Here is a 57,671-nt window from a genome sequence, read left to right as displayed (position 1 = left end):
CAATGGACAGTCTTCTATTGGGCATGGGTGATTTCATGGTCGCCATTTATCGGGGGATTCGTTGCGCGCGTTTCACGGGGACGTACGATAAGAGAATTTATTGTTGGCGTACTCATTATTCCACCACTAATTTCATTTACTTGGATTGCTGGTTTTGGGGGCACCGCAGTTAAAATTGCACTCAACGAGAATGATAATATTGCTAACGTTGTAGATCAAGACTATACCGTAGCCTTGTTTGAATTATTGTCTAAATTCCCTCTTGCTGACATTACGAGTGCTTTAGCAATCGCACTGATATTTATATTTATTGTCACAAGTGCTGATTCAACAACACATATTGTCTCGGGCATGGCAACAGGTGGCATAGCAAATCCTAAGACGAAACACAAAATAATTTGGGGCGTTTTAATCGGGACAATTTCAGTATCTATGACAATTGCTGGTGGATTAACAAGTTTACAAACCGCCTCTGTCGTCACTGGGCTCCCGTTCTCTATTATCTTACTCTTAATGATTGTGTCACTGATGCGTGCGTTACGTAGAGAACCAACGAAACATTTTAAAATGACACATATAGATGATGACAAAGATTATTCAATTCCACTTGAACAGCGTGAAGATGAGAATACTAGCGATTCAAAAGATGATTCAGCAAATGATAAACAAAGCACTATTAGTAATGATAAAGAAACTGAATCAAACAAAGAACATAGAAAAGATAAAAAACACGAAAATAATAACGACAAATAAAATGATCCCCCTCCATTCTCTAACTAATGGAGGGGGATTTTTATAAACTTGGAATATACATATATTTAACTGTTATGACTTATTTTTGCTAAACTAACGATAAGTCTTAAATTAAGGGGATGGTTTTATGAATTTAGATAATATACAACCACATAAATTAAGAGAAATGATTAGTAATGGCGAGCTTACTGATCCTACAAGTGGTATGTCTAAAGGTTACGTACAAGCTAATGTCGTTATTCTACCTTCAAGCTATGCATATGATTTTTTAAGGTTTTGTTTTAGAAATCCGAAAACATGTCCACTTTTAGATGTATCAGAAAAAGGTTCTACCACATTTCCTTTCTACGGAAAATATGCAGATATTAGCACAGAAGTGGCAGAATATCGCGTCTATCGTTATGGAGAGCTTGTTGAATCACCAACAAATGTCACACATCTATTTAATGATGATATGGTTAGCTTTTTAATCGGTTGTAGTTTCACCTTTGAACATGCGCTATTAGAAGCCGGCATTCCGATTCGACATATTGAAGAAGAGCACAACGTACCTATGTTCATCACTGATATACCTGCAGAACCAAGTGGCGAATTCACAGGTAATATCACCGTAAGCATGCGCCCTATGACAATGCAGCAAGCCATTAAAGCAACTGAAATTACTTCGCGTTTTAAAAATATGCATGGGACTCCACTACATATTGGCGACCCGTCTAAAATAGGTATTGATAATATTACAAAACCTGATTTTGGAGAACCTGCCACAATAAAAGAAAATGAAGTTCCTGTCTTTTGGGGATGTGGTGTGACACCACAATCTATCGCTCTAGATGCGAAGCCAGAATTGATGATAACCCACGCACCAGGACATATGTTTATTACAGATATACTTAATAGTCAAATCAGTGATTAATAACTAGTTAGCTATTACTGTTTCAACTATCTCAAAAATAAAAGGACGTTTAGATTTCATTTGAAAAATCTAAACGTCCTTTATTCATCAATATTTTATAGTTCAACGCATTACAGCGTATGTTTTAACGGGATTCTATATCCTCTTGCGTTACAATTGGATAATTTTTGAAAATTTTAGAACATACATAGCCTACAATTAGACCAATAACAGCGATAATTGCGCCATAAATGAAAATTTTCAATGGATCATTAAACCCAAACATGACTAAGAAACCAGCTAGTGGTGTTGCCGTACCAGTTGCATCATTTACCATTCCAGAAGAAGCGATAACCGCACCTGCCAATGCACCACCTATAAAATTCGCAGTATATATTGGAACGGGATTCGCCGATACAATATCTGCTTGAGATAGCGGTTCAATACAAACAGCAATTCTTGATTTACGATCACCTAATTTCAATTTATTAAACATTGTGCCGTTAATAAATGATGATGAGAAAGAAACCATAGCAGCAATTGCCATTGGCATACCAGTCAGACCAAGTAATGCCGTTAAAGCCATAGAACTTAACGGTGCTGTTCCTACTACTGTAATAACACCACCAAGAATAATACCCATAATAATTGGGTTGATTTCTGTAGAACTTTGAATGATGTCACCTATTTTTAACAATGAATTATTTACTAATGGGGTAATACCCGTCGCAACTAATCTTGCTAATGGTGCAATAATTAAAATACCTACGATCAAATCTATACCATCTGGTACTTTTCTTTCCGCATATTTCATTAGATAACCAACAACATACCCAGCTACGAAACCAGGTATTAAATCTAGCCCTCCACATGACGCAGCTATAACTAAAGCATATACAGGTGAAACACCGATAGCTAATGCTACAAGTCCAGCTGCAGCTACACCGCCAAGACCTCCAGCAGCATCACCAAGTTCACCTAAAAATTTAATACCTAATAGGTCGCCACCTACGTATTTATGAAATGCCTCAACTAAGAATGTTGCTATTGCAGCATTTGCTAAAGCACCCATTGCACGCATACCCATAGGTGCTCGATATGTAAACAGTGTAAATAACGCTAATACTACAACTAAAAACAAAGTTCCAATTAATATATCCATCTTTGAAATGCCTCTTTCCTTTTCTTGAAGTAGTTATGTTTTCTGTGGAAATAATTGTTTCAATTCTAACTATAAGCGGATTTATCGATTCCTTTCTAAAAATCAGATTCATCTATCTTATATATTAATCTACAATTATACTACTTACCTTTTCACTCACATTTTATATCTTAACACATTTCACTATTATATTCCGAACAATTTTATTATTTTAAATTTAAGCTCCGCGGAATATTTTTCTACATTGTTTTAATTTGTTTTTTAATATTACACGATTTAATGATAATGACTATTGTAGATTATTTTTATATTTCATGATTATTTACACTATGTACAAGAAAAAAGCGGTGGTAACATCCATTACGTAATGAATGCTATCATCGCTTTTTATCTATTAATTATCTATTTTACTGATAGGTTTAGCTGGCATCCCGACTGCTACTACATTTGCTGGAATATCTTTCGCCACAAGGCTACCTGCCCCAATGACTGCTCCATCACCAATCGTAACACCGGGTAAAACTACAACATTGCCCCCTAGCCACACATGATTTCCAATGAAAATCTTTCCGCCATCCATAAAATAACAATCATGATTTACAAATACGTTATTTCCTAAAAAAACATTATAGCCATAATCTACTTGGAATGGGCTTAATATTTCTAAATTATCTGGCTTGTCATTGAGTAAGTCAGTTAAAATTGCATTGCGTTTTTCTGAATTGCTCGGCTTTGTGTGGTTTAATTCAAAGCAAAGATCTTTCGCTTTATTTCTTTCAACATCCAAAGCTTCATCAAAGTTAGCGTCATACCATTCACCTGCTAACATCTTTTCTTTTTCACTCATACATTTACCCCTCCCTCACTAAATTTCGTCAAATACACCTACGTATTCTAGCACCTTTTACAATTTATCCTAGTTGGATAAGTAATTGATACATTATTGTTCCGGCATAATTACCTATTACATAACCCAATGTGCCAATAATAAGTATCGGTCCCACTAAACCAGACCAGCCTTTTCCAATAGCTAATGCTGCTGCAGTAGTAGGTCCTCCCGCAGTTGCATTACTTGCTAACAATATTTCTTCAATTTTAAATTTAAAGAGCTTACCTAAAATAAGACTTAAACCTAAATTGAAAATCAAAATAATAATGACAAAAACAAACAACAATGGTGCAGTTGTAATAATTGTAGCAAATGAAGCCGGTGTACCAATGACTACAAAGAATATATAAATAAGGAAAGTACCGATTTCTGATGCACCTGCTAACTTCTCAAAGAAATCTCCCCAGACAGCAACAACGATTAATGTCAATGTTGTTAATAATAAATATGAATCACCAAAAAAAGATACAATAATTGTTAATATGAGATTACTTTTAGGTACCCATAGTTGTATCAATTCTGCTATTTTGAAACTAACTGCCACAAGCGCAATCGCACTTGCCATTGAAAATGCAATATCTAATAATTGAATTTTTTTCGGTTGCCAAAATGACTGATGTGTCTCAGGTGTCGTTTCAGTTTTATAATTAGTAGTAAAATGTTTTTTTATCCAAGGCATTGATGGAAGGGCTATAAGTAATATGAAATACAGTGCCATAACACTGTTATCAGCAACTACTGTCGAAGAAACCATGTCTCCAGGTGTTTGAAATTTAGAACTCAAAGCTGCAAAATTCACGCCACCGCCAATGTAACTTCCAGTCATCATGGCACCTATTTTAGAAAGATAAGGTATCCATTGATTTAAAGTAAGAAATGCGACCACTGTACCTATCATTGTCCCTACTGAAGCAATCATGAAAATGAATAATAATCGTCTACTTTCTTTCCATATCTTTAAAATATTTGAACTGAATAATAATAATGGAATAGAAAGTGGCACGATAAAATCCCATACCGTGTCATACACTGGTGAACTCGTTGGTATCACTTTAAAGTTTGATAAGAGCATTGCCCCCACCAGTGCTATAATTGCTCCTGAAATTGTACTTGCCCACTTGTATCGCTGTTCTAGGAATAAACTAACTGTTGCCCAAACTATAATAATAGCCCATAACGTCCACGTGTCATCTTTAGCTATAAGTGCACCTAATACCATGAACTTCCCCCCTTGAAATAAATTTTTATTTTAAGATATTAAATACATTTTAACAGCATTTTTCATTAATTTTTATAATTTTCTGAAAAAATACATTGTTTTGCTCTTTTTAAATTGATATTCTTGCAACTGTAGACAATAACAAGGGGGGATTTTTGCATATGAAAGAAAAAATTGGTTTAATCTTAGGACCATCACTTTTCATCATTTTTTATTTTATACCTAGTATTACAGGTTTAGCGGATGAACCACGTGCTGTTCTTGCAGTCACACTTTTTGTGGCTACATGGTGGATTACAGAAGCAATTCCCATACCTGCTACATCACTCATTCCACTGATATTACTACCTTTAAGTGGTGGTACAAATGAACAAGTAGCTGCGAGTGCTTATGCTGATCCAATCGTATTTATGTATATGGGTGGCTTTATTATCGCACTGGCAATTGAAAAATGGAATTTACATAAACGAATTGCTATGACCATCATTTCTTTGATGGGTTCAAATAGTAATCGTATTATTTTAGGTACAATGATTGCAACTGCATTTATTTCAATGTGGATTTCCAATGCAGCAACTGCACTCATGATGTTGCCAATTGCTTTAGCATTAATAAAAGAAATTAAAGATGCACAATTCCTCAAACCAGAATCAGCGCACAAATTCGGGAAAGCATTATTATTAACTGTCGCTTATTCTGCATCTATCGGCGGCTTAGCAACGCTTATTGGTTCAGTACCAAATGCAGTTTTCGCAGCCATCGCTTCCTCTACTTTAAATAGAGAAGTGTCCTTTGCGCAATGGATGTTATTCGCCTTACCATTAACAATTATATTGTTAATCATTTTATACTTATTAATGACAAAATGGTTATTTAAAATTGAAGACTCCGATAAAATATCATCAGATTTTGCAAAGAAATCTTTACATGATTTAGGTCCGATGAGTTTAGAGGAAAAATTAACAGGTATTGTTTTCCTTTTCGTTAGTATCTTGTGGATTGGTGGCGGTCTCTTGCCTGCTTCCTTAAACTTATCAGACACAGTTATAGCAATGTTAGGTGCTGTGTTACTCTTCCTTATTCCCGCTAAGTCATCTAATGGCGCGTTACTCGTATGGAATGACATGAGTAAACTACCATGGGGGATATTGTTATTGTTCGGTGGTGGCTTATCCTTAGCTGCTGCATTTGAAGATTCAGGACTGACAAAATGGTTTGGTGGTATGTTAGGTTTCGTCGAACCTTTACCATTAATTCTTGTTGTTATCGTATTGACGACAGCTATTTTATTCTTAACAGAAGTGATGTCTAATACAGCTGTTTCTAATATGTTAATGCCAATCAGTATTGGTTTAGCCGCAGCAATTAGCCAAGACCCATTTATTATTATGGGAATTGTCGCAGTATCCTCAACCTGCGCATTTATGTTGCCAATTTCAACACCACCAAATGCTGCTGTATTTAGTTCTGATGAATTAGAAATGCAAGACATGGTTAAAGCTGGATTTATTTTAAACATGTGTGCAATTGTTATCATCTCACTATTCGTATATTTCTGGTTACCTATTGTATTCGGTTTATAAATAGACGTTACTTAATAGTTTGTAACGTCGTGATACATCTAAGGTATGATATAATTTCGATACTAGGGACGCATGTCACAAAGTACAAAACGGTATAGAATAAGTATATAAACTTATAGAAGGAGTCATTTATTATGAAGACAATCATTAAAGGGGCCATCGCAGTATTACTGATATTAGGCGTAGTTAAAACATTCCAAGACCATGACGTACAAGCAGAAGTAGTTAATTATTATAACCAAGCTAAAAATGGTGAATTACTTCAAAGTATAGAAAGTGTGAATTTCGATTCATTAAAGCACTTACAATTAGATGATCTTATCCCTTCTGATTTCTTTTAAAGTTTATCAACTTTCTTCTAGATAATTACAGAACAAACGTTATCTGATATGCTGGGTGTCAATCTTGTCCCAATTTCGTATCGATAGTGTAATTGTTTTACCTTATTAACATAAATTTCAACAAATAGATTTTCCAAGACGACCTTCAAACGAATAAATTAAGCGCATCTCCTAATATTTAAAGGATATGCGCTTTTTTTGTGGGAAAATATAAATTTTTAAAGGGTAAGTGTAAAAAAAGCATAATGACATATTTCGATAAAAATTATATAGTAAAATAAAATAATACAAAAACAGGCTATGTAAATGAAAAAGACTATTATAAGTATTTTATTGTATTTAGCAATAGTATTAGGCTCTGGAACAATAGCAAATGCAGCAACTATCTATGCACAAGGTGGAATTTGGAATTATGGAGTAGGAAGCAAATATGTTTGGTCATATTACAGTAATAATTATAAAGCACATGGCTCTACAGCAGTGGGTAAATATAAATCCTATAGCGGAAAAACAAGAGCAGGTATCCAAGCTAGAGCATCTGCTCCAAAATCATTCTTCGTAAATAGAACATATTACAACGTTTACTAATAATAGCAAGGAAATGAATACAAATTGCATTCATTTCCTTAATTGATGAGGTACTGTATGAAAATAATAAAATTGACCTTAGATATTATAACGCTTTGTATCATTACTATATTAGTCCTGATATTCACATTAAGAGAAGAGGAAGAATTATTACCTGGTAGTCATACCATATTAAACATTTCTGCTTGGAATTATAGTCACAATAAGCAAGAAATTTATAAAACAATTGAATCCATTTCCCAAAAGGAAAATATAACAATCTATAAATCTATATCAAATACGAATCAAGACACATACAAATATATATACTCATTTAACGAAGAAAAACCAAAATTCCAAAATCATATTAAGTATAAATATATCAACTACGATACCCTTCTTAGTAAAGATGTCCGAGGGAATTATTTTGTAATAGGAGATTCATTTGATTCCGATAATATTAAACAGCTACTACAGGAAAAAGGCGTAGATTCAGAAATACTTAGTTTAAATAAATTCGTCTTATTTTTATCTGTCATAAATGATAAGGGGCTGCTATTCCCTATGGTTTCAATATTAATACTTTATATTTTTTATTTTTTACAAATAGCCAATATAAAATTCAAAGAATATGGTATTAAAAAATTACATGGTTATTCAATTTCAAAAATAATGTCTGAAGATATACGTAAGAAATGTTTATACTACATTTTCTTATTAAGTTTCTTTTTAATTTCTATAATAATTTTATCACTAGCATTGGACATTTCAGACAATACTTTTATTTTTATAGTACGTGTTTTCTTAGGCATAATCATTTTATTCAGCGTACTTTTTTTAATTTCACTTTGCTCTTATACACTATTTATAAAAACAGATATACCACTAATTATCAAAGGCAAAAAACCCTATACATTATTACGAATGATAACTGTATCGTTCAAGATAATTATTCTAATTGTATTAGCAATTTTGTTAGTACAAAATTTAAGTTCATATCATGAATTGAAAAAGATTAAAGAAACTGAAAAGTACTGGACAAAGTTAGATAATTATTACGTTATTGAAGTTGCACCACTTAAGTACACTCATTCAGAAGAAAGTGATATATCCAAAAAATTTCATAAATTAATCTCAAATACTGAAGCAAAACATGAATCATTACTTATTAGACACAATAATTTATATCATCCCCACCCTACGAATTACACTCCCGAAAATGGTAATGTTGTTTTTTTAAATAGCAATTTCGTAGATTTCTATAATAGTGCATTTAATAAACGATTGGAGCTTTCCAATTCTAAAAATACAATTGACTTATTATTACCAACTAAAGCGCATAACTTTAAAAAAGAAATTAAAAAAGATTTCAAAGATTGGATTAACTTCCAACAGGATAATAATCGAAATAAAGAAATTAACATGAAACAAACAAATGATAACTTTGAAATATACACTTTTGATACCAGATCTAGTTTAAAAAATAATTTTAGTAAAAACCCTCTAGTTGTATTAATAGATGCAACAGACCTAGGAGATAACTTTTATTATTCATCAGTCACACAAGGTAGTTACTTGTTTAAAGATTTTAAAAATACCAATAAACATTTGAAGGAATATGGATTAGAAGATGTTGTAAATGGCATTACAAATTACAAAGACATCGTATTAAAGGATTTTAAAGCACTTAACATAAAAATGCTTATTATATCTATTTCAATACTTTTATCTTTTATCACACTGGTATTAACAATAATTTTTGATATCCAACAATACTTTGAAAAAAACATGAAATTTTTAATGATAAGAAAAATACATGGTTTCAATTTGATTAAAAATCATAGTGAATACTTACTATTGAGTAATGGTTTAGTCATTTTAGTTGGTGTTATATCTATAGCAGTTATGAATAATAGCACAATCCTCCTTTTATTTATCTTTATTATAATTATTCAAATATTAATACAAAGTATATATATAAATAAGTTAGAAAAAAATAACCTAATCAATTTAAAGGAGTTAGAATAATGAGTAAAAAATTAACTATCGTTATTATTGTTATCATAATACTTGCTGTTACTACATTCCTAACAAATGATAACTTTGATAGATTTAACCCTTTTCTACAAGAAGAAAAATCGTATGCCATAGTTAAACAACACACACAGCAATATAACGATGTCACAGCGTATTCCAAGAATGGGGAAAAATTGAACTATAAATTAACATTCGGTGGTTATGATCCAAGTAAAAAGTTTGTAGAAATCATTCATAAAGGGACATACGTGAAAGAAATACACTATATTGAGAAACAAGCGCTCCCCAAAAATATTAGGTGATGATAATGATAAAAATACAAGGATTAACAATTACAAAAGAAGAAAATACTATATTTAAAGATTTAAATTACTCATTTAAAAATGGTAAGTCATATGCCTTAATGGGGTATAGCGGATCCGGTAAATCCACATTATTAAATAGTATTGCTGGATTTGAAAAAATAGATTCAGGTCATATATATCTTAATGGCAAAAAATTAATTGCTGATAACCATTTCTATAAAACGCAATTAGGTTATCTATTTCAAAACTATGGATTAATAGATAATTTATCAGTTGATGACAATTTAGATATTGGACTAGCCTTCCAAAAACATTCGAAAGCAGAAAAACGAAAACGTAAAAATATATTATTAAAGGAATTAAATGTAAATGTTGATTTAAAACGAAAAATATCAACATTAAGCGGTGGAGAACAACAACGCATCGCTTTAATTAGATTGTTGTTAAAAAAACCTAATATTATACTAGCCGATGAACCAACAGGATCATTAGACAGAATAAATGGAGAAAAAATTCTAGATAAGTTATTAGCATGTTTAAATGACAATAAAATTATCATAATAGCAACACATGACATTGATGTTGCTAAAAAGTGCAATGTTGTCGTAAACATGGAAGATTTAAATGATTCGTTATTCAACAATCTCGATACATTTTAAGGAAAACAAAAACAGCGAGACCCCTTTTCAATAGGAGTCTCGCTGTTTTACTCTCTTAATCCTCATCTATAAATTTATGACGTCATATAATCTCCACCATTGACGTGTATGACTTGCCCAGTAATATACGAACTATCTGCGTATGTTGCTAAAAATACATAAGATGGTGCCAGTTCAGCTGGTTGCCCTCTACGTCCCATTGGTGTGTCAGAACCTTGATCTTCAACTTTGTCTTCTGTGAATGTTGCTGGAATTAAAGGTGTATAAATCGGGCCAGGTGCCACTGCATTGACACGAATGCCTTTTTCAATCAACGTAGTTGCCAACGAGCGTGTGAATGCAACAATCGCGCCTTTTGTCGCTGAGTAATCTATAAGATGCCCCGAACCTCTATAAGCTGTCACACTTGTAGTATTAACAATCGCGTCACCATCACTTAAATGTGGCACTGCGGCTTGAGATAAAAACATCATTCCAAAAATATTTGTTTCAAATGTTTCTTTTACCTGTTCTGGTGTGATATCTTCAAAATTGTCTTTTGGAAATTGAACGCCACCATTATTAACTAATATATTCAATCCACCAAAGTCAGTTACGACTTTTTCAATTAAGTTTTGTGATGATGTTACATCTTTCAAATCATGTGCATAGGCTTTTGCTTTTACACCTAAAGCCTCCAAACGATGTACTACCGCTTCAGCATCTTCATGTTCATCATAATATCCAATCGCAACGTCTGCGCCCTCTTTAGCATATAGTGTTGCCACTGAACGTCCAATACCTGAATCTCCACCGGTAATCAAAGCAACTTTTCCTTTCAATTTACCACTACTCTTGTAATCTTTCATTTCTGAAAGTGGCTGTGGATTCATATCTTTTTCAATTCCTGGCTGTCTATCTTGCGTATAACCTTTAATTTGTTTATGAAATTCAGTTAAGTTCATTTGTAATACCTCCATTTTTTACGCCTATTACTTGCTAGATACCACTTCAGAACATATACAAACATTTTGAATTTTTAATTAGTTTTGAACAATATAAAACGAATGCACTAACAACACACTATAACTGCTCCGTTATAGTGTGTTGACTAAACTTTTAAATTATTAATTTTATTATTCGGATTTAGATAGAATGTTTAACGATTCTACTTGAATGGATAAATGACATAACTGCAAATATGCAATAAACGATTGAATATGCACCCATAACAATATAGACAGGTAACATATTTGTAGTACTGAGGATCAACATAAATGCTTTAGCTGCAAAATATGCATGTAATAATGACACAACAAGTGGGAGTCCAAAATTAAACATTACTTTAAGTCCTAACCCTTTGAGCATATCACTATGCGTATATCCAATTTTGCGTAATATACGAAAACTCGGTATCTCATCTTCTGTTTCATCCATCTGTTTAATATAGATGATACAACCTGATGCAACTAAAAATGCTAATCCTAAGAATGATGTGACAAATAATAAAATACCTGCAGAGTCATTCAATTCTTGACGTACTAATTTTTGAGGATAGATATCAGAATGAACGGAATGAGCGATTTTATTAGCTTCTTTCCAATTATTTTGATTCTTCAAATCATAACCATATTGCGCACGTGTTTCTTCGCCCTGTGGTTTTAATTGATTATATTGCTGTTCACTTATGAGTAATACTGGTGAAGCAAAGCTGACATCATTTTTAAAATCCACTTCTTTTTTAGCATCAATTACTTTAAATGTTTGCGCTGGTTTAGTGTCAAATTGAATTTTTGTATTTAAATTGAATTTCATTATACCTGCAGATGAAGCCATATTTATCATTTTAGCTTTATGATCCGTAATACCTTTATCATTAAAATATTTATTACTTGTTATAAACATTTTATCAGTTTCACCAAAATTACTACTGTAATCATAAAAATTCTCTTTAGTTACTTTTAATTGAGTAACTTCTTTATATACTTTGTTATAACCTATATCCTTTTGTTTTAATTCATCTTCAAATTGTTGTGCTTGTTTATTTTTTAGAAAATTGAAATCTTGTGGTGAGGATTGTTTCACTGTATCGTCAATCGTTGACTTACTGATTGCACCAAAACACAGCACGGTTACAGTAACAGCAGATATCGTCGCTATTATTGTGAGTGACAATGCATTTTTCTTCATTCTGTGCATAATTGAAGACGTAAATACAACATCTGTTATAGACACGTTACCATTTTTTGAACGTTTTACTGTTTTAAAAATCAACGACACTGAACTTCTAAAGAACAGATATGCACCTACAATAGTTAAAAACAGAATAGCGAATGGTGCGAACATTAATTGCTCCGCGAATTTGCCAAACAGTTCAGTAGACATGTAGTAACCCAAAACAATCATGGCTATGCCTAAGATACCCGAGATAACTTCAATAACTGTCATCTTAGATTGAGTTGCTTCAGATTTTGTACTATCATTCATCATTGATAATATACTGCGCTTACGTAAAAAGATGAAACTTTGTGCCATAATCAATAGGAAAGACACGATAATTAATAAAATGGTTTGTATAACAGCAGGTAATTGGAACGTTAATGATACACTCGTGTCTATAGTTAATACCTTGAGTACAATCATTAAGAGAATCTTCGAACCAAAGACACCAATAATGATGCCCATCAATCCTGTTATTAAAAACATTGCGGCCTGTTCAATTAATAATATGCGCATAATATTTCTTCGTGTTAAACCTATCAATTGATATAAAGCAAATTCGCGTGTCCGTCGTTTTATAAATAATTGATTTGCGTACATTAAAAATATAAGTATGATCGCAAATAAGAAATATGACCCTAATTCAGACCCTTTTCTAATAATAGACATTGAATTTACATTGTTTATACTCTCTGTATACTTTAATGTAACGAAACTAAAATATAATACGATACTGACAATCAACGAAAATATATACATCGCATAATGCCGTATATTTTGTCTGAAGTTCTTAATTACGATTTGATTAAAACTCATTCGCTACACCACCCAAGGCAGTTTGCATATGAATGATATTTTTGTAAAATGCTTGATTCGAGTCATCACCTTGGTATATTTCAGAATGAACACTACCATCTTTCAACATAATGACACGCTTAGAATAGCTTGCTGCCACTGGATCATGTGTGACCATTACAATCGTTGCATCTATGCTTTCATTCAAATCTTCAAGTCTATTAAGAAGATCTTGTGCGCTTTTTGAATCTAATGCGCCTGTAGGCTCATCAGCAAAAATAATAGCAGGTTTATGTACCGAGGCACGTGCTGCTGCAGTACGCTGTTGCTGTCCTCCAGAAATTTCATTCGGATATTTATGACCCAGTTCATGAATACCTAGCGCTTTTGTTACTTCATTATAATTATTTTCTTTTTCTGCTTTAGACATTTTTTGAATTGATAAAGGAAGCATGATATTTTCTTTTACTGTTAATGTGTGTAAGACACTATAGTTTTGGAAAATAAAACCTATCTCTTTTTTACGAAAATCTGCTAACGCTTTGTTGCTCATGTTATTTATTTTATTGCCATTAATTTCAACTGTGCCACTCGTTATATAATCAATAGAACTTAGGACGTTTAAAAGTGTTGTTTTACCAGAGCCTGAAGGCCCCATTATGGTAACAAATTCACCTTTTTCAATTGAAAAATCTATCCCTTTTAACACTTCTTGTTGCTGATGTCTGTTACCGTACTTTTTTGTTAGTCCTTCTACTTTTAATATCGACATGTTTATTCACTCCTTGTCATCTTTTTCTCTATATAACTATCATAGCTAATTATTTTTTTCTTTTCGTTTGTTATAACTAACAAAAAGCTATTTTAAAATGACAACTTTGTCACTTATATGAAATTGTTTTGATTCTAATTTTTTAAATCTACACTTCTGTCATATGATATAATAGTCTAATTGAATTTTAAATAAGGAGTACAAGAAGATGTTAAATAAACTTAAACGAGAATGGCTCACTGCTCCGGGCACCAATATCCTAGCTGGTATCCTTGTGGCGCTTGCGCTCATTCCTGAAGCCCTCTCATTCTCTATCATTGCCGGCGTAGATCCTATGGTCGGTCTATATTCTTCATTTATTATAGCAGTTGTTATTTCTTTTGTTGGCGGTAGACCAGCAATGATTTCAGCAGCTACAGGGTCTGTTGCCTTAGTCATTGTGCCATTAGTAAAGGACCATGGCGTTCAATATTTACTGGCAGCAACAATATTAATGGGTATTATACAAATTATTTTTGGTGTATTAAAAGTTGGTCGTTTAATGAAGTTCATCCCAAACTCTGTCATGATTGGCTTCGTTAATGCTTTAGCGATTCTTATTTTTATGACACAGATTAAACATATATTTGGTATATCGATACCTACATATTTATTTGTTATTGCTACACTACTCATTATTTACTTATTGCCACGAGTATTCAAAAAAATTCCCGCGCCACTTATCGCAATTGTTTTGCTTACTATTGTTTACTTAGCAACTGGCGCAAAAGTCGAAACTGTTGGTGATTTAGGACAAATCACACGTTCATTGCCACAATTTTTCATTCCTGATGTGCCATTTAACTTAGAAACATTACAAATTATTTTGCCTTATTCGTTATCTATGGCAATTGTTGGACTTGTGGAAAGTTTATTAACTGCACGTATCGTAGACCAAGCAACTGATACGTATAGTAGTAAAAATAGAGAATCACGTGGACAAGGTATTGCCAACTTCATTACAGGATTCTTTGGTGCAATGGGTGGCTGTGCTATGATTGGTCAATCCGTAATTAATGTTCGCTCTGGTGCAACAACGCGCCTTTCTACTTTTACAGCTGGTGTATTTTTGATTGTTTTAATTATCGTATTTGGTGATTGGGTCGTTCAAATTCCTATGCCTATATTAGCTGGTATCATGATTATGGTATCCGTAGGGACGTTTGATTGGCATTCATTCCAATTTATGAAAAAAGCACCACGCACTGATGCATTAGTCATGGTACTTACTGTAGCTATTGTGCTATTCACGAGTAACCTTGCCTTAGGTGTTATCGTTGGTGTCATTGTAAGTGCCCTTTGTTTTGCTACAAAAATTTCAAATGTTACTGTAGATTATGAAGAAGTCGATGAAACTATTCACTACAAAATCAAAGGACAGATTTTCTTTGTCTCTATAGATTCTATGATGAATCAACTTGATTTAGAATTACGTAATAAAATAATTTACTTAGATTTTAGTCAAGCTCACTTATGGGATGATTCCGCAGTGAATGCGATTGATACTTTAATAGAAAACTATCATAAGAAAAAAAATACAATTTATGTACAACACCTCAACAAAGACAGTCGTAAAATTGTTTCAGAATTAAGCAAAGTAAACAAACAACATCCTTTATAAAATATGAATCTATGAGATTGAAATATCGGTAAGTTTTTAAAACTAAGCCCTTATTTCAATCTCTTTTTTTAAACACAAAAATTGACATTTATACCTAGTGGGGGTATATTAAAAATATAGCAATTTAAAAAACGACTCTGTCACTAATATTTAATTATATATATGAAAGGAGGTTGTCTTCATGACCGAAAAGAAAAAAACGACTTTAGGTATCACCGGTATGACTTGTGCCGCATGTGCAAATCGTATAGAGAAAAACTTAAATAAAATAAATGATGTAGATGCCACTGTGAACGTTACAACTGAAAAAGCAACGGTTGCTTATAATCCTGAATCAACAACCATAGAAGATCTTACGCATTCCATTGAAAAAACAGGTTATGGTGTCTTAACCGAAAAAGCGGAACTCGATGTTATCGGCATGACTTGTGCCGCATGTTCGAATAGAATTGAAAAAGTATTAAACCGTGACACTGGCGTTGCACATGCTAATGTCAATTTAACTACTGAAAATGCAACGATTGCTTATAATCCAGAAATGACTTCTATTGATGATTTGATTAAAAAAATTCAAAAAATAGGTTATGATGCAAAACCGAAACAAGCTGCCAGTGAAAAAAGTTCGCAAAAAGAACAAGAGTTACAACACAAACGTACTAAACTTATTATTTCAGCAATTTTAGCAGCACCCTTATTGCTTACAATGTTCGTGCATCTTTTTGGTATGCAAATTCCGCATATTTTTATGAACCCATGGTTTCAATTTGCATTAGCTACACCCATCCAATTTATTATCGGTTGGCAATTTTACGTAGGTGCCTATAAAAATTTACGCAATGGCTCTGCCAACATGGATGTGCTTGTCGCCTTAGGTACAAGTGCCGCATACTTCTATAGTTTATATGAAATGATTAAATGGTTAAGCTTTGCGAATTATACACCGCATTTATATTTTGAAACGAGTGCAGTGCTAATTACATTGATTCTCTTCGGAAAATATTTAGAAACGCGCGCAAAAACACAAACTACAAACGCTTTAAGTGAATTGCTCAACCTTCAAGCAAAAGAAGCACGTGTGTTACGTAATCAAGAAGAACTAATGATTCCATTAAGTGAAGTTGTACAAGGTGATTACCTTGTCATTAAACCTGGTGAGAAAATACCTGTAGACGGTAAAGTCATTAAAGGAACCACTTCTATAGATGAATCTATGTTAACTGGTGAATCTATACCCATTGAGAAAGTTCAAAATGATAATGTCATCGGTTCCACAATGAATAAAAATGGTTCTATTACAGTAGAAGCAACTAAAGTTGGGAAAGATACAGCGCTCGCTTCAATTATTAAAGTTGTAGAAGAAGCACAAGGATCTAAAGCACCTATTCAACGCCTTGCTGACATTATTTCTGGCTATTTTGTGCCGATTGTAGTTGGCATTGCTTTACTCACATTTATTATATGGATTACACTCGTACAAACAGGACAATTCGAACCTGCATTAGTTGCTGCCATCGCAGTGCTCGTAATCGCCTGCCCTTGTGCACTTGGGTTAGCTACACCTACTTCTATTATGGTAGGTACTGGAAAAGCTGCGGAGAATGGTATTCTTTTTAAAGGTGGCGAGCATATTGAACGTACACACCAAGTCAATACTGTTGTATTAGATAAGACAGGTACAATTACAAATGGTAAACCCGTAGTCACTGATTTCGATGGTGATGATGACGTGTTACAACTACTCGCAAGTGCAGAAAAAGGTTCTGAACATCCTTTAGCGGAATCTATTGTGAATTACGCTAAAAAGAACCATATACCATTTTTAGAAGTAGCACATTTCGAAGCAATACCAGGTCACGGTATAAAAGCAACGATTGATGGTAAATCATTACGCGTTGGTAATCGCAAATTCATGATAGAACAAGATATTGCAATAAACGGTGCAGAAACACAATTATCACGTTTTGAACAAGATGGAAAAACAGCAATGATGATTGCCATAGATAGCGAATTAAAAGGAACAATCGCTGTTGCAGACACTGTTAAAGCTTCAACAAGTGAAGCAATTCAACAACTTCATGATTTAAATATTGAAGTCGTGATGCTCACTGGAGATAACGAACGTACTGCACAAGCCATTGCAAAACAGGTAGGCATCGATACAGTAATTGCCGACGTACTACCTGAAGAAAAAGCCTCAAAAATTGTAGCGCTACAAGATCAAGGCAAGACAGTAGCCATGGTTGGTGATGGTGTCAATGATGCACCAGCACTTGTACAAGCAGACATTGGTATTGCAATTGGTACAGGTACAGAAGTTGCCATAGAAGCTGCTGACGTTACAATTCTTGGTGGAGACTTATTATTAATTCCAAAAGCCATGAAAGCCAGTAAAGCAACGATACGCAATATTCGTCAAAACTTATTTTGGGCATTTGGTTACAATGTAGCTGGTATACCGATTGCAGCATTAGGGTTACTCGCACCATGGGTCGCCGGTGCTGCAATGGCGTTAAGCTCTGTGAGTGTCGTCACTAATGCATTGCGACTTAAACGTATGAAATTATAATTCAATTTTAAAATAATCATAATAAAGATATTCATTATTTTAAGGAGGTGATTTGTATGACTGCAGAAACAATTAAAGTAGAAGGCATGAGTTGTGATCACTGTAAACAAGCAGTAGAGTCAGCACTTACTAACCTTGATGGTGTTAACACAGCAGATGTTAGCCTTGAAGAAAATAATGTTAAAGTAGATTATGATGACAGCAAAGTCGAAATGTCTCATATGAAAGAAGCAATCGAAGACCAAGGTTATGATGTAAAATAAATGAATAGTACACAAATATAGTGGACGCCTCATCTTTGATGCGCCCACTTTTTTTATTACTTATATTACTTTTAATATTATGTTAAAACCACTTTATAAAGTATTGACACGCAGTCCTGTATCACCCGTGTTCAATACTTCTAGTGTTGCATCTAGTGCATCCACAATTAAATTTTCGACTGCTGCATCTGTATAAAATGCAATATGAGGAGACACTATAACATCTTGTCTTTCAATTAATTGAGTTAAAATATCATCTTTAAGTTCTGTGCCTCTTTGATCACTAGGGAACAATCCTTTCTCTCCCTCATAAGTATCAAGCGCTGCACCTTTTAACTTTCCATTATCCAAGGCTGCTATAAGTGCACTTGTCTTTACAATCGTGCCACGTGCACAGTTGACAAATACAGCCCCCTTCTTAAACGTATTAAATAAATCTTCATCAAATAAATAATCATTTTCTTTACTAGCTGGAATATGTACAGTGACAATGTCTGCATCTTTTACAGCTTCAGTCACACTATCTTTATAAGTTAAATATGTTTCGCATTGCTCATTCGGTTCAATATCATATGCCACAACTTCAGCGTCAAACCCTTGAGCAAAAATTTTACCTACAATAGAACCAATACGTCCTGTGCCGATTACGGCGACTTTTAAACCTCTGATAGAACGTGATAATATCGCAGGTTGCCATCTAAAATCATAGGATGCTGTTTTTTGTTGAATATCATTATAATTACGAATTAAGTTAAGTGCTTGAGACACTGTATATTCTGCAATTGAATGTGGTGAATATGAAGGTACATTTGAAATAATCAAATTATATTTTTGAGCTAAATCTAAATCATAGCTATCAAAACCTGCACTTCGTTGCGCAATTTGTTTAATACCAAAATCATGTAATTTTTTGTATACTGCTTCATCTAATGAAATTTGCTGTGATAAAGATAAACCATCAAATCCTTCTACACGATCTACTGTATCTAAAGTAAGTAAATCTTTATCTAAATCCACCTCTACTTTGTTTGTTGTTGCCCATGCTTCTATGTAAGGAATATCTTCTTCACGCACGCCAAAAAGTTTGATTCTTGTCATCTAAATTCACTCCTATTTTATTATTGATAAAGATATTTAAGCGATTGAATACGTTCTGCTGCTTCCATCAATGTTTGATCATCAACTGCCAATGAAATACGTACATAGTCACGCCCATGTTCACCAAAAGGTATGCCAGGTGCAACAAGTATAGATTGTTCTTGTAATAAATATTCAACAAACGCTTCGCCATCGTATTCAGATGGTGTTTTCAACCATAAGAAAATACCGCCCTTCATCGGTTCAAAAGGTATATCTACTGCTTTGAGTTTTGCTTCAAATTGGTTTCTACGTCTTTTAAATGTTTCGTTTTGTTCTTCTAAAAAATCATCATAATGATTCAGCGCGTAAGTAGCTGCATCTTGTAACGCACCGAACATACCAGCGTGTGTATGCGATTGATATTTCTTCAATGATTGAATCATGTCTTTATTCCCTACTGCAAAACCCACTCTGAATCCTGACATGTTGTAACCTTTAGATAGTGAAAAAATTTCTACGCCTAAATCTTTTGCACCTTCTGATTGAAGCAAACTTGGGTTCTTACCATCAAAACCAAATGCACTATATGCAAAATCATGAACAATTTTAGTTTTTGTATTTTTAAATTTTGCGACAGCTTCATCAAATACAGCCTTTGTAGCTACTGAACCCGTTGGATTATTAGGATATGTTAAATAAACTAGACGTGTATTAGCTAACACATCTTTATCTACTTTATCCCATTCAGGTAAATAATATGGCGCTTTAAGCACCAGTCGCTCAGGCTGCGCATCAGCCAACATCACACCTGCCAAATAATCCGTATAACCAGGATCTGGTAGTAATACATTTTCTCCCGGATTAACAATACATGTTGGGAGTGCTACTAAACCATTCTTCGTTCCATATAAAATACAAACCTCATCTTCTTTATCTAATTCTACTTGGTACTGTCTTTCATAAAAATCTACAATTGCTTGTTTCAAGCTATCTTTACCATGAAATGCTACATACTTCTGATTCTCAGGAAGACGTATCGCATCAGCGAAACAATCAATAATACCTTTTGGCGTTTCGCCATCAGGGATACCGACTGCCATATTGATTAATGGTAAAGGCCCATGTTCAACCTTTTGACCCATCGTTTTACCAAAGTAGCTATCGGGAATTTGTGCTAATCTATCTGAAATTGACATTAAAAAGTCCTCCTATATAAAAAAACTATATACCCAATGAAGTGGCATATAGTTTTCACATGTCACCTATCTATCAAGTCATGTCACTTGTTGGAAGTAGCACAGTACTTACGACATAAGTCTGCTGCTGAAGTCTCATAGGGCCAAATCCCTCAACTTCTCTGGATAAGTTTTCATTTATTTAATTAGCTTTAATTTTATCAGAATATTCACTCTTGTCAATAAACTTTAAAGTATATAAAAAAAGAGCGACTCTTGTGAGTCACTCTCTTGATTTATATCACTAAATTTTATGATTTAGCGATATAAATCCTACCACCAACCTTGTTGTTGACGTTTAGCTATTGCATTATCAACTGAACCGTAACGTTCTTTAGCGTAATTTAACATACCTTTAGTTTGAGTAGATACTGAACCAGTACCCCATGCTTCTTTAGTTTGACCTAAACCACTGTAACCAGCTGGGTTAACAGCATTTGGGTTACCGCTTGATTCAGGTAATACGATAGTATTCCACATAGCTTCTGTGCCACCAGCAGCTAAGAATTGAGCTTTAACTGATCCACCTGTTGCAGCAGCTGAAGTTTTTGCAGCTTCGTAAGTTGTAGTTGTTGTACTTGTTTGTGTAGTTTCAACTTTTGTAGTAGTTGAAGCTTTAGGAGCTGCAACTGATTTTACGTCAACATTACTTGATTGTTGTTGCGTACTTACTTCGCTTGCTGATTTTTCGTTCGTGTTAGTAGTTGCTTGTGTCCTAACGTCTTGAGTTGTATTTGTAGAAACGTTAGAAGATGCAGTTTGAGCACCTGCTACATCATAATCCCATGACCATGATTGACCGTCTGAAGTGAAAGTATATTCATAACCGTCTAATACGAAATCATAGTTGTACGCACCAGCGTGTAATGGTTTTTCGTTTAATTCTGCAGCACCACTTTGTGCTAATTCAGCTAAATGCGCTTTGTCGATGTTTTCTTCTGAAGCGTGAGCTTGATTGTTGTCTGCTGTTGCTGCGTATCCTGTTACACCTAATGCTACTGCTAATGATGATGCTAAAATTGTCTTCTTCATAATTAAAAAATCCTCCATTTAAATCTTTTTAAGTAAAATTATATTTTCGTTAATTAAATTATCCTATGTGCTTCAAGCAATTAATTTTTATGTATTATTTTTTCGCCACAAATAATATACCATAAATTTCGGTCAATTATATTACACTAAGATAACAAAACGTTACAGATAAAGCTTCTCTTTGTAACATTGAAATATAATCGTTTTGTTTTGTTACGCTCTAAACAAATAAAATATACTTTTCATATACCTATAAATGTTATTATATTGCGCTTTATATCAATTTTCTTACGAGTTTTTCATATAGTCTGAAATATTACAAATCCATCTACTGTTATCAAACTGTAAAATTAAAATTCGACATAAAAATTATAATTTGGGGAGAAACTTGCAATTAATTTTGTCGAAATATAAAAAAGACCACTGTTATGTGGCCTTTTAGATTATCTAAATACATTTTTAAAAATCAATTTGAATGTTAGTTTATTACAAATCATTACTCTCTTCATATTCAAAATATATAACATCTTATGCTAAGAATTTATAAATATTACTATCATATAGTTTTAATACTTTCATATAGAATAGATTAATTAAGTACCCCATAATAAATGGAACTACAAAGAATGTGATAAATACAAGTAATAAATTCATTAATATCGAGTCTTCCATAAATTTAAAGGCACTAATGGGTCCTACAAGTCCGATAATACCAAATCCGGCAGATTCTTTTGTACCTTCTATACCAATAAGTCCACCTACAAACCCTGTGATGAGTGCATTTGTAAAAATCGGTAATAAAATAATAGGATGTCTTACCATATTCGGTATCATCATTTTAACGCCACCTAGAAAAATTGTAATCGGCACGCCTGGTCTATTCATTTTCATTGTTCCTGCAACAAGTGCACCTTCACACGCTACGATACCAAGCGAAGCAGAACCAGCTGCTAAACCACTTATACCTATGGCTAGGGCTGTAGCCACGGTGGATATCGGTGAAATAATTATGAAACTGAATGCCAGTGCAATAAGCATAGACATTAATATAGGTTGTAATTCTGTAAATGAATTTACCAGATTACCTATACCTGTAGTAATCATTTGTACGTATGGCAGTATGAGTACGCCTATAAATGCAGCCAAGACTCCAACAATTGTTGGTAAAATAATTAGCGTTAAACTACCAAAACGTTCTCCTACTATTAATATAAAAAACACTGCAATTGCTGCAGTAATCATTGTATTGATTAAATCCCCAACGCCTACAAGGGTCCATACACCATCATTGAATTGTGCAACGCCACTACCAACAAATGCCGAACTTGCAACTACTGCTGTAGCTAACGGCGTTAGATTGAAGCGCATTGCAATCAATGCTCCTACAAGAAGTGGTACTGTAAATTGTATACTTTCTACTACTTGTAACATGGTTTCGAATATTGGATGCGTTGGTGAAAGAAATTTAAATAGTTCACCTAAAATTGCATTTGGAATCAGACCTGCAACAATCGCTATTGCTACACCTGATAATACATTATTTATAAATTGTTTCGGACTGATTTTCATCATAGCAGTTCCTCCTAAGTTGTAATAATTACTAATATATCATATTATCTTAATTTTCAGAATATTACTTTTGTATTTAATTTTTTAAAATAAGCTGGTAAAACAGCAAATAAAAAGCCAACAGATAACGATTAAGTAATCTGTTGACTATTCATTATATATTTAGTTGGCATCTTATGATTTTTAGTTTCTTCCATAATAGCTTTTATTTTTCCATTAATTCAGAAGTTATAACAAGACCTTGTGTTTCAGTTTCAAAAAATTCCAGCTTTTGCAATTTATTATTTTCTGGTAATAAACGATCAAATTGTTCCCAAATCCAAAAAGCGATATTTTCAGCAGTTGTATTCATATCCGGCAACGTTTGATTCACTAATTTTCCATCTAGATAAGGCGCAATTTCTTTTTTATATAACTTATCAACTTCATTAAAATCCATTGCTAGACCGTAATCATCAATTGCAGATAAAATTTCAATGTTAAATTTATATAAATGATGCTCTAAATCTTTGTGGAATTTTTCAGTGAAATAAATACGATTGTCACATGTGAATTCATAATAGTTTTTTATACATACATCGTTATCTCGATATTTGAATTGTTGAGGTGGTTGCACATTATCGAAATTTGTCATTAAACTCACTCCTATTCTACGCCTTGTATCTATATACCCTTTCTCATTCTTCTATAATTAAAATAACTATGTTTTTCTCTATTCATTATAGGTAATTAAGTATTATAAGAGGTTTTTATTTATAGAAAGGATGAGTGGTATGACTATTCACATTCAAAGAATTTATGATAATGAACAAAAAGATGGTGTACGTATACTTGTAGACCGAGTTTGGCCAAGAGGTGTATCTAAGGAAGATGCAAATTTAGATCATTGGTTAAAAGAACTTGCTCCTACATCTGATTTAAGAAAATGGTTCGATCATGATCCTAAATTGTACGCCGCTTTCAAAGAAAAATATGAAAAAGAATTACGTGAAAATGACGATCAGCAAGCAGCATTTAACGAACTTAAAGAAATCATAGCTAATACTAAAAAAGATATTATTTTATTATTTGCAGCTAAAGATGAAGCGCATAACCAAGCTGTCGTACTTCAAGACTTGTTAAAATAAGGTGGTGTTAGAAATGACCACATGGGATATTCATGTACAAGATGACTGTGTTCAACAATTAATAAAAAAAGATGAAACATTAGCACTACTTATTAAAAAAATTGGGAATATCCAAATCAATATTCGTCCTGATCCATTAAAATCTTTAATTCGCTCTATAATAGGACAACAAATTACAGTAAAAGTGGCCGCATCTATTTTTAAACAGCTAACGGATGCTCTCAATGATGAATGGACAGTTGATAAACTGTCTGAAATCGAAGATACGCAAATGAGATCTTTTGGTTTATCTAAATCTAAAATTAATTACATTCATAATTTAGTAACACATATACAACATGGAAAACTAGATTTAGAAAATTTACACAAGTTAAGCAACGATGAAGTTATTCGTACGTTAACTGAAGTGAAAGGTATTGGACAATGGACTGCCGAAGTTTTTTTATTATTTACATTACAGCGTCCAGATGTTGTCCCTGTACATGATGTTGGCCTACAAAGGTCAGCGCAATGGTTGTACGATACAACTAAAGCGCAACGAAAAGCACAGCTTTCTTTATGTTCGGAACGTTGGGAACATTGCGCTTCTATTGGTGCGTTCTATTTATGGGAAGCCATACATCAAGATTATTTAGCTTACGATTCCATACATGACATCAATGACTAATATGTATACAGAAAGCTTTGCCAACTGCAAAGCTTCATAATGTCGACAAAGTCTACGACTTTGTTGGCATTTTTTGTGCACGCTTTCCGCGGGCACAGCCTCAGCCTGTAGTCTTCGGCTAGTGCTTTTCCCGCAGGAGTCGGCCCAAATCACTGCCACTTTTTAAAATAATAATAACAATATAATCAATCATTGGTTGAAATTATGTAAAGACAAACGAAAATAAAATTGAATTTATAACTAAATTAGAGAAAAGATATTCCCTACATTTCCAATCATAATTAGCCATTGAAATTAATGAACAAAGATTGTCTCAAGGAAAAATATCTATAAAAAAACCAAATGCCTTTACAGCATTTGATTTGTCTACGTTCTGAGCTTTGGCAACATATTACCAAAGCTTTTTATTATTTTTTATATAAACTTTTTTCGCCATCAGGCAGTTTTTCTACAAATGATTTAGGATCTTCAGCATACGTATTACCAACGCCACCATTCATTCTTTGGAAATGAAGATGAGCGCCTGTAGTTTGTTCACCAGTATTTCCTGAAAGTGCAACGACATCGCCAGCTTGCACTTTGTCACCCACTTCAACCTTAAAATCATTTAAATGCATATACCACTGATGATACTGACCATTTGATTCCGAAATTTGTAAGACTTTCCCACCTAAGTCGTTATTAAATGTACGTGTTACCGTACCATCTGAGGCAGCTTTTATAGGCGTATCTTCTGGTAAATGATAATCTATACCGTAATGTTTGCCATCAAAATTACTTCTCTCGTATTCACCAAATGTTTCTGTTTCTCTACTTCCATCAAATAACATGCTAAATGAGTTGTCACTATCTTCATCAGCCTCGTTACTACTTTCTTCAGTAAAAGTTTTATTCATACTGTCTTGAATATCGTCTATGTTAATAATGAGTAGTGTTAACGGAACTATAATAATAATAAGTAAGACAATTGTTTTTATCGTATTTTTCACTATTCAAATCACCTTTAATATATTTAAGTTGTGATATATTAGTATACTTTTTATAGTTTTGATACGCTAATCATACAGCTTGGACACGGCTCATACTTTAGTTTGACGTAACTAAAAAAGTCATCGTATATCGTTTATACAATGACTTTTTTTCACTAATCTAATCTTATTTTAGATTACACTTCTTCAATTTTAAAATTATACATTGCATTAAGAACTATAACTTCCAAGCATATTTTCCATCAGTTTCCATACGCTTTCAACATCCACTGCAGTAGCAAAATAAGCATTTTTTTCTTTATGTGTAATATCATTTAAATCGACTGCCATCGTCCCATATGTAAGCGGACTTTGATGTTCAATATCTATGTGTGTATGTTGCATCGTAAACAAATCTGGTTGTAATAAATACAAGATAGTACAAGCATCATGTATTGGACCGCCATCCATATTAAAATGTGTTTTGTAAGTTGCTTTGAAAAACTCCAGAAGTTCAACGACAAATTTAGCAATTTGATTGTCGATTCGCTTAAATCGATTAATCACTTCATCCGTTGCCAATACTTGGTGTGTAACATCTAGTCCAAATACATTAATTGTCACTCCACTATCAAAGACACGTTTAGCCGCTTCAGCATCTACCCAAATATTGAATTCCGCGTTAGGCGTCCAATTACCAAACGTACCGCCTCCCATGATTATTATAGAATCGATATATTGCGTGATACTTGGATCTTTAATTAATGCAGTTGCTATGTTAGTTAATGGGCCTGTCGCAACAATGGTAACTGGTGTTTCACTTTGCTTTAATGTTTTAATAATGACATCAGCAGCATGATCAGGCGTAGGTTTAAGAGACGGTACTTCAGGTAATTTTGGACCATCCAAACCAGTGTTGCCATGAATTTGCGAGGCAAATGAAGCTGGCTTAATTAACGGACGTGTTGCACCAACTGAGACATTGATATCCCCTCTCCCCATAACTTCGAGCACATTCAATGCGTTCTTTGTGTTTTTTTCAACAGATTGATTACCTGCCACTGTAGTTACTGCTAAGACATCAAGTGAGCTGTTTTTTGCACCAGCTAAAATTAAAGCAATTGCGTCATCATGTCCTGGATCACAATCCATAATAATCTTTTTACTCATATGCTTCACTCCAATCAAAATATTTTAGACGTGCTGCTCATTTCAAATCTTAAAATTATAACTAATACTAAAATTTCATTTGAAAATTTGCTATAACAAAATATTCCTCTTAAACTTTGCGATATTTCCAATTCTTTATTTCGAAATCTTGCTACATTACTATCATACTACTTTTTAACATGGTATTAATAACAATAACTAACCCATATTCACACCAAAAACCATATTAATAATTAAAATATGAAATATTTAAAATAATAAAAAACAGGGAACAATTACAATAGTAATTAAAAATTTTTATTTAAATGATGCAAACGTAAACTTGATCTTTAGGCTACGTTTAAAAAGCTAACGAATTTGCTAACGTGTTACTAAAAACCTGTAATTAAATTTATAGAATATGTGCTAATTACAAAAATTAAAGGAAGTGTTATCAATGAAAAAAAATAGATTGGCATGCGCATTATATTTCACCTGGTTACAATGATTATTTAGATGAATGTTTTAAAGGTAAAGGCGACGGCATATCCACGCCCACTTTTTCAGTGGATGCATATCTGGAACTAATGCGTGCTTTAGATATTGAATTTGGCGTGTTATCTATTTCTAGCCCACATATTAGTGCTGCACTTGATGAAGATATCTTGTCACTCACAGAAGAAGTGAACCAATATGGCGCTCAAATTGTGGCAGAACATCCTGATAAGTTTGGATTTCTCGCAACATTACCGTTACCATTTGTGGAAGAAAGTATTGAAACCATTGACCATGCACTAGATAAACACAACGCTTTAGGTTTCACATTACCTACAAATTCGAGAGGCATTTATCTAGGTGAGCCAGTGATTGACGATGTACTAGCTAAATTAAATGCTAGACATGCGATTGTTGCAATTCATCCAAATGAACCAAAGCCAAGTGTAACGGTCATGAAAGATGTGATCTTGCCACCTTTAATGGAATTTATTTTTGATACGACCCGTACAATTATTTATATGAGTCAGCAAAACGTTTTTAGTAAGTATCCTCATATTCAATGGATTGTCCCTCATGGTGGGGCTGTATTACCAATCATAGCTCAACGTGTGAAGATAGGTAATGAAACGTTTAATCATAGCAACAACACTGATGATTTGGAGCAAGTAATGAAACACCTTCATTTCGATTTGGCTGGTATTGTGATTCCTTATCAGTTGGCTAACCTTTTACCTTGGGCCGATGAAAACAAAGTTATATATGGCTCTGATTCGCCATACACGCCACATAAAGCAGTTCATGTACTTTCAGAGCAACTAGAAGAAAATGACATTGTCTCAAGTTCAACTTTAGAAGCCATGTTATACCAAAATGGGAAAGAATTGCTCAATAAATATAAAAAATAATATATTTAGATATATACTTTATCTAGCCATAAATAAGCCAATGTATGAATGCATTGGCTTATTTTTAATGTTCAATTTTACTCATTACAAATCAAGCACATTGACATTCATGAACTAAAGCCAGATAATTTGTATAAATTATATTATTTGCAACTTATTTAAGGAGGTGCGAAGTCAATGACGACAACACATATTGATCCACGAATTACTAGAACCAAAAAATTATTGATGGATGCCTTTCGTGACATTGCTAAAGAAAAAAAGTTACAAACCATTACAGTGAAGGATATAACTGAACGTGCAACTGTTAACCGTGCTACGTTCTATGCTCACTTTTATGATAAATATGACATTATGGACTACACATTGTCAGAAACCATTCTTAAAAATTTAAACGATAACTTAACCTTATCTTCTGAACTTAATGATGAAACATTATGCAAAACGTTCATCACAATTACGAGTTATATTGAAGAAACACATAATGAATGTAAATTAAATAGTGCTGCATATGGTGAAGTAGTTGAAAAGAGAGTGAAAGAAGAGCTGGAAGATATTTTCTTAACGTTAATTGTACAAAAACATCCAACTGAAGACAGAGAAGCATTAGCTACGAGTGCTCGTTTTTTATCTTGGGGGCTATATGGCACAGCTAAACATTGGTTTCATACGAGTAATACTTCTGCACGTAACTATATCGAAAAAGCACTACCTTTGTTTATGAGCCAAGTATTAAAATGAATTATACAAAAAAGCCTCTAAAGCAATGTATATTTGCTCTAGAGGCTTAATATTTTTCAAAAAACTATTTTTTGTTTTCATTAATAAAGTCTAGTACATCACCAGTTAACGCGACGCCATTGTTACTTTCGCCTTCTACGCCACCGTAATGTAATCCTACTACTTCATTATTCGCATTAAAGATTGGAGAACCAGAGTTGCCGCCAAATGTACTCGCACCATATGTAAGTTGCGTGCCATTATTTGTCAGTACTTCCCCCTTACTTTCCCACATTGTAGCTAATGATTTATCACCCGGGTAGCCAGTTACTGTCACAGGATCACCTTTACTAACACTTGATGCATCTTGGATTGTTGCAGGTTGTACTACATCACCTACAGACTGCCCTTCATCATTGGTATTGAAATGTACAAGCACTAAATCTTCTTGACCAGGATAAGGTTGGATATCTTTTTCCGTAAATTCACCATACGGAAATGAACCTTCATTTTTAGCTGCAGGTGCAAATGTCATATCGCCGTTTGAAAGATTAGCAACATGCTTATTTGTTAATACAGTATTTTTATCGATGACTACACCTGTCGCTATATTTGATCCCATATTCATGTACCCTACTGATTGATAATGACCTGTAGTGGTATTTTCAATTTGTGTTCTATCTTCATCAGGTAATATGACCCTTGGCATAACTTCTGATGATTGATTATTAGTTGTATTATCATTTTGTTGCGTTTGTGTTGGCTGAGTTGTTGTATCGTTATTTTGCGTATCCGTAGCTGCAAAACTACTAAATGGTGCAATTGCGAATAACATTACTAAAGAAAAAGCTATACTACCTATCATTTTTCTTGTAAACATAAATAACCCTCCATCAAAATATATTATACTATTAAAATTTAAAGAAATTTTCAAAAATAATCAAATGTTAATATTAGCTTTTGAAAATATATCACCTTAATTTATAAGTTTTTTTAATAGTATATTCTTAGCTTATACCCTATCTTCGAAAATAGTATCACTTTCAAAACAACACATTTCTCCTTATGTCGTTTAAACAATAAATCGATAAACATTTTGTTTGCATTATATTTCATAACGTAATACAATACATTTAAGCAACAGGTGTTAGTTAGTTAATACTTGTCGGTTAACTAAAGTTAGGAGGGATAGACGTGACAACAATTCAAAAACACAATGGTTTCAAACGGACTTTTCAACAGGATCATTTGACATTAGGCTTAACGTTACCTTTTGATAATTCTGAACACCTCGCATTGTCGTTGGAACATCAAGTTGATTTAGCACAATACGCTGAAACACTTGGATTTACAAGCCTTTTTGTACGGGACAGTCCGCTTTATAGCCCACATTTAGGAAATGTAACGACAAACTACGATCCGTTTGTATTTTTAACTTATCTCAGCGCCAAGACATCGAAAATCGCTCTCGGAACATCTAGTATTGTTGCTACATTACGTCATCCAATTCATATAGCGAAAGCTGCTACTTCTCTTGACTTGATTTCAAATGAGCGATTATTGTTAGGTGTTGCTACAGGAGATCGATCATTCGAATTTCCAGCTTTTAAAGTAAATACAGACCATTTAACTGAGCAATTTCAAACAGCGATAACCTCTATAAATGATTTATGGAAAACACATTCGCCACAAATCTCAAATTCTATATTTGAATTATATGAGGATGCCGGTTTACAAATATTACCAAAACATAAGCATATTCCAATGTTTGCTACTGGGTATTCAAACCAAGATATATCTTGGTTAAAAGCGCACATGGATGGTTGGATGTTTTACCCACAAGATTTTCAACAGCAAAAGAAATCATTACAAGATTGGCATCAAAACGATGTATTCAAACCTTTTATGCATCCACTTGTTATCGATTTGTCGATGAATCCAAATGAGTTGGTTAAACCTATTAAAGGTGGTTATCGCTTAGGTAGAAATACTTTAATAAAAATATTAAAATCATATGAACGTATAGGTACGAATCATATCATGCTACATTTAGTTGAAAATGAAAGAACTTATAAAAATATATTAACAGAGGTAGGAAATTATATTATTCCACACTTTCCACCTCATGAATTACAGGAGGAAAAAAATTATGACACTATTAGATAGAATTAATATACTCGCAAATAAAGAAAAAGTTGAAACATTGAGCATTGAAGAAAAACAAGAACAACATGTATTAAGACAAGAATATTTACAAATGATTCGTGGACAAGTTGTTAACACATTCTCAACTTTGAAAGTCGTTGACCCTTTAGGTGAAGACATTACGCCAGATAAAGTCTATGAATTACGTGAAAATATGGGTACTTTAGATTTAAATTAAATTTATAACTATATAATAAATATTCACTAAAAACGGCTGTGCGCTTTCAAATCAAAGCGCACAGCCGTTTGCTATTTCTAAGTTTCACAATATGCAGTTACTTATATCAATCATTTAAAATTTGTTGCATTGAGCGATCAACACTATTCGCATACATATTTCCAAATTTTACTAAGTGCACCATTAATAAATAAAGTCGATAAAATTCTAAGCGTGCCTCTGCGCCATCGCTCAATGGATAATGCTTATTATATTCATCATAAAATGCTTGAGTAAAACCACCAAACACAGTAGTAATACCTAAATCAAATTCTCTATCACCATATAAGGGTGCCGGATCAAATAACGCAGGCGAACCATCTTCCAAGAACATGTAGTTGCCTCCCCATAAGTCTCCATGTAACAAGGATGGTTTGCTTGTATGTTGATTCAACGCCTCTATAATGACCTTACGTATATGTGCATATGTTTGAGCATCGTCATCTGTCCAGCGTTTTAATCGCAATAATTCATCTTTTAAATGATCCAGACGGCGTTCCACGAATAATGTTGTCCATGAATCCGTCCAGCTATTATCAAATGAAATATCTCCGCCTTCATAAGGTAAATCAAAGCCAAATTTTCCAGCTGATTGTTGTTGGCTATGCATTTTCGCAACAAGCTGTCCTAATTCTTTTTGACTACCGGTCGTACCTTCATCTAAAAAGGTTAATAATAAATAAGCGTCGCCATTAATTTCTCCACTCCCAATTACTTTAGGCGCAGTAATTTGAGCTTGCTCAAAAAGGTTTAAACCTGCAATCTCTGCTGCAAAGAACGCTTCATTACGATCACGTTGCACGAGTAAAAAATAAGTTTCATCGGGCGTTTTCACTTGAAATGCTTCATTCACATCTCCACCACCAACAGATGATATAGATTCTATATGATTTAATGGAAGTTGTGCTTGCCATTCTTGTTTCATTTGTACCCCTCCATAACTTTTTAACTATAATATCGTTACTTCATTATTATTACCGTTTTCAACATATATTAATCAATAATGCTTATTGTCATACATTTTATGTGACACTTCTTAAAATTATCTTGATTTACTCTAGGCATATATTCAGTAAAATGCTAGTCTATTAAAGACATCATTTTCAATATAGCCAACAATATAAATTAACTTTTGGCTTAAATACATATTTTCAATACTAATAAAATTCGATTAACGGAGTGATAATCTCATGTATAAACTAATCAAACCTATTTTATTTCAATATGACCCTGAAAAAGCACATGGTATGACGATCGACGCACTGAAATTCGTACAAAAACATTCTAAATTATTACCAGTCATCGAACAATTATTTCATTATGAGCATGCGGCCCTACATCAAGAGATTCATAGTATTCATTTTGACAATCCAATTGGTCTTGCAGCAGGCTTTGATAAATCTTGTGAAGTTCCTAAAGCTTTAGAAAAAGCAGGATTTGGTGCAATAGAACTCGGTGGTGTTACACCTAAACCACAGCCTGGTAATCCAAAACCACGTATGTACCGATTAGTTGAGGATGATGCTTTAATTAACCGTATGGGCTTCAACAATTTAGGTATGAATAAGGCACTTAGTAACTTACGTAAATATAGCTATCAAATACCTGTAGGTTTGAATGTGGGCGTGAATAAATTTACTGATTATGAATCACGTTATCAAGATTATACAAAAGTAATCGATACATTTAGAAATGATGTAACTTTCTTTACTGTGAATATTAGCTCACCTAACACTAAAAATTTACAAAGCTTCCATGACAAAGATGAATTCTCACAGCTTTGTTCTGCAATTCAATCATATAAAGACAGTCACGATATCAACGTTCCTATTTTTATCAAGCTGACTTCAGATCTTGATTTAGATAGTTTAGGTCGTATGTTGGACCCTATCGTTGAAACTTTTGATGGCATTATTTTAGCTAATACCACTCAAAAACGTGAACAGTTACATTCTGACAATCAACATGAAACTGGTGGTTTAAGTGGTAGACCACTATTTGAGCGTAATCTAGAACTCATTTCTTATGCTTACCAACAAACAAATGGTCAGTTTTTAATTATTGGTACTGGTGGTATATTTAATACAAATGACGTTATTACAATGATGCGCCATGGTGCTTCACTGGTACAACTCTATAGTGCATTAGTATTTGAAGGTCCAGGTCTTACTAAAAAATTAAATAAGAACTTGGCAAAATATCTTAAAACAGAAGGTTATGCGCATATAAGTGATATTATAGGATTAGACGTATAAAATTCAGCAATTATTTAATTTAAAATCATATTACATTATTTTTATTAGGGTATGTAAATAATAAAGGAGGCGCTATTATGTACAAGAAAATACTATTAGCTTATGACTTTGGCAACACATTCGATAACGTTCCGAAAGAACTACAAAACTTAACTGCTGGCGTAGATGACGCAGAAATTACAATTTTCAATGTTATTTCTGAAGGAGAATTGCAAACCTCAGTACGCTATGATGGTAAACATTTTGAAGAATTAGCAAACGAAAAGGGCAAAGAACTTGATCCATTTGTTCAAAAATTAGAAGATCTTGGTTTAAATGTTCGCGTGAGATTTAGTACAGGGTACATCAAGCAATCTATTCTACAAGAAGTAGAAGAAAATCATTATGACATTATCGTCATGAGTAATAAACGTGCAAAATCAGACATTAAAAATGTCCTAGGCAATGTCACTCATAAAATTGCTAACAGCGCGAATCTTCCTGTATTAATTATAAAATAATAGGTATATAAATAAGGAAGCCTCCATCTAAATCTTGGAAGCTTCCTTATTTTTTTAGCATTATCGTCGATTATTTTCGACTTCTATTTATTCTTTATCCTCTTGATTCAAGTATCTTTCAATCACTTGTAATACACCAGAGTCATCATTAGATGGTGCACGGTGTTGGGCTATTTTTTCAAGTTCTGGACTACATTTTGCCATAGCATAACTATGGGTCGTCAGTGCAAGCATTTCTAAGTCATTATTAGCATCTCCAAAAGCTAATAATTCGTCTTTATCTATTCCCCATTGGTTTAAAAGTGCTTGAATCGCCACACCTTTATTCACACCAGGTAAAATAAGATCCACACTCTCAGCACCACTTGTCACGGCACGTATTTCGTGTGCATATTCACTTTCCAAACCAGCTTTCACTTGCTTTACGATATCGTCATCTTTGATTCTCATCGCCACTTTAACAAACTGGTCATCTTTGATATCACTAAAGTTTTCAACTTTTTCAATATCATAGTAATAGTTGGTAATAAAATTCATAAACTCATCGCTACAATTACTTTTAACATATGCTGATTTAATCCCACTTACTATAACATCAGAGATATTATAATCCACCATAATTGTCTGCAAAATGTCAAAAGTAAGTTGTTGGTCAAAATGTGAAGAAGATATTAACGTATCATTAACATATGTAACAGCACCATTTTCTGCTACATACGTAATTTGTGATTCCTTGCCTGGGAAATATGATCGTAATTGGGCATATTGGTTTCCACTTGCTACAATAAATTTTATATTTCGCTTCGTTACTTCTTCAAATATTTTTTCAAAATATATTTCATCAAACGTATGATTGGATTTAAATAACGTTCCATCTTTGTCTACTGCAATTGCTTTTATCATCGGTATACATCCTTCCAAATTCGTTATCAACCCTAACAATATATGCTACTGCTTAATTTACATCACAATAATATTAAATAAATGGCCATCTATGTCACTAAACAAACCACCATAAAACCCTTCTAGCATCGTACCGCTCTGCAATACTTTACCGCCTGCTTCTTCAACTTTATTTAATAATACATCAACCTCTTGGGACTGGGATACGGAAATAGAAACTAATGCTTCATTTGAGCCTATATTAGAAAGGTGAGCTGCTTTTTTAAATTGGCTATGCTCAATAAGCATGATAATTTTATTATCAATCGTTTGAATTCCTCTCATTTTATCCAAAACAGCGTCATTTTGTTGAATTTTAAAGCCAATTGCGCTAAAAAATGCTTCGCTTGCTTTAAGGTCTTTCGCTGGTAAATTTAGCCACGCTGATTGTATATCCATTTTAACATGCCCCCTATTTTTACTCACCATACCATATCTCACTCTATATGGGACATTAATCATCTGCTTTAAACTACATAATCCTTATCCACTTACATTATGATTATACTTATAGTTCAAGTGATTATTTCCTAGGTTATACTATAAAAGCTAAAATCTAACGAATTAATCATCATTAATTTGAGTGAATTTACGAATTTGCGATAGGTCGATCTTTTCAATCAATTGTTCATATGTGTTCAACGCCTTTTTAGTCATTGTTAATCCTTCTTCAGTTAGATAGATATACATAGCGCGCTGATCTTCAACACATTCTTGTCTATAAACGAGCGGACAATCCATTCTTTCTATCCTAACGATTAAACGCGACATTGCACTTTGACTCAAATCTACAATTTTGATTAAATCATTCATTTTATATTTTTTTCCTGTTGCTTTATAAATTTCGTATAGTACATAAAATTCTTTTAAGCTTAAATGATATTGTTGTTTTAACGTTTTTTCTATTAATGATTCTGTATAGTGCACATATTTTGTCATTTCAATCCAATTATTTATTTTTTGCTGTTGTTCCATATAACATCCCCCAATACTTAACTAACATCTCTATTTATTCTTATTTGAATTTATCGATTTAAATTACGTCTAAGCTTGATTCAACTGTTAATCCCATAATTTACCATTAAAAAAGTGAGCGCATTCACTTAAGATTAACACATTCATTATTAAATAAAAAAGTACGTCTAAATACCACTAGCAACTTACTTTTTAATAAAAAAAACATACTGAAAGGCTTTATAAATAAAAGCCCTCTCAGCATGTCCAACTCACTATGAATTGCTATTTAGTAATTTCTCTTTAAGATCTTTACGTTCATATTCTAATGAATATGGATCATTCAACCAATAAATACCTTCATCTACTTTAAATGTATGGTTGTTTTGTACCGCTTCAGTATTTTTCCAAATTTCTTTATTTTCAAATGATAAGTCTGACCCTTTTGCTACAGGAGTCACAACATAATCGCCAGCCATTTCAGGAAGCTCTTCTTCTGAGATATCAGCTAAATCATTTTTCTTCGTTGCTTTTTCTACTTTCTCTGGCATTTTCAGACCAAATGAGTCATATAAAATCTCACTACCATGACCATATGTCTTACCTAGTGCATAGATTTTTTTATCAAAGTCTTTGATGATAGACACTGTTGTATCTGCGCCAATGGCATCTTTAATTGCTTTACCATCATCTTTTGTTTTTTGCTCCCAGTCTTCAACCCATTTTTTTGCTTTATCTTCTTTGCCAACAATTTTCCCAAGTTCTAAGTGTTGTTCTTTATAGTCATGTTTTGCATAATCAAAGGCAACAGTAGGCGCTATTTTTTTCATTTTTTTTAAGTTTTTATCTGTATTATAAGTAATGATTAAATCTGGTTTGAGTTTCGCGACGCTTTCTACATTTTCAGCATCTACCTTATCAACATCTTTAAATTTTTCTTTTAATACTTTACTGTCATCAACGATATTCGCAACACCTACAACATTTGCATCAAGTTGTTTTAAACCACCTGCATATGTTGCCCCTAAAACGACAATACGCTTAGGATCTTTAGGTATTTTCACTTTATCTCCTGAGTCTTGTTTGTAAGTTGTTTTTTCGCTATCTTTTTTAGACGACTTGTCTTCTGAGCCATTGCTACACGCTGCAAGTACAAGCACCAACACTAACAAAGGTAATAATAGTTTCTTCATTGTTTATGTCCCCTTTTTTTATAGTATTTTAAATTATACAGGAAGTTGTATTAAACACAATCATATATAAAGAATTACTATTTGAAATTCTAAATGATTGTAAATGTTATATAAACAAACAGTTACTTTCTTAATATATAGAAAGTAACTGTTTTGTATATTCATGACGTTGATCACTAAATAAATCTTCTATATTAAAACCGTCTACAATGTGACCATTTTTCATTACAATAACTCTTTCAACCAAATGATTTAAAAAGGCAATATCATGCGAAATCATCAACATGCCTTTTTGTGTTCTGTGATGATAATCTTTTAGTACTTCAATCATTTTTTGCTCTGCAATAACATCTAAGCTGGCTGTAATTTCGTCACATAAGAGCATATCTGGTTCCAACATCAGTGTACGTATTGTATTAAATCGCTGTAATTGGCCGCCACTTAATTCATCAGGTAACCTATCCAACAACTTAGCATCTAATTCCATAAATGTCATCAATGCTTCCATTCTTCGATTTACATCACTCGTAACTGTGCCTTTATAATACTGTATAGGTTCTGCTAAGGATTTTCCTATATTAAACTTCGGATTAAAACTATCATATGCATGCTGAAATATAGGTAATAATGTTAATCCATGTGTGTTGATTTGTCCTTCGGTCGGTTGAAGTAAACCTAGCATGAGATGCGCTAAAGTGGTCTTTCCTGAACCACTTTCACCTACGATACCAATAATTTCATCCGCATTTATAGTCAGGTCGATATGAGTTAAAATAGGCGCTTGATCATATTTAAATTTTATTCCTGTTAATTCAATCATAAACATTCTCCCTTCTTAGCTGGCTACGGGAATTAAATAGCTTTAAGCTATAGGGTTTTACATTGTGATTTTTAAAGGCTGTAACATGATTAGAATCTATCACTTCTCCGTGACGTATTACATGAATCCAGTCACTAAAATCTAAAACGTGGGATAAATTATGCGTAATGATTAATAACGTCACTTGATGCACTTCTGCTAAATGTTTAATTAAATTCATTACATTATAACCCGTTATCGCATCTAATGATGAGGTGGGCTCATCAGCGATAATGACTTCTGGGTTTAACATCAATACACTCGCAATTTGTACCCTAGCAAGTTGGCCACCAGATAAGCTAAAGCAGTAGCGTTCCATCACTTGATCAGGTGCTAAATCTACCCATTGTAATGCTTTTGTGACAAATTGCTTTGCCACTGTTTTTTTCACTTTATAGTGCATTCTATAAATAGCCATAAGTTGCTTACCAAGTTTTGTATGATCATTAAAGCTGTGTGTATAGTCCTGAGAAATAAAACCTATATCTTTGCCTAATAAAGTATGCATATCTCTGACAACTTGATTTTTGTAATGTAGTGCATCGAATTCCATATCTAATGCGCGTGGTACACGTTGGACAAGTGCTTTAGCAGTTAAACTTTTACCAGAACCACTTTCACCAACTAGGACATTCACTTTACTTTGCTTTAGCCCTAGATTGATATTATGGATGAGTTCAGTTCCTGAATTATCTTTGATTGATAGATTGGATATCTCGAGTATATTAGTCATCCAAATCACGCTTCCCTTTTAATAATTTATCTCGTAACGCATCACCAGCTAAATTGAATAATAATATTGTTAGTGTAATTAAAGTTGCTGGCACAATTAATAATAATGGATAAGAACTAATATAGTCACGTCCAGCATTAAGCATTGCACCCCATTCAGGTGAAGGTGGTTGCGCACCTAATCCTAAAAAGGATAGTGATGAAATATAAAGTATGATTTTACCAAAATCCACAGTCATCAGCACAATAATAGATGGCGTAACTTGTGGTAAAAAATGCTTCCAAATAATTGTACGCGTTGGCACATTAAAAAGCTTAGCCATTTGTATATAAGGTTTCATCATTTCACTGCTTACTACAGAACGCGTAAGTCTTGTATATGTCATCCATTTAATTATTGTAATGGCGATGACTAAATTCCAAATACTTGGTTTAAAAAAGCTGGCAAATGCAATCATCAATACAAATTCTGGAATACTTAGTCCAATGTCAATTAAACGCATGATCACTGTATCAACGATGCCTTTTTTGTAGCCTGCTAAAAGTCCAAGTGGTACACCAATAATTACTGTAACAAGTAATGTAACCAAACTAATGAGTAAAGTGTATCTTGCTCCAACAATAACTCTCGATAATAAATCTCTACCATAATCATCTGTGCCTAACCAATGGGCCAAACTTGGCGTTTCCAAAGCATTACCTAAATGTACTTCTAAAGCACTATGAGTTGAAACAAAAAATTGCGCTGTGATAATTATGATGAGATAAAAAGCAAAAACATAGAAAATGAGATTGTGTTTATTCATATGTTTCATTACATCTCACCATCCTGACGCGCTACTTTAGTCTTTTTACGTTTTTTATTGTATCGTCGTTTTGGATCTAGCCATAATAGCAGTAAGTCACTGATGGTGTTAGCTAGAACTACAAGGAAGCCGATCATAAGGACTGCACCTTGCACGACAGGATAATCCCTTGCTCGAATACTATCGACTAAGAAATGGCCAATACCTGGTATGCCAAATAAGTTTTCAATAACCACTGTGCCTCCAATAAGACTGCCTATAGACATACCCAAGACTGTAACGACCGGTAAAATAGCAGGTTTAAACAAGTCTTTCCATAAAATATAACGTTCAGACATCCCTCTGAGGCGAGCCGCTTCTACTTCTTTTGATTGGTACAATTCTACTAAATTAGAACGCATTAATCTGACATAATAGGCACTCATACCTATGCTAAGTGCTATCACAGGTAAGACGTACCCTGCTAACGAATCTAATCCGGATGATGGGAGTAAGTTGAGTTTTTGAGCAAATACATAAATCAATAATGTTCCCAAAAAGAAGGACGGTATACTAACAGTAAAAGATGTTACTATCCGGATCAAGGTATCAATCCAAGTATGATAGTATTTCGCTGCAATAATACCTAATGGCACTGCTACAATAAAAACAATAATAATAGTCAAAACAGCTATGAATGCTGTAGGTGGCGTATAATAAATCAATTCATTGATTACAGGTTCACCGGTTTGATAACTCGTACCAAAGTTCAATTGTACAATTTGTCCTAACCATTGAATATATTGGATGACTACGGGTTGATCTAAACCTAATTTTTGTTTAGTGGCTTCAATTTGTTCACTTGAAACATTAGCTACATCTAAATGTAAGATTTTGTCGACTGGGTCTCCTGGCGTAAGTTTCATTAATATAAACGTGATAGTAGAAAGGACAAACAATACAATGATCATTTGTCCAATTCTAGAAAGTATATTTTTTAATATCATTGTTTTTTATCTACTTTATAATCGATAAGGTAGACGCCTTCAGGTGTTGCTTTTAAGTTTTCTACATCTTTACTCATACCGACGATATTATCATTATATGAAATATAACTATTTGCTAAGTCTTTGTTCGTTATATCAATAATTTCATTCGTTAAATGATGACGTTCATTTGTATCTACTGTTTTATTAAATTGATTTATTAGTTCAGTCACTTTGTCATTGTCATAATCACCTGCGTTAATCGCACCTTCTGGTTTGTACGCTTGGTTGAAGAAATAACCTGTGTCTCCTCTTGGAATCGTACCAAAGCTATAAAGTGACGCATCCCACTGATTTTTATCTTTGAGATAACCTTGAATATCATCGACATTACGTAATTTAATATCAATATTTGCTTTTTTAGCATCTGATTGGATGACTTGTGCAATTTTTGGAAGCTCTGGACGTCCATTATATGTTGAAACTGTTAATTGTAATGGATGTTCTTTTGTATAGCCTTCTTTTTCCATGATTTGTTTGGCTTTATCTATATCTTGTTTCTGTACTTGTTGGTTCTCTATGAAATCTAATTTGGTATTGAATGGTCCGGTCGCTGGTTTAGCATGACCTTTAGATACATTTTTAGCAATACTTTCACGATCTATGACTTTATCAAGTGCTTCGCGTACAGGTTGCGTCATCTTATCGCTTGTATGGTTATATAAGAGTAAGCCTGTTCTAAATCCTGAGACATTTGATACTTTTGTTTTATCACTCTCTTTTAGTGTTTTTACTTTTTCAACAGGTACATCTGTAATGACATCTGCTTTACCTGATTCTAAATCACTTGTCCGTGCGTTACCATCCTCTTGATATGTAACATTGATATGATCTAGTTTCGGTTTACCTTGCCAGTAGTCTTTATTTCGATCTAACTTAATTTTTTGAGATTGCTTATAGTCTTTAATTTGATATGGTCCAGTACCAACAGGGGTTTTATTTACATCGCCTTCTGCTTCCGTATCATAGATTGCAGAAAATGGACTAGCAAGCTCTGAAACTAACTCAGGATATGCTTCTTTTGTCGTAATCGTAACATTTTGTCCATCTACTTTAATGTCTTTGATAGGAAGTGAACCTTTTACTAAGTCACTTTTCTCAATACTTTCTTCTAAACTAGATTTCACTGCTTTACCAGTCACTTTTTTACCATTTTGGAATTTAATATCATCTTTTAATTTTAGGTCTAGTTGAGTTGGTGACTTTTGGTTATATGATTCAACTAATAATTTTTGAACTTTTCCTTCTGCGGAGGCTTTAAACAAAGATTCTGCTGCGCCAATCTTCACTGGTACATCTGTTTCATAAGGGGCGATTGAAGTTGTTTTTAAAGGTAATTCAATGTCTAAAGTGTTTCCTTTAGATTGACTTCCAGATCCACTGCAACCTGCTAAAGTAATTGCTACGGTTGCAAACAATACAACTATTTTTTTCATTTATATTCCTTCTTTCTAAAAAATCACTCTTAAAATCAATTAGAAATTTATAGTTTAAAACTCATACAATAAGGCTAACTATCCTTTCAGCCCTATTGTTTTAAGTTTAAATGTTATATCACTCTACTTGTTGTTCTTTCATTTGATTACCCGCAAATAGCATAATCCATGTAGCAATAATAAATGGCAATGTAAATACCGGCAAGCCAAATGGTGTTAATAGCGTAGTCATGCCTGCATGTAAAACGACAGTTAGCAAAATGCCTAACACAATACTTATATAACGCGGAATTCTAGTACTAAACGCTACACCTAAAGCTAACACTGTAAGTATGACATTATAGCCAAACAGGCCATCATTAATTTGGTCGTGATTGCCACCAAGTACCGTGACTGCTGCAAAACCTATAATATTTGCAATTATTGCAAATGTACCAGCTTTTCTAGAAGCAATAAAAATACCAATAAGAATTAATATACCTGCAATCATATTTTTGAGTAAAAAGATTTCACTGAAGCCCGTTAAAAATGCACTTATAAAGTCGATACTATGACCAGAAAACTCAATTTCCTGAACAGTATTCGGTAAAATATTTACATCTGCATTCACAAATTTAAATTGGAATGACATGAGTAATACAATCCAACTTACAAATACATACGGCATTGTTAACATTGGCACACCAAATGGTTTGAAAAATTCTCTAAATGCCGAACCAATAGGCATTGTTATAATAATTGCCACTAATACAATAACCACACTATACCATTCTGGTACTAAAAATAATGTTAATGCAATGGCAGTAAGTACGGGGTTAAATCCGGCCAATCCCGTATTGATTTCCTCTTCGGAATAATTCGTTCGTTTTGCAAGTAATAAGGAAATGACACTTGCACTCAAAGCCATTAGCCCCACTTTCCAATTACCTACAAAAATACCTGCTAAAACAAACAACCCTGTCCATGCATTGTTCAATAATAATACTTGCGCAATATTCTTCAATATTATCCGAATAGCGTCCACATCGTCACCTGATTTCTATATACTTTGACTTAAATAATAATATATTAATATCCACTAAATTTAAAGAGATACATATCGCCCGTAATAAAATTCATTTTTTTATTTTTTCACACTCTCAAGGGGTTATTCTTGTAGTTAAATAATATTCGGAATATCATTATATAGCGGACATAATTAACGTACACGATATAAATAATGGAAAGGTAGTGAAGCTCGTGCATTTTACACAACGTGAACAAGATAAGTTGATGTTAGTCGTAGCATCAGATTTAGCACGCAGACGTCAACAGCGCGGTTTAAAATTAAATTATCCTGAGGCAGTAGCCATAATTAGTTTTGAACTGCTTGAAGGTGCTAGAGATGGGAAAACCGTGGCTGAACTGATGAGTTACGGGAAACAAATATTAAGTGAAGATGATGTAATGGAAGGCGTTGCCGACATGCTAACAGAAATGGAAATTGAAGCGACTTTCCCTGACGGAACTAAATTGATTACCGTCCATCACCCAATCGTTTAAAGGAGGATTTATATTATGAAACCTGGTGAAATTATAGTTAAACGTACAGAAATAGAAGTAAATAAAGGTCATAAATCCACAATACTTAATGTGAAAAATACTGGAGATCGACCAATACAAGTCGGCTCACATTATCACTTTTTTGAAGCAAATCCAGCGCTAGATTTTGACCACGAAAAAGCCTATGGTAAACGACTAGATATTCCGGCAGGTGCAGCCGTTCGTTTTGAACCAGGTGATGAGAAAGAAGTTCAACTCGTTGAATATTCTGGCAAACGAAAAATTTATGGTTTTCATGGTGCAGTAAACGGGCCAATTGATGAGTCTCGTGTCTATAGAGAAGAAGCAAACGATTCAGCTACAGAAATAGCTGAAGAAGAAAATAAAGAAAACGAAAATGCGAATAAAGAAAGTGGGTATAAAGCATGAGTTTTAAAATGACGCAATCACAATATACAAGTCTTTATGGACCAACTGTTGGTGACTCTGTAAGACTTGGAGATACAAATTTATTTGCAAGAGTAGAAAAAGATTACGCTACGTATGGTGATGAAGCAACATTTGGTGGTGGTAAATCTATCAGAGACGGCATGGCTCAAAACCCTAATGTCACGCGTGATGATAAACAAGTTGCAGATTTAGTTATGACAAATGCAATGATTATCGACTACGATAAAATCATTAAAGCTGATATAGGTATCAAAAATGGCTATATTATGGCAGTCGGCAAAGCTGGTAACCCTGATATTATGGATAACGTAGATATTATCATTGGTGCTACGACGGATATCATTTCTGCAGAAGGCAAAATCGTAACTGCTGGTGGTATCGATACACACGTTCACTTTATTAATCCTGAACAGTCACAAGTTGCACTTGAAAGTGGTATAACTACACATATTGGTGGCGGCACTGGTGCATCTGAAGGTGCAAAAGCAACTACAGTTACTCCAGGACCATGGCACTTACACCGCATGTTAGAAGCTTCGGAATCATTGCCATTAAATATCGGTTTCACTGGTAAAGGGCAAGCAGTAAATCACACTGCCTTAGTAGAACAAGTACATGCTGGTGCGATTGGCTTAAAAGTACATGAAGACTGGGGCGCAACGCCCTCAGCATTAGACCATGCTTTACAAGTCGCAGATGACTATGATGTTCAAATCGCATTACACGCCGATACATTAAATGAAGCTGGTTTCATGGAAGAAACGATGGCCGCAGTAAAAAACCGCGTATTACACATGTATCATACAGAAGGCGCTGGTGGCGGCCACGCGCCAGATTTAATTAAATCTGCTGCCTATCCAAACATCTTACCTTCTTCTACAAACCCAACGCTTCCATACACAGTAAATACTGTAGACGAACATTTAGATATGGTCATGATTACCCATCACTTAAACGCTGCAATCCCTGAAGACATCGCATTTGCTGATTCACGTATTCGTAAAGAAACAATTGCAGCAGAAGATGTATTACATGATATTGGCGTATTTAGTATGGTAAGTTCTGATTCTCAAGCTATGGGACGTGTCGGTGAAGTTATCACACGTACTTGGCAAGTTGCGCACCGTATGAAAGAACAACGCGGTGCATTAGAAGGTGACAGTAAACATAATGATAATAATCGTATCAAACGTTATATAGCGAAATATACGATTAACCCTGCAATTACACATGGTATTTCAGATTACGTTGGTTCTATTGAAGAAGGCAAACTCGCCGATATTATCATGTGGGAACCTGCTTTCTTTGGCGTAAAACCAGACGTTATCCTTAAAGGCGGACTCATTAATACAGCCATTAATGGAGATGCTAACGGTTCTATCCCTACTTCCGAACCATTGAAGTACCGTAAAATGTACGGACAATTAGGCGGCAATATGCAAAGTACTTCAATGACTTTCGTATCTTCAACAGCATACGAAAATGATATTGATAAAGTAATCGGCTTAAAACGTAAAGTGAGACCTGTTCGCAATATCCGTAAGTTAAGTAAAGCAGATATGAAAAACAACAATGCAACACCAAAAATAGATGTTGATCCACAAACATATGAAGTATTCGTAGACGGTGAAAAAATCACAAGTGAACCAGCTACTGAACTACCGTTAACTCAACGCTATTTCTTATTCTAGGAGGTAAAAAATGATCATCGAAGAAATTGTAGGAAATATCGCTAACATTGCTGATAGTGAAAAAGGTAAGCACACAGAAAAAGTATACTTGGAAAACTCTGATTTAGTTAAACGTATTCAACGTGTAACGACAGACCATGGTAATGAAATTGGTATACGTTTAAAACAACCTATTGATTTACAATATGGTGATATTTTATATAAAGACGATACGAATATGATTATCGTAGATGTGAATTCTGAAGATTTACTCGTTATTAAACCACGTACGCTTCAAGAAATGGGAGATATTGCGCATCAACTTGGAAACAGACATTTGCCAGCACAATTTACAGAAACTGAAATGCTTGTACAATACGACTACTTAGTAGAATCTTTATTAAAAGATTTAGGGATTCCATACGAGCATGAAGATCGTAAAGTAAATAAAGCATTTAGACATATAGGTCATTCACATGACTGATCATGCACACCTACGTCTGTTTCAATTTTGTGATTCTCAATTTCCGACAGGTGCATTTAGTCATTCATTTGGACTTGAAACTTATATTCAACGGGACACAGTGCATGACGAAGAAAGCTTCCAACAATGGCTCACGCTATTCTTAAACGAACAATTGACATACGCAGATGGCTTAGCCATGCGCCTTGTCTATGATGCGCTCGATCAAAATGATTCAGAATCTATATTACGATTAGATAAAATTCTTTTCGTGCAAAACTTACCAAAAGAAACACGACAAGGTTCAAAACAAATGGGTAACCGCATGGTCAAACTCGCTTCAGAACTTTATGATAGTGACTGGATTGACTGGTACAATGCACAACTAAAAGAGAAAAAAGCCAAGTTGCATCCTGCCATTTGTTTTACGATGCCCGGACATCATTTAGGAGTCGATATCGAAACAATTATTGATTATTATTTATATCAAAACGTGTCTAGTTTAACTCAAAATGCTGTACGTGCAATTCCTTTAGGACAAACTGCTGGTCAACGTATTGCCCATCATATGATTCCACTTATGAAAGAGACAAGAGACCATATCATGACATTGGATGAATCCCAATTAGGCATTACTGCGCCAGGATTAGAAATCAACCAGATGGAACACGAGAACGTCAATGTAAGAATTTTTATATCTTAGGAGGACAATTTTTATGACAGAGACAGTTAAAATAGGTATCGGGGGCCCTGTCGGTGCAGGTAAAACCCAACTTATCGAGAAAATTGTTAAACGTTTAGCAAAAGACTTAAGCATTGGTGTTATCACTAATGATATATATACAAAAGAAGATGAAAAAATATTAGTTAACTCAGGTGTATTACCTGAAGATAGAATTATCGGTGTTGAAACAGGTGGATGTCCACACACAGCAATTCGTGAAGATGCGTCAATGAACTTTGCAGCAATTGATGAATTAAAAGAACGCAATGAAGATATAGAACTTATTTTCATTGAATCTGGTGGCGATAACTTAGCTGCAACTTTCAGTCCGGAACTCGTTGATTTTTCAATTTATATTATTGATGTGGCACAAGGCGAAAAAATTCCACGCAAAGGTGGACAAGGTATGATTAAATCTGACTACTTTGTAATCAATAAGACTGACTTAGCGCCTTATGTTGATGCATCATTAGAACGCATGGCAGAAGATACAAAAGCCTTCCGCGGTAACCGCCCATTCACTTTTACAAACCTTAAAACCGATGAAGGCTTAGACAATGTACTTGAGTGGATTGAACAAGATGTATTTCTTAAAGGATTAGCTTAATGTCTGAATCAAATCCACAATGGACCGGCCAATTAGATCTAACTGTTTTTAATAACGGAAAAAAATCTGTTGCGCGTGATATCTTTTTTGAAAGAGCATTAAAAGTAATGCGTCCAGTTTACTTAAACGGCTCTGATATTCCTACATTTTATATTGTAAACGTAGGTGGCGGTTATTTAGATGGTGATCGCTATAACATGAACTTCAATATAGACGCTTATGCGAAAGTCATATTAACTTCGCAAGGTGCAACAAAGATTTATAAAACGTTGAATGACCATGTGGAACAATATCAAAATTTCAATATTAAAGATAACGCTTATGCGGAATATGTAGGCGACCCAATTATCGCTTTTGAAAATGCCAAATTCTACCAACATAATACATTTAACTTGAGTTCAACAGGAGCTTTATTTTATACAGATATTTTAACACCTGGATATTCTAAAGAAGGTAAAGCTTTTAGCTACACATATATGCATTTATTAAATGAAATTTATGTAGATGATGATCTCGTTGTATTTGATAATATGTTACTTGATCCAACTAAAAATAAAGTTGATGATATCGGTTATATGGAGCATTATAGTCACTTGGGTTCTTGTTATTTTATCCACCCAGATGTTAACCAAAAATTCATAGATAACGTATTCGATCAAATTAAACACTTGCAACAAGCATATGATTGTCGCTTTGGTATTACACACTTACCAACACATGGTTTTAGCATTCGTATTTTATCTAACAAAACGCAAGTAATTGAAAAGATTTTAACGACATTACAAACTTACGTTGTTAAAGAAAGCTTCGATCGTGACGTTGACTTTTTAAGAAAATATTAGTTCTTCTCGAGGCTGGACATAAACACCCATCCTCAAAATAAAAGGACTAATCCATTTAATAACGGATTAGTCCTTTTTATATTTAAAATTTTACGCTTTTGCCCAATTCTAAGGGAAGTATGCATAAAATCAAAGTTCATAACGTTCTATTGATAATAAAAAAGCCTTTAAGAACTCAACATATTCTTAAAGGCTTTTTAAATATATATAAATTTTTAACTACAGACACAACTTTTAAATTAAATTAAGTAACCAGACTAAACTTATCACTAATAAAACAATCGTAACGATATAAATCAATAACTTTTGCCCTTTAGTTAAAGTTTTTTCACCGTCCGTAAACAAACTAAATAACGAACCATCCTTGCCCATTAATAATGCAATAGAATAAATAAGTAAGACTAAAGATAAAATAAATAATATTAATGCAACAAATACCATAAAAGTACTCCTCTCACAATACAATCTGTTTTTCTTAGTTCTATGCCTATTCATTCTATCTTAATATTCAAATTTGTAAAATAAAGCCTATATAAATGATCATAGTGATTTTATTTCTATTATATTATGGTAATTGTCCTTTTTTCTCTAATCGTTTAACTTTAAATGGTGCGTAAATTAATACCACAATTAATACTAATCCTAAATAACCAATAAATGGATAAAAGAATGACATTAAGTCTGTAAATCCTGCAAAGCTTACTGCAAAGCCAATTAAAATAGATACGATATAAAACACTTTAAACTGTATTGTTTCAGGAGTAGTAAAACGTGTAGCAAGTGAATAGAACATACCTAAACACGTATTAAATATCATTAAATAGATAATGATAGACATAAGGACACCTAAAATTGGTGAGATATCATTGACAAGCCCTAACATCGGCATTGGTAAATCTCCTACCGTTTCAATTTTAGAAAGTATCGCAAAATGACTTATCATAATCATTACACCTAAAACGAATCCTCCGACGAAACCGCCCCATGCAGCTATCTTAGGATTTTTCTCACTACCACCCATAACGATTGCCATAGTTGCCCCTAAACTGATATTTAACGAAACGTAATTAACGCCAGAAATAAACCAATTGGGCACCGCTGATGTATGTTCCTTAGCTATGTCAGTAAGTTCAGTAAACGTACCTGACATTGTAAACAAGCAATACACAGCAACAACTAGAATAGCTACAATCAATAACGGTGTAATATTACCGATAACTTTAACCACATTATCTACACGTAGCATACCGAATAAAAATACTAAAAGAACCATTAATAGCGTTCCAATGACTGCCGGTATACCAAACTGTTGCTCAAAGTTCGAGCCACCACCAGCGAGCATTACGACACCAAATCCAAACAAGGCGATAATGAGTACAATATCTATCACCCATGCAAGCACTTTACCAAACAATGTACCGCCTGTTAATTTATGTATTACATCATTATGACTCTGAGCTTTAAACTTACTACCTAGCCATACAAGCACCATACCAATATATGAAAATAGCATTGTTGAAACAATTGCTGCAAATATGCCCATCATACCGAAACTAGTAAAATATTGTAGAATTTCTTGTCCTGAAGCAAATCCGGCGCCTACAATGATACCAATTAAGGCACTACCTATTAAAAATACCTTCTTCATAGTAATCCCCTTTGCTAGTAGTAATTTTTGTTAAAAACGTAAAATCATCATTGTGAAATAGATCGCATTACATTATATAACCCCTTTGTACACGTCTATCAATGTAACTTCGTATTGTCTCACACAATAATGTAAACGTTTACATATTCATAGTAACTCACTTGGCTTTAATTTTCAAACCGCTAAAAACACTTATCCTTGATGGTATTTACATTATATAATACGCACTTTACGACTAATAATAATATCATTATAGAGAAAACAAATTTTTAAACTTTTCACTATAAAACTGATACAATTATGTAGTCCAATATTAAAAGATAATTATAGGAGTGGTATCATGGTAGAAGAATACATATATAGAAATACTGTACAACCATCTTGGATTGACCGTAACAACCATATGCACGACGCACAATATTATTCAATTTTCAGCGATGCAGTTGTTGGTTTCTTTGAATCTGCAGATTTATCAATTTCATATCGTCCTAATCAAGAAGTAACGATATTTAGTATGGAAGCGCATATTTCATTTTTAAAGGAATTATTATTAGATGATTCGTTTTATATTAAAGTTCGCATTTATGATTATGATGCAAAAAGAGTTCACCTCTTCTTAACAATGTATAATCAGCAAGACGAACGTAACGCTACATATGAAGTGATTATGATGGGTGTAAGTAATCAAACACGCCGCAGCATGAATTTTCCTCAACCTGTTTATGATAAAATCAAAGCTTATTTTGATAGTCAACAATCTTTCGAGGTACCTAAACAACTCGGTCATGTGATTAGTATACCTAGAAAATAACTATGCGATACTTAGAAGACTTTTATTGAATCTAAATTTAGATTCAGTAAGCATTTCTCAATATGGCAGGCAAAGACTCCAAACAGTATCATATTGATAACACAACAAAATATTATCTTATATAACAAAGAGAGCCTCTAAATGATTAGAGGCTCTCTTATTAATTAGTTTAAGTGATCTAAAGCTTGTTTTAAATCTGTTACTAAATCTTCAGTGTCTTCAATTCCAACTGAGAGACGAATTAGACCATCTGCAATACCTTCTTTGGCACGAATGTCTTTAGGAATAGATGCATGTGTCATTAATGCTGGTACAGAAATTAAACTTTCTACTGCGCCTAAACTTTCAGCTAATGTGAAATATTGTGATTCACGAATAACTGCTTTGGCGCTTTCTATATCCTCAACTTCAAAAGCAACAACACCAGTATGTCCTTCTGATTGTGCTTCGTGGATATCATGGTTTAAATGTTCAGCGATACTTGGATGGAATACTTGTTTAACATTTGGATGTTGTTGCAACATTTCAATAATTGAAAGTGCGTTACATTGTACTTGCTCCATTCTTAGCCCTAATGTTTTAATACCACGAATTAATAAATAACTATCTTGTGGTCCCAACACGCCACCTGTTGAATTTTGAATAAATCCAATACGCTCAGCTAGGTCCTCATCATTTGTAGCAACTAGACCAGAAACAACATCACTATGACCACCAATGTATTTTGTAGCTGAATGCAATACGATATCAATACCCAATGTTAATGGGTTTTGGAAATAGGGTGTCATAAATGTATTATCAACAACTGATATCAAATTATGTTTCTGTGCAATTTCTGCTGATTTTTTAATATCTGTTACTCGTAACAATGGGTTTGATGGTGTTTCAATGTATAACATTTTTGTTTCTGGTTTAATATATTGTTCCACTTCATCTATATGTGTTGTATCTATGAAATCTGCTTTTATTCCAAAACGTGAAAATACTTTTGTTAGTGCTCTGTATGTGCCGCCATAAACGTCGGAATTTATTAATAAATGATCACCTTCGTCTAATAACATGATTACTGCAGATATGGCTGCCATACCAGAACCAAATGCATAACCATATTGACCATGTTCTAAATCAGCAATAAGGACTTCTAATGAACTACGTGTTGGATTAGCTGAACGAGAATATTCATATCCCTGTCTCATATCACCGATGTCATCTTGCATAAATGTACTTGTTTGATAAATTGGTGTAGTTACTGCACCTGTATATGGATCAGTAGTAGATCCGCCGTGAATTAATTGTGTTTTTTTATTCATTAATGATTCTCCTTATAATTAAAGATTTTTTGTGACATGTATCGATCACTACCATCAGGAAAAATCGTTACTATAATGCCACTATTGATATGTTTTTTTACTTCTAATGCACCTTGTAAGACTGCACCAGAGGAACTTCCTACAAGTAAGCCTTCTCGTTTTGCCAATAATGCTACATTTTCAAAAGCGTCTTTATCAGACACTTTCACAATATCAGAAACTAAGGATTCAGGTAAAAACTGAGGCCACTTTTCAGAACCGATGCCTTCAATATCATGGGCGTGTTGAGCTCCTCCACTTAATATAGAACCTTCTGGCTCAACAATGACATTCTCTACATTAAATGAAGTTAAATGTTCTGCCACACCTGTAAATGTACCGCCTGAACCTATACCTGCTACAAAATAATCTACTTCAGGCAATTTTTCTGTAATTTCTTTACCCAACGTTTCTAAATATGCTTTGGGGTTGTTAGCAGATTCAAATTGATTTAAATAAAGTGCGTCCGTTTGCAATTCAAATTGCTTTGCTGCTTCTTGAGCACCTTGCATGCCTAATACTTTCTCAGTTCTTCTAACCTCAGCACCTAAAGCTTTAATAATGGATATTTTTTCTTCTGCAAAACCTTCAGGTGCAAAAATCACTGCATTTATATTATGATGGTTAGCTGCAATAGCTACGCCAATACCCGTATTGCCTGCTGATGCCTCTACTACAGTTCCACCTTTTTGTATTAAGTTGTTCTCTAAAGCTTTTTCAATTAAATACTTTCCAAGTCTATCTTTAATACTGCCGCCAGGATCGAATTGTTCTAATTTAGCATAAATTTGAACATCATCATTACTAAAAGATTTTAATAATACCATAGGTGTATTGCCGATTAAATCATATGCAATCATTATAGTCCTCCACACACAGGTGTTTTTAATGTTTTGTTTATTCCCTACTATACTGATATGAATTATAAATAGTTTCAGCCCTTTTTGCAAATTTTATAATTAAAATATTGCAAAACACTTAAAATAAATCCTTACTTTTTTAATAAGAATACTTGAATTCACTATATAGCTCTTGTATAGTGTTAGTTATCAGAAAATTCAAATTTATAGGAGGATTTACATTATGAGTCAGAATTCATGGCATTTAGACACATTATCAATTCATGGCGGTCAACAAGTGGATGATTCAAAATCACGTGCAGTACCTATCCACCAAACAACGAGTTATGTATTTGATAGTACAGACCATGCACAAAAATTATTTTCGCTACAAGAAGACGGTAATATTTACACGAGAATTATGAATCCAACACAAAATGTCTTTGAAGAACGCATCACGGCTCTAGAAGGAGGCGTTGGCGCTTTAGCTACTGCTTCAGGACAAGCTGCAATACATCTCGCATTATTAAACATCGTTGAAACAGGTGACGAAATTGTTGCTTCTTCAAACTTATACGGTGGTACATATAATTTATTAAAAGTGACATTCAAAAAATTAGGCATTAAAGTCCATTTTGTAGATCCTAGCAATCCTGAAAACTTTAAAAATGCTATTACAGATAAAACGAAAGTTGTTTATGCAGAAACAATTGGCAACCCTCGTATTGATGTTCTGGATATAGAAGCTGTTGCAGATATTGCACATGATAATGGTGTTCCATTAATTGTTGACAATACATTCCCAACGCCTTATTTATTACGTCCGTTTGAGTATGGTGCTGACATTATTGTTCATTCAGCTACTAAATTTATTGGTGGACATGGTACTTCAATCGGTGGTGTCATTGTTGATAGTGGTAAATTCAATTGGGATAACGGTAAATTCCCTGGCTTAGTTGAACCAGACCCTAGTTATCATGGCGTGTCTTATGCGAAAGATGTAGGAGAAGCTGCATATATCACTAAAGCACGTGTTCAATTATTACGTGATTTAGGTGCATCTGTATCACCTTTCAATGTTCATGAATTCTTGATTGGTTTAGAAACATTGCATCTACGTATGGAACGTCATTCAGAAAATGCTTTACGTATCGCACAATACTTAGAAAAACATCCAAATGTAACATGGGTGAATTATCCAGGTTTAGAAAACAATGCTTACAATGAATTAGCTCAAAAATATCTACCAGATGGACAAGGCGCTATACTTACATTTGGTGTTGATGGTTCAGTAGACGATATTGCTAATTTTGTTGAAGGATTAGATTTATTCTCACACGTTGCAAACGTTGGTGATTCTAAATCATTAATTATTCATCCTGCAAGCACAACACACTTACAATTGTCACCAGAAGAACAAAAAGCTTCAGGTGTACTTCCAGAACTTGTAAGATTATCAGTTGGAACAGAAAAAGTAGAAGACATCATTTCAGATCTTGATAAAGGTTTTAAAGCATCACTTGGAAATTAATGAAAAAAATTTCCTTAGTGATGCTAAGAATCTAGTTCACACTCTAAAAATATATAACATCAAAAACGCCCAACCTTAATTTGTTTGGGCGTTTTTAGACTGCGCGCTATTATTTCGTCACACAAACCGAAGACTCCTGCGTGTGTAAATTTTATATTTAAACTCCTGTTTTCTATTAATAAAGATATTTACCTTTGTGTTTGTTAATTAATATTGGGATAATAACAATAATTGTTCAATAAGTTGGAGGTGCATGTTTGGATAACCAAAAAGATCAAATAACCATGAATGTTATATTACTTACCGGTAAAATACTTTTGTCTTCTGGCGCTGAAGTATCGCGTGTTGAAGATACTATGCGTCGTATAGCAATTTGTATGGGCTATTACAATAGCCAAGGATATGTCATAAATGTGTTCATCAATTTTTCACTTAGTGAGGAACACGATACACGCATTTTACGTATTAATAAAAATATCACCAACTTATTGAAAATATTTCAAGTTAATGCAATTTCACGAAAACTCACGAGTAATCAATTGTCTATAGAAGAAGCTTATGACCTTTTAAAAAATATCGAACGTACATCAGTAACAATTCCATTGTGGAAGAAAGGTATAGCAGCTGGCATTATCTCATTGAGCTTTTTATATTTACAAAATGGTACATGGCCAGATGCACTTACCGCAATCATAGCTGGTGCTACAGGATTTTTAATCGTAGAGTATATGCATAGCAAGTCATTGACTATGTTTATACCTGAATTTGTAGCCTCTTTTGTAATAGGAACAATCGTTATCTTTGGGTCTAAATTATTCAATGTTGATAATATGTTTGGACCTGCCATGCTTGCTTCAGTTATGCCAATCGTTCCTGGCGTGTTAATAACAACCGCAATACAAGATTTATTTGGCCGTCACATGCTTATGTTTACAGCAAAATTTTTGGAAGCATTAGTTATTGCTTTTGCGATTGGTTCAGGCATAGCAATTGCGTATTCACTATTTTAAGGAGGATTCTTCATGACTATTTTAATTACATTCTTATGCAGTTTCAGCGCCTCCTATTTCTTCAACGTGATTTACGATTCGCATAAAAAGGTGTTTCTTCCTGCTGGATTTGCTGGAGCCATGGGTTATATCGTCCATTTTATTTTAAGCGAGCACGGGCAAATGGATACAATATATACAAGTTTATTAGGTAGTTTAACACTAGGTTTAATCAGCCATACTATGAGTCGAATATATAAAGCGCCTGTTGTGCTATTTATGATCCCTGGCATTATTCCACTTGTTCCAGGAAGTATTGCTTTCAGTGCGACACAACAGCTCGTTACGCTTAATTTTACTGACGCGACTAACACATTCATTCGTGCTATTTTGATAGCAGGTGCAATTGCTTTAGGTTTGTTGATTTCAGATCAATTATCTAAAACATTGAATATACGAAAATACTTAGCTATTAAAAGAAATAAACTTTAAAAAGACTACACACTATTGCTATACACTTCAAATAGGTTTATAAAAACGTTATTTGATAGTAATACAATACATGTGTAGTCTTTTATTATGATTCATTCACAAAATATAAACCCGTTAATACATTAGCTTCTAAGTCACTTATTTTAATACTAATCGGACTATTGCGTATTAAATGATGTGCTTTTACATATGTTTCTATACTTTCTTTATAAGGCAATGCACTTTGTGTCACGCCACCACCTAATACAATATGATAAATATTAAATACACTAAATAAATTTGTACACAGTTGTTGAGTTAGTTTTAACACTTCTTCAATCATTTGAATTATTGCTTCATCTTCCCCTTGAACATACATTTCAATTGCTTCTTTCGTATTCACTTCTCTTTGTAAAATATCACTCGCTTTTCTGCTAATCGCTAACCCGGAAATTTCATTTTCAACACAGCCATATTGCTTACAGACAGGACATTGGTAACTGCTATCACTTTTAATTACTGTATGGCCAATCTCACCAAAGTTTCCGTCAACGCCAGAAACTAATTGCCCTTGTTTCATATAGGCCATGCCAACACCTGTACTAATCGTTAAATAAATGAAATCCTCAGTTTGTGCTTTTATATACTGATGTTCTGCTAAAATTGCAGCATCTGTATCATTAACAAATTGTGGCTTAAATTCGCTATTCTGCGTTATATAAGCACCCGCATTAAATCCATTATATTTTTGCAAATTAGGTGGGTTTAAAAATAAGCCTTGAGTATAATCACACGGCCCTGGCATCGCAATATTTAAAACAGTCTTATCGACGTCCTTATAATTTGTTATATAGTCATTCGCCAGACTTATAATTTCATTGAATTCCTTTTCTGGCACATCTTTATTCGTTTTAAATTTTTGACTCGCTACGATTTCTAAGTCTTCATTGATAAGCCCAACAATCGTTTTAGTTCCTCCAATATCAACACAAATTTTCA

60 protein-coding genes and 1 riboswitch (2 of these 61 cut by a window edge) are annotated in these 57,671 nt (G+C 33.6%); of the genes, 30 read left to right on the top strand and 30 right to left on the bottom strand.

The features are described from left to right. Together ACP3TL_RS13775 and ACP3TL_RS13770 are read left to right on the top strand one after the other, a co-directional pair. Positions 1–753 carry the 3' portion of a BCCT family transporter gene (locus ACP3TL_RS13775; RefSeq protein WP_069833183.1) on the top strand. It extends 954 nt beyond the left edge of the window, so 753 of the gene's 1,707 nt are visible here — the last part of the coding sequence; the start codon falls outside the window, past its left edge; the stop codon is at positions 751–753. 127 nt (positions 754–880) lie between these two features. Then, positions 881–1,666, top strand: coding sequence for a putative hydro-lyase (locus ACP3TL_RS13770; protein ID WP_069833182.1), 786 nt, complete (start codon positions 881–883; stop codon positions 1,664–1,666). 124 nt (positions 1,667–1,790) lie between these two features. Here the strand turns inward: ACP3TL_RS13770 and ACP3TL_RS13765 are convergent, their stop codons facing one another. The 3 genes from ACP3TL_RS13765 to ACP3TL_RS13755 all read right to left on the bottom strand — a co-directional run bounded on the left by ACP3TL_RS13765 (position 1,791) and on the right by ACP3TL_RS13755 (position 4,915). Beyond that, positions 1,791–2,807 (bottom strand): PTS sugar transporter subunit IIC, encoded by a 1,017-nt coding sequence (locus ACP3TL_RS13765; RefSeq protein WP_069818164.1) that lies wholly within the window; start codon positions 2,805–2,807, stop codon positions 1,791–1,793. A gap of 394 nt (positions 2,808–3,201) precedes the next feature. After that, positions 3,202–3,654 carry a sugar O-acetyltransferase gene (locus ACP3TL_RS13760; protein WP_285325732.1) on the bottom strand — a complete coding sequence of 151 codons (453 nt, stop codon included), beginning with the start codon at positions 3,652–3,654 and terminating at the stop codon, positions 3,202–3,204. 64 nt (positions 3,655–3,718) lie between these two features. Continuing rightward, entirely contained in the window at positions 3,719–4,915 is a 1,197-nt protein-coding gene (locus ACP3TL_RS13755; protein ID WP_069818162.1) for a DUF819 family protein, read from the bottom strand. Positions 4,916–5,076: 161 nt separating this feature from the next. On the opposite strand from ACP3TL_RS13755, the gene ACP3TL_RS13750 reads away from it, so the two are divergent. The 6 genes from ACP3TL_RS13750 (at position 5,077) to ACP3TL_RS13725 (ending at position 10,407) form a co-directional block, all read left to right on the top strand. Beyond that, on the top strand, positions 5,077–6,498 hold the full coding sequence (locus ACP3TL_RS13750) for an SLC13 family permease (protein ID WP_069833180.1): 1,422 nt from the start codon (positions 5,077–5,079) through the stop codon (positions 6,496–6,498). Positions 6,499–6,632: 134 nt separating this feature from the next. Continuing rightward, the gene (locus ACP3TL_RS13745; protein ID WP_069818160.1) at positions 6,633–6,839 is read left to right on the top strand and encodes a hypothetical protein; all 207 of its coding nucleotides are present in this window, start codon (positions 6,633–6,635) and stop codon (positions 6,837–6,839) included. Between the two features lie 306 nt (positions 6,840–7,145). Beyond that, positions 7,146–7,427, top strand: coding sequence for a lactococcin 972 family bacteriocin (locus tag ACP3TL_RS13740; RefSeq protein WP_069818159.1), 282 nt, complete (start codon positions 7,146–7,148; stop codon positions 7,425–7,427). Between the two features lie 57 nt (positions 7,428–7,484). Beyond that, positions 7,485–9,434: a DUF1430 domain-containing protein gene (locus tag ACP3TL_RS13735; protein WP_069833179.1), complete on the top strand. Its 1,950-nt coding sequence runs from the start codon at positions 7,485–7,487 to the stop codon at positions 9,432–9,434. Continuing rightward, positions 9,434–9,745, top strand: a complete 312-nt coding sequence (locus tag ACP3TL_RS13730) for a YxeA family protein (RefSeq protein WP_069818157.1) — start codon at positions 9,434–9,436, stop codon at positions 9,743–9,745. Before ACP3TL_RS13735 ends, ACP3TL_RS13730 begins: the two co-directional genes overlap by 1 nt. A gap of 5 nt (positions 9,746–9,750) precedes the next feature. Next, a complete protein-coding gene (locus tag ACP3TL_RS13725) occupies positions 9,751–10,407 on the top strand; it encodes an ATP-binding cassette domain-containing protein (RefSeq protein WP_069818156.1) in 657 nt (218 codons plus the stop codon). Positions 10,408–10,481: 74 nt separating this feature from the next. Here ACP3TL_RS13725 and ACP3TL_RS13720 read toward each other — a convergent pair whose 3' ends face one another. From ACP3TL_RS13720 to ACP3TL_RS13710, 3 genes are all read right to left on the bottom strand, one after another. Further along, positions 10,482–11,351, bottom strand: a complete 870-nt coding sequence (locus tag ACP3TL_RS13720) for an SDR family oxidoreductase (protein WP_069833178.1) — start codon at positions 11,349–11,351, stop codon at positions 10,482–10,484. A gap of 181 nt (positions 11,352–11,532) precedes the next feature. Further along, entirely contained in the window at positions 11,533–13,422 is a 1,890-nt protein-coding gene (locus tag ACP3TL_RS13715; protein ID WP_277575651.1) for an ABC transporter permease, read from the bottom strand. Further along, positions 13,412–14,173: an ABC transporter ATP-binding protein gene (locus tag ACP3TL_RS13710; RefSeq protein WP_285325733.1), complete on the bottom strand. Its 762-nt coding sequence runs from the start codon at positions 14,171–14,173 to the stop codon at positions 13,412–13,414. Before ACP3TL_RS13710 ends, ACP3TL_RS13715 begins: the two co-directional genes overlap by 11 nt. 208 nt (positions 14,174–14,381) lie before the next feature. On the opposite strand from ACP3TL_RS13710, the gene ACP3TL_RS13705 reads away from it, so the two are divergent. The 3 genes from ACP3TL_RS13705 to copZ all read left to right on the top strand — a co-directional run bounded on the left by ACP3TL_RS13705 (position 14,382) and on the right by copZ (position 18,662). Further along, complete coding sequence (locus ACP3TL_RS13705) at positions 14,382–15,833, top strand: SulP family inorganic anion transporter (RefSeq protein ID WP_285325734.1); 1,452 nt, start codon at positions 14,382–14,384, stop codon at positions 15,831–15,833. Between the two features lie 181 nt (positions 15,834–16,014). Continuing rightward, positions 16,015–18,399, top strand: a complete 2,385-nt coding sequence (locus tag ACP3TL_RS13700; RefSeq protein WP_069833176.1) for a heavy metal translocating P-type ATPase — start codon at positions 16,015–16,017, stop codon at positions 18,397–18,399. Between the two features lie 56 nt (positions 18,400–18,455). Further along, on the top strand, positions 18,456–18,662 hold the full coding sequence (gene copZ / locus ACP3TL_RS13695) for a copper chaperone CopZ (RefSeq protein WP_069818151.1): 207 nt from the start codon (positions 18,456–18,458) through the stop codon (positions 18,660–18,662). Between the two features lie 93 nt (positions 18,663–18,755). Here the strand turns inward: copZ and ACP3TL_RS13690 are convergent, their stop codons facing one another. The 5 genes from ACP3TL_RS13690 to ACP3TL_RS13670 all read right to left on the bottom strand — a co-directional run bounded on the left by ACP3TL_RS13690 (position 18,756) and on the right by ACP3TL_RS13670 (position 24,212). Further along, entirely contained in the window at positions 18,756–19,760 is a 1,005-nt protein-coding gene (locus tag ACP3TL_RS13690) for a D-lactate dehydrogenase (RefSeq protein WP_285325735.1), read from the bottom strand. 20 nt (positions 19,761–19,780) lie between these two features. Further along, on the bottom strand, positions 19,781–20,938 hold the full coding sequence (locus tag ACP3TL_RS13685) for an aminotransferase class I/II-fold pyridoxal phosphate-dependent enzyme (RefSeq protein ID WP_069833174.1): 1,158 nt from the start codon (positions 20,936–20,938) through the stop codon (positions 19,781–19,783). Positions 20,939–21,001: 63 nt separating this feature from the next. Next, positions 21,002–21,110: riboswitch (SAM riboswitch) on the bottom strand. 140 nt (positions 21,111–21,250) lie between these two features. Next, positions 21,251–22,009 carry an aggregation-promoting factor C-terminal-like domain-containing protein gene (locus tag ACP3TL_RS13680; protein WP_285325736.1) on the bottom strand — a complete coding sequence of 253 codons (759 nt, stop codon included), beginning with the start codon at positions 22,007–22,009 and terminating at the stop codon, positions 21,251–21,253. A 528-nt stretch (positions 22,010–22,537) separates the two neighbouring features. Further along, on the bottom strand, positions 22,538–23,581 hold the full coding sequence (locus ACP3TL_RS13675) for a PTS sugar transporter subunit IIC (protein WP_069818147.1): 1,044 nt from the start codon (positions 23,579–23,581) through the stop codon (positions 22,538–22,540). A gap of 202 nt (positions 23,582–23,783) precedes the next feature. Next, positions 23,784–24,212, bottom strand: a complete 429-nt coding sequence (locus tag ACP3TL_RS13670; protein ID WP_069833172.1) for a 6-pyruvoyl trahydropterin synthase family protein — start codon at positions 24,210–24,212, stop codon at positions 23,784–23,786. A gap of 139 nt (positions 24,213–24,351) precedes the next feature. On the opposite strand from ACP3TL_RS13670, the gene ACP3TL_RS13665 reads away from it, so the two are divergent. Beyond that, complete coding sequence (locus ACP3TL_RS13665; RefSeq protein ID WP_069833171.1) at positions 24,352–24,705, top strand: DUF488 domain-containing protein; 354 nt, start codon at positions 24,352–24,354, stop codon at positions 24,703–24,705. A gap of 13 nt (positions 24,706–24,718) precedes the next feature. Continuing rightward, the gene (locus ACP3TL_RS13660; protein WP_069818144.1) at positions 24,719–25,372 is read left to right on the top strand and encodes a DNA-3-methyladenine glycosylase family protein; all 654 of its coding nucleotides are present in this window, start codon (positions 24,719–24,721) and stop codon (positions 25,370–25,372) included. 407 nt (positions 25,373–25,779) lie between these two features. On the opposite strand, the gene ACP3TL_RS13655 is transcribed toward ACP3TL_RS13660, so the two are convergent. Then, positions 25,780–26,361: a M23 family metallopeptidase gene (locus ACP3TL_RS13655; protein WP_277575653.1), complete on the bottom strand. Its 582-nt coding sequence runs from the start codon at positions 26,359–26,361 to the stop codon at positions 25,780–25,782. Positions 26,362–26,571: 210 nt separating this feature from the next. Continuing rightward, complete coding sequence (locus tag ACP3TL_RS13650; protein WP_069833169.1) at positions 26,572–27,510, bottom strand: nucleoside hydrolase; 939 nt, start codon at positions 27,508–27,510, stop codon at positions 26,572–26,574. 446 nt (positions 27,511–27,956) lie between these two features. On the opposite strand from ACP3TL_RS13650, the gene ACP3TL_RS13645 reads away from it, so the two are divergent. Beyond that, positions 27,957–28,892, top strand: a complete 936-nt coding sequence (locus tag ACP3TL_RS13645) for an amidohydrolase family protein (protein ID WP_285325984.1) — start codon at positions 27,957–27,959, stop codon at positions 28,890–28,892. Between the two features lie 177 nt (positions 28,893–29,069). Further along, positions 29,070–29,633, top strand: a complete 564-nt coding sequence (locus ACP3TL_RS13640; RefSeq protein ID WP_069817873.1) for a TetR/AcrR family transcriptional regulator — start codon at positions 29,070–29,072, stop codon at positions 29,631–29,633. A 64-nt stretch (positions 29,634–29,697) separates the two neighbouring features. Here the strand turns inward: ACP3TL_RS13640 and ACP3TL_RS13635 are convergent, their stop codons facing one another. Next, positions 29,698–30,492, bottom strand: coding sequence for a trypsin-like serine peptidase (locus ACP3TL_RS13635; RefSeq protein WP_069833167.1), 795 nt, complete (start codon positions 30,490–30,492; stop codon positions 29,698–29,700). A gap of 314 nt (positions 30,493–30,806) precedes the next feature. On the opposite strand from ACP3TL_RS13635, the gene ACP3TL_RS13630 reads away from it, so the two are divergent. Both ACP3TL_RS13630 and ACP3TL_RS13625 read left to right on the top strand, forming a co-directional pair. Further along, positions 30,807–31,778: an LLM class oxidoreductase gene (locus tag ACP3TL_RS13630; protein WP_069833166.1), complete on the top strand. Its 972-nt coding sequence runs from the start codon at positions 30,807–30,809 to the stop codon at positions 31,776–31,778. Further along, positions 31,762–31,995 (top strand): DUF896 domain-containing protein, encoded by a 234-nt coding sequence (locus ACP3TL_RS13625; protein ID WP_069817870.1) that lies wholly within the window; start codon positions 31,762–31,764, stop codon positions 31,993–31,995. The genes ACP3TL_RS13630 and ACP3TL_RS13625 overlap by 17 nt, the downstream gene beginning before the upstream one ends. A gap of 106 nt (positions 31,996–32,101) precedes the next feature. Here ACP3TL_RS13625 and ACP3TL_RS13620 read toward each other — a convergent pair whose 3' ends face one another. After that, on the bottom strand, positions 32,102–32,959 hold the full coding sequence (locus ACP3TL_RS13620) for a fructosamine kinase family protein (RefSeq protein WP_069833165.1): 858 nt from the start codon (positions 32,957–32,959) through the stop codon (positions 32,102–32,104). A gap of 265 nt (positions 32,960–33,224) precedes the next feature. Here ACP3TL_RS13620 and ACP3TL_RS13615 point away from each other — a divergent pair, with 265 nt between their 5' ends. Together ACP3TL_RS13615 and ACP3TL_RS13610 are read left to right on the top strand one after the other, a co-directional pair. After that, entirely contained in the window at positions 33,225–34,289 is a 1,065-nt protein-coding gene (locus ACP3TL_RS13615) for a quinone-dependent dihydroorotate dehydrogenase (RefSeq protein ID WP_069833164.1), read from the top strand. A gap of 77 nt (positions 34,290–34,366) precedes the next feature. Beyond that, positions 34,367–34,789: a universal stress protein gene (locus ACP3TL_RS13610; RefSeq protein WP_069817867.1), complete on the top strand. Its 423-nt coding sequence runs from the start codon at positions 34,367–34,369 to the stop codon at positions 34,787–34,789. 87 nt (positions 34,790–34,876) lie between these two features. Here the strand turns inward: ACP3TL_RS13610 and ACP3TL_RS13605 are convergent, their stop codons facing one another. The 10 genes from ACP3TL_RS13605 to yut all read right to left on the bottom strand — a co-directional run bounded on the left by ACP3TL_RS13605 (position 34,877) and on the right by yut (position 43,760). Further along, the gene (locus tag ACP3TL_RS13605; protein ID WP_069833163.1) at positions 34,877–35,692 is read right to left on the bottom strand and encodes a Cof-type HAD-IIB family hydrolase; all 816 of its coding nucleotides are present in this window, start codon (positions 35,690–35,692) and stop codon (positions 34,877–34,879) included. Between the two features lie 57 nt (positions 35,693–35,749). Then, positions 35,750–36,130: a VOC family protein gene (locus ACP3TL_RS13600; RefSeq protein ID WP_069833162.1), complete on the bottom strand. Its 381-nt coding sequence runs from the start codon at positions 36,128–36,130 to the stop codon at positions 35,750–35,752. A gap of 165 nt (positions 36,131–36,295) precedes the next feature. Then, complete coding sequence (locus ACP3TL_RS13595; protein WP_069833161.1) at positions 36,296–36,706, bottom strand: MarR family winged helix-turn-helix transcriptional regulator; 411 nt, start codon at positions 36,704–36,706, stop codon at positions 36,296–36,298. A gap of 254 nt (positions 36,707–36,960) precedes the next feature. Further along, entirely contained in the window at positions 36,961–37,878 is a 918-nt protein-coding gene (locus tag ACP3TL_RS13590) for an ABC transporter substrate-binding protein (RefSeq protein ID WP_069833160.1), read from the bottom strand. A 130-nt stretch (positions 37,879–38,008) separates the two neighbouring features. Further along, positions 38,009–38,698: an ABC transporter ATP-binding protein gene (locus tag ACP3TL_RS13585; RefSeq protein WP_069833159.1), complete on the bottom strand. Its 690-nt coding sequence runs from the start codon at positions 38,696–38,698 to the stop codon at positions 38,009–38,011. Then, positions 38,691–39,470: an ATP-binding cassette domain-containing protein gene (locus tag ACP3TL_RS13580; protein WP_277575654.1), complete on the bottom strand. Its 780-nt coding sequence runs from the start codon at positions 39,468–39,470 to the stop codon at positions 38,691–38,693. The genes ACP3TL_RS13585 and ACP3TL_RS13580 overlap by 8 nt, the downstream gene beginning before the upstream one ends. After that, positions 39,463–40,284: a nickel transporter permease gene (nikC, locus tag ACP3TL_RS13575; RefSeq protein ID WP_069833157.1), complete on the bottom strand. Its 822-nt coding sequence runs from the start codon at positions 40,282–40,284 to the stop codon at positions 39,463–39,465. Before nikC ends, ACP3TL_RS13580 begins: the two co-directional genes overlap by 8 nt. Further along, on the bottom strand, positions 40,284–41,261 hold the full coding sequence (gene nikB / locus ACP3TL_RS13570; RefSeq protein ID WP_069833156.1) for a nickel ABC transporter permease: 978 nt from the start codon (positions 41,259–41,261) through the stop codon (positions 40,284–40,286). Before nikB ends, nikC begins: the two co-directional genes overlap by 1 nt. Continuing rightward, the gene (gene nikA / locus ACP3TL_RS13565) at positions 41,258–42,736 is read right to left on the bottom strand and encodes a nickel ABC transporter substrate-binding protein (RefSeq protein ID WP_069833155.1); all 1,479 of its coding nucleotides are present in this window, start codon (positions 42,734–42,736) and stop codon (positions 41,258–41,260) included. Before nikA ends, nikB begins: the two co-directional genes overlap by 4 nt. Before the next feature lie 118 nt (positions 42,737–42,854). Then, entirely contained in the window at positions 42,855–43,760 is a 906-nt protein-coding gene (gene yut / locus ACP3TL_RS13560; protein WP_069833154.1) for an urea transporter, read from the bottom strand. Between the two features lie 215 nt (positions 43,761–43,975). Here yut and ACP3TL_RS13555 point away from each other — a divergent pair, with 215 nt between their 5' ends. From ACP3TL_RS13555 to ACP3TL_RS13525, 7 genes are read left to right on the top strand one after another with little or no spacing between them, the layout of a single operon-like run. Continuing rightward, positions 43,976–44,278 (top strand): urease subunit gamma, encoded by a 303-nt coding sequence (locus ACP3TL_RS13555; protein WP_069817856.1) that lies wholly within the window; start codon positions 43,976–43,978, stop codon positions 44,276–44,278. A gap of 15 nt (positions 44,279–44,293) precedes the next feature. Further along, on the top strand, positions 44,294–44,707 hold the full coding sequence (locus ACP3TL_RS13550) for an urease subunit beta (RefSeq protein WP_069833153.1): 414 nt from the start codon (positions 44,294–44,296) through the stop codon (positions 44,705–44,707). After that, on the top strand, positions 44,704–46,419 hold the full coding sequence (gene ureC / locus ACP3TL_RS13545; RefSeq protein WP_285325754.1) for an urease subunit alpha: 1,716 nt from the start codon (positions 44,704–44,706) through the stop codon (positions 46,417–46,419). The genes ACP3TL_RS13550 and ureC overlap by 4 nt, the downstream gene beginning before the upstream one ends. Before the next feature lie 10 nt (positions 46,420–46,429). Further along, entirely contained in the window at positions 46,430–46,882 is a 453-nt protein-coding gene (ureE, locus tag ACP3TL_RS13540) for an urease accessory protein UreE (RefSeq protein ID WP_065338831.1), read from the top strand. Next, positions 46,875–47,564: an urease accessory protein UreF gene (locus ACP3TL_RS13535; protein WP_285336798.1), complete on the top strand. Its 690-nt coding sequence runs from the start codon at positions 46,875–46,877 to the stop codon at positions 47,562–47,564. Before ureE ends, ACP3TL_RS13535 begins: the two co-directional genes overlap by 8 nt. A gap of 13 nt (positions 47,565–47,577) precedes the next feature. Further along, complete coding sequence (ureG, locus tag ACP3TL_RS13530; RefSeq protein ID WP_069817853.1) at positions 47,578–48,192, top strand: urease accessory protein UreG; 615 nt, start codon at positions 47,578–47,580, stop codon at positions 48,190–48,192. After that, positions 48,192–49,034, top strand: coding sequence for an urease accessory protein UreD (locus ACP3TL_RS13525; protein ID WP_285325757.1), 843 nt, complete (start codon positions 48,192–48,194; stop codon positions 49,032–49,034). Before ureG ends, ACP3TL_RS13525 begins: the two co-directional genes overlap by 1 nt. A 234-nt stretch (positions 49,035–49,268) precedes the next feature. Here the strand turns inward: ACP3TL_RS13525 and ACP3TL_RS13520 are convergent, their stop codons facing one another. Both ACP3TL_RS13520 and ACP3TL_RS13515 read right to left on the bottom strand, forming a co-directional pair. After that, positions 49,269–49,475 (bottom strand): hypothetical protein, encoded by a 207-nt coding sequence (locus ACP3TL_RS13520; RefSeq protein ID WP_002511563.1) that lies wholly within the window; start codon positions 49,473–49,475, stop codon positions 49,269–49,271. A gap of 124 nt (positions 49,476–49,599) precedes the next feature. After that, entirely contained in the window at positions 49,600–50,682 is a 1,083-nt protein-coding gene (locus ACP3TL_RS13515; RefSeq protein WP_069817851.1) for a YkvI family membrane protein, read from the bottom strand. A gap of 340 nt (positions 50,683–51,022) precedes the next feature. On the opposite strand from ACP3TL_RS13515, the gene ACP3TL_RS13510 reads away from it, so the two are divergent. After that, positions 51,023–51,493, top strand: a complete 471-nt coding sequence (locus ACP3TL_RS13510) for a thioesterase family protein (protein ID WP_285336797.1) — start codon at positions 51,023–51,025, stop codon at positions 51,491–51,493. 164 nt (positions 51,494–51,657) lie between these two features. Here ACP3TL_RS13510 and ACP3TL_RS13505 read toward each other — a convergent pair whose 3' ends face one another. Next, positions 51,658–52,803, bottom strand: a complete 1,146-nt coding sequence (locus tag ACP3TL_RS13505; RefSeq protein ID WP_069833149.1) for a bifunctional cystathionine gamma-lyase/homocysteine desulfhydrase — start codon at positions 52,801–52,803, stop codon at positions 51,658–51,660. Further along, positions 52,803–53,702 carry a PLP-dependent cysteine synthase family protein gene (locus ACP3TL_RS13500; protein WP_285325761.1) on the bottom strand — a complete coding sequence of 300 codons (900 nt, stop codon included), beginning with the start codon at positions 53,700–53,702 and terminating at the stop codon, positions 52,803–52,805. The genes ACP3TL_RS13505 and ACP3TL_RS13500 overlap by 1 nt, the downstream gene beginning before the upstream one ends. Positions 53,703–53,925: 223 nt before the next feature. Between ACP3TL_RS13500 and ACP3TL_RS13495 the strand changes: the two genes are divergently transcribed. From ACP3TL_RS13495 to ACP3TL_RS13485, 3 genes are all read left to right on the top strand, one after another. After that, positions 53,926–55,212 (top strand): homocysteine synthase, encoded by a 1,287-nt coding sequence (locus tag ACP3TL_RS13495; RefSeq protein ID WP_069817847.1) that lies wholly within the window; start codon positions 53,926–53,928, stop codon positions 55,210–55,212. 257 nt (positions 55,213–55,469) lie between these two features. Next, on the top strand, positions 55,470–56,222 hold the full coding sequence (locus tag ACP3TL_RS13490) for a threonine/serine exporter family protein (protein ID WP_002506579.1): 753 nt from the start codon (positions 55,470–55,472) through the stop codon (positions 56,220–56,222). A gap of 12 nt (positions 56,223–56,234) precedes the next feature. Beyond that, on the top strand, positions 56,235–56,693 hold the full coding sequence (locus tag ACP3TL_RS13485; protein ID WP_002506578.1) for a threonine/serine exporter family protein: 459 nt from the start codon (positions 56,235–56,237) through the stop codon (positions 56,691–56,693). A gap of 85 nt (positions 56,694–56,778) precedes the next feature. On the opposite strand, the gene ACP3TL_RS13480 is transcribed toward ACP3TL_RS13485, so the two are convergent. Beyond that, positions 56,779–57,671: the 3' portion of an ROK family protein gene (locus ACP3TL_RS13480; protein WP_069833146.1), read on the bottom strand. 4 nt of this gene lie beyond the right edge of the window; 893 of the gene's 897 nt are visible here — the last part of the coding sequence; its start codon lies beyond the right edge, outside the window — the gene reads right to left on this strand; it ends in the stop codon at positions 56,779–56,781.

Origin of the sequence: Staphylococcus caseorum, assembly GCF_049943195.1 — a bacterium.
Lineage (GTDB): Bacteria > Bacillota > Bacilli > Staphylococcales > Staphylococcaceae > Staphylococcus > Staphylococcus equorum_A.
This window is presented reverse-complemented; position numbering and strand designations above follow the sequence as displayed.

What these genes read in the sequence shown, in the direction of transcription:
- ACP3TL_RS13770 (WP_069833182.1), top strand. Translation starts at nt 881, where the DNA reads ATGAATTTAGATAATATACAACCACATAAATTAAGAGAAATGATTAGT.
- ACP3TL_RS13765 (WP_069818164.1), bottom strand. Translation starts at nt 2,807, where the DNA reads ATGGATATATTAATTGGAACTTTGTTTTTAGTTGTAGTATTAGCGTTA.
- ACP3TL_RS13760 (WP_285325732.1), bottom strand. Translation starts at nt 3,654, where the DNA reads ATGAGTGAAAAAGAAAAGATGTTAGCAGGTGAATGGTATGACGCTAAC.
- ACP3TL_RS13755 (WP_069818162.1), bottom strand. Translation starts at nt 4,915, where the DNA reads ATGGTATTAGGTGCACTTATAGCTAAAGATGACACGTGGACGTTATGG.
- ACP3TL_RS13750 (WP_069833180.1), top strand. Translation starts at nt 5,077, where the DNA reads ATGAAAGAAAAAATTGGTTTAATCTTAGGACCATCACTTTTCATCATT.
- ACP3TL_RS13745 (WP_069818160.1), top strand. Translation starts at nt 6,633, where the DNA reads ATGAAGACAATCATTAAAGGGGCCATCGCAGTATTACTGATATTAGGC.
- ACP3TL_RS13740 (WP_069818159.1), top strand. Translation starts at nt 7,146, where the DNA reads ATGAAAAAGACTATTATAAGTATTTTATTGTATTTAGCAATAGTATTA.
- ACP3TL_RS13735 (WP_069833179.1), top strand. Translation starts at nt 7,485, where the DNA reads ATGAAAATAATAAAATTGACCTTAGATATTATAACGCTTTGTATCATT.
- ACP3TL_RS13730 (WP_069818157.1), top strand. Translation starts at nt 9,434, where the DNA reads ATGAGTAAAAAATTAACTATCGTTATTATTGTTATCATAATACTTGCT.
- ACP3TL_RS13725 (WP_069818156.1), top strand. Translation starts at nt 9,751, where the DNA reads ATGATAAAAATACAAGGATTAACAATTACAAAAGAAGAAAATACTATA.
- ACP3TL_RS13720 (WP_069833178.1), bottom strand. Translation starts at nt 11,351, where the DNA reads ATGAACTTAACTGAATTTCATAAACAAATTAAAGGTTATACGCAAGAT.
- ACP3TL_RS13715 (WP_277575651.1), bottom strand. Translation starts at nt 13,422, where the DNA reads ATGAGTTTTAATCAAATCGTAATTAAGAACTTCAGACAAAATATACGG.
- ACP3TL_RS13710 (WP_285325733.1), bottom strand. Translation starts at nt 14,173, where the DNA reads ATGTCGATATTAAAAGTAGAAGGACTAACAAAAAAGTACGGTAACAGA.
- ACP3TL_RS13705 (WP_285325734.1), top strand. Translation starts at nt 14,382, where the DNA reads ATGTTAAATAAACTTAAACGAGAATGGCTCACTGCTCCGGGCACCAAT.
- ACP3TL_RS13700 (WP_069833176.1), top strand. Translation starts at nt 16,015, where the DNA reads ATGACCGAAAAGAAAAAAACGACTTTAGGTATCACCGGTATGACTTGT.
- copZ (WP_069818151.1), top strand. Translation starts at nt 18,456, where the DNA reads ATGACTGCAGAAACAATTAAAGTAGAAGGCATGAGTTGTGATCACTGT.
- ACP3TL_RS13690 (WP_285325735.1), bottom strand. Translation starts at nt 19,760, where the DNA reads ATGACAAGAATCAAACTTTTTGGCGTGCGTGAAGAAGATATTCCTTAC.
- ACP3TL_RS13685 (WP_069833174.1), bottom strand. Translation starts at nt 20,938, where the DNA reads ATGTCAATTTCAGATAGATTAGCACAAATTCCCGATAGCTACTTTGGT.
- ACP3TL_RS13680 (WP_285325736.1), bottom strand. Translation starts at nt 22,009, where the DNA reads ATGAAGAAGACAATTTTAGCATCATCATTAGCAGTAGCATTAGGTGTA.
- ACP3TL_RS13675 (WP_069818147.1), bottom strand. Translation starts at nt 23,581, where the DNA reads ATGATGAAAATCAGTCCGAAACAATTTATAAATAATGTATTATCAGGT.
- ACP3TL_RS13670 (WP_069833172.1), bottom strand. Translation starts at nt 24,212, where the DNA reads ATGACAAATTTCGATAATGTGCAACCACCTCAACAATTCAAATATCGA.
- ACP3TL_RS13665 (WP_069833171.1), top strand. Translation starts at nt 24,352, where the DNA reads ATGACTATTCACATTCAAAGAATTTATGATAATGAACAAAAAGATGGT.
- ACP3TL_RS13660 (WP_069818144.1), top strand. Translation starts at nt 24,719, where the DNA reads ATGACCACATGGGATATTCATGTACAAGATGACTGTGTTCAACAATTA.
- ACP3TL_RS13650 (WP_069833169.1), bottom strand. Translation starts at nt 27,510, where the DNA reads ATGAGTAAAAAGATTATTATGGATTGTGATCCAGGACATGATGACGCA.
- ACP3TL_RS13640 (WP_069817873.1), top strand. Translation starts at nt 29,070, where the DNA reads ATGACGACAACACATATTGATCCACGAATTACTAGAACCAAAAAATTA.
- ACP3TL_RS13635 (WP_069833167.1), bottom strand. Translation starts at nt 30,492, where the DNA reads ATGTTTACAAGAAAAATGATAGGTAGTATAGCTTTTTCTTTAGTAATG.
- ACP3TL_RS13625 (WP_069817870.1), top strand. Translation starts at nt 31,762, where the DNA reads ATGACACTATTAGATAGAATTAATATACTCGCAAATAAAGAAAAAGTT.
- ACP3TL_RS13620 (WP_069833165.1), bottom strand. Translation starts at nt 32,959, where the DNA reads ATGAAACAAGAATGGCAAGCACAACTTCCATTAAATCATATAGAATCT.
- ACP3TL_RS13615 (WP_069833164.1), top strand. Translation starts at nt 33,225, where the DNA reads ATGTATAAACTAATCAAACCTATTTTATTTCAATATGACCCTGAAAAA.
- ACP3TL_RS13610 (WP_069817867.1), top strand. Translation starts at nt 34,367, where the DNA reads ATGTACAAGAAAATACTATTAGCTTATGACTTTGGCAACACATTCGAT.
- ACP3TL_RS13605 (WP_069833163.1), bottom strand. Translation starts at nt 35,692, where the DNA reads ATGATAAAAGCAATTGCAGTAGACAAAGATGGAACGTTATTTAAATCC.
- ACP3TL_RS13600 (WP_069833162.1), bottom strand. Translation starts at nt 36,130, where the DNA reads ATGGATATACAATCAGCGTGGCTAAATTTACCAGCGAAAGACCTTAAA.
- ACP3TL_RS13595 (WP_069833161.1), bottom strand. Translation starts at nt 36,706, where the DNA reads ATGGAACAACAGCAAAAAATAAATAATTGGATTGAAATGACAAAATAT.
- ACP3TL_RS13590 (WP_069833160.1), bottom strand. Translation starts at nt 37,878, where the DNA reads ATGAAGAAACTATTATTACCTTTGTTAGTGTTGGTGCTTGTACTTGCA.
- ACP3TL_RS13585 (WP_069833159.1), bottom strand. Translation starts at nt 38,698, where the DNA reads ATGATTGAATTAACAGGAATAAAATTTAAATATGATCAAGCGCCTATT.
- ACP3TL_RS13580 (WP_277575654.1), bottom strand. Translation starts at nt 39,470, where the DNA reads ATGACTAATATACTCGAGATATCCAATCTATCAATCAAAGATAATTCA.
- nikC (WP_069833157.1), bottom strand. Translation starts at nt 40,284, where the DNA reads ATGAAACATATGAATAAACACAATCTCATTTTCTATGTTTTTGCTTTT.
- nikB (WP_069833156.1), bottom strand. Translation starts at nt 41,261, where the DNA reads ATGATATTAAAAAATATACTTTCTAGAATTGGACAAATGATCATTGTA.
- nikA (WP_069833155.1), bottom strand. Translation starts at nt 42,736, where the DNA reads ATGAAAAAAATAGTTGTATTGTTTGCAACCGTAGCAATTACTTTAGCA.
- ACP3TL_RS13550 (WP_069833153.1), top strand. Translation starts at nt 44,294, where the DNA reads ATGAAACCTGGTGAAATTATAGTTAAACGTACAGAAATAGAAGTAAAT.
- ureC (WP_285325754.1), top strand. Translation starts at nt 44,704, where the DNA reads ATGAGTTTTAAAATGACGCAATCACAATATACAAGTCTTTATGGACCA.
- ureE (WP_065338831.1), top strand. Translation starts at nt 46,430, where the DNA reads ATGATCATCGAAGAAATTGTAGGAAATATCGCTAACATTGCTGATAGT.
- ACP3TL_RS13535 (WP_285336798.1), top strand. Translation starts at nt 46,875, where the DNA reads ATGACTGATCATGCACACCTACGTCTGTTTCAATTTTGTGATTCTCAA.
- ureG (WP_069817853.1), top strand. Translation starts at nt 47,578, where the DNA reads ATGACAGAGACAGTTAAAATAGGTATCGGGGGCCCTGTCGGTGCAGGT.
- ACP3TL_RS13525 (WP_285325757.1), top strand. Translation starts at nt 48,192, where the DNA reads ATGTCTGAATCAAATCCACAATGGACCGGCCAATTAGATCTAACTGTT.
- ACP3TL_RS13520 (WP_002511563.1), bottom strand. Translation starts at nt 49,475, where the DNA reads ATGGTATTTGTTGCATTAATATTATTTATTTTATCTTTAGTCTTACTT.
- ACP3TL_RS13515 (WP_069817851.1), bottom strand. Translation starts at nt 50,682, where the DNA reads ATGAAGAAGGTATTTTTAATAGGTAGTGCCTTAATTGGTATCATTGTA.
- ACP3TL_RS13510 (WP_285336797.1), top strand. Translation starts at nt 51,023, where the DNA reads ATGGTAGAAGAATACATATATAGAAATACTGTACAACCATCTTGGATT.
- ACP3TL_RS13505 (WP_069833149.1), bottom strand. Translation starts at nt 52,803, where the DNA reads ATGAATAAAAAAACACAATTAATTCACGGCGGATCTACTACTGATCCA.
- ACP3TL_RS13500 (WP_285325761.1), bottom strand. Translation starts at nt 53,702, where the DNA reads ATGATTGCATATGATTTAATCGGCAATACACCTATGGTATTATTAAAA.
- ACP3TL_RS13495 (WP_069817847.1), top strand. Translation starts at nt 53,926, where the DNA reads ATGAGTCAGAATTCATGGCATTTAGACACATTATCAATTCATGGCGGT.
- ACP3TL_RS13485 (WP_002506578.1), top strand. Translation starts at nt 56,235, where the DNA reads ATGACTATTTTAATTACATTCTTATGCAGTTTCAGCGCCTCCTATTTC.